Raw genomic sequence first — 57,671 nt, 5'->3', positions numbered from 1 at the left:
TAGCTCGATGGTACCAGAACCATTCGATGAAGTCCTGAAAGCCCACATGGCGTAAGCCCTGCGGGCTTTTTTGTGTTTGTAATTACTCGATACCTCGCTGGTTAAAGCTACATTCCGGTGGTGATTCTGGCGGTGACCAACAAATCGATGTACTTCAGCGACCGCAGTGGCAGCGTGTAACGTCGCCGCGTCAATCTGTCATTTCCGAACGTGATTCCGGCAAACGAACGTTATCCAAAGCTACTTGAGAAGATTGCCGGTGAGCTGGCGGTTATCGTGCGCCACCTGATGCAGCGCTTCACCCGGCCGGACGACGCCCGTGCGCTGTTACAGGCGCAGCGGTCGTCAGAGGAAGCGCTGGAAATCAAGCGCAGCGCCGACCCGCTGGTCGACTTCTGCGGCTACCTGACGCCGCTGAGCACGCCGACCGGACTGTTTATCGGCAACGCCAATATCCGGCCGATGAACCCGCGCCGCTACCTCTATCACGCCTACCTGTCCTTTATGGAGGCCAGAGGCCATCAGCACCCCATGAGCCTGACGGCATTCGGCCAGGCGGTGCCGCAGACGCTGAAGGAGTACGAGATAGAACTGCTGAAGCGCAAGACAAAGAACGGCATCCAGACCAGCCTGGAGCTGAGCGAGGACTGTGAGGCTGACTGGCTGCCGCGCTGTGATGCATTAATAATCCAATGAATACCAAACCGGCTCCGGCCGGTTTGTGCCATGAGCGGTCATGATTAATATTAAGATGTCTTATTCAGCGGCGAGGGGATCAACAGACCACTATCTTCACAAGCATTAAATATTAAAAGACCGGGTAAACCAACCCGGCCCAAACCTTATAATGTATATCATTTTATTATTAATTAATTTTATCAAATAGCCTGAACTGAATTAGCAAGCCGTTTTTCTTGTCCAAATGGTGTTGTATAAAAACGTTGTTCAATACCGTAAAGCAAATATTTTAATTCATCATCATTATTTATCGCAAAAGTCTCAGACTCCAAATCGAAACTTACCTTTTCTCGACAATAATCATTAATATATACAAGCATCTCCGCCTTTTCTGCTGGAGATAAAGTAGCCAGCGTATCCATTGCAAGAGCAACTCGCTTCCTGTTCGGCTTAGATACTTTATTCACATCATATCCCTGTGAAAGACTGATGAAGGTCTCGGAAAGAAATTGAGTCACCTCTTCCTTTGTTGCTTCTTTAAAGAGTATGTCAATACCCTGAAATATACTACTTATAGTAGCCAAGTCTCTAAAAATTAACCTATCATCTCCTTTAAAATATACTGCATCAGGAAATTCATTTATAACAAGACGATTTTCATTATTTTCAACAACTACAGCATCGCCAAAAGAAAGGGTTTTTTTCCTTATCATTTGTGATGGGGTTACCTTTTGGAAATAAAAATCACTATCCTGAACAGACATGATGTAAGCAATACTGGAGAACTGAGGTTTCGTCAAAACTAAGAACTCCTTTGAGTCAAAATCAACCTTGAGTATGTCTAAACAATAGCTTTGCTCACTAAAGGCTTCAATTTTAAACCATGCTTCTTCATCCAAATTATGGTCAGGATTATAAACTACACAGTTTCCATCTGTAACAACGACTGGGGGATAGAGAGTGAAATCTGACAGCAATTTACAATAAGGATTTTTGCGCAGCTTTTTGACTTTCGCGAATACATTATTCATTGTCATTTCCTTTCAATAAATGTGTAGTCATTAATTCTGAACACCTGAGGAATAACGATCTGCCTAGGTGTTTTATATTTATATTTGCTAATAAGAAAGATGCAAGCGCCACCTTTAGTCTGTATACTATAAAACTCGTAACGAAAAACTAAAAATAGCGGATTAAAATATAGAGCCTGAGACAAAAAGGTAAAAATAAATAAAACGCTATAAACAAAAAACAAAGAGCTCCAACTTGAAATGCTTAGCGCCACAAAAAAATACCCCAAATAACTGGGTAAGAAACTATTATTTGCATGTTCAATGCTTACTGCATCACCTTCTTGAAAATCGTCCGTGCTTAGACCACGACTGAGTAAGATGCTTAAACCGGTGAGCAGCACAGGAATCATGAGATACAAAAAATATGATATGAATGGGTGCCAGTCACTTAAAAAGCCAACCTGTGGATAAAATTGCAGGAAATATCCCAGCGTGTACTTTTTCTGAACAAAAAAGACTATAACTAACAAAGATGTAGCATTGAAAGTTAGCAACAGCCTGAAAAGTATGTTAACTATGGCGCGCCTCCTGTGAGCAAGAACAGGGTACATTTAGTGGCTTATGTACCAAATCTCTTTTGTAAATTTTTGTGGATTGAATTCCTGCTGTTTAAAAGCAGCGAAGTAATACCAGCATAATGCAGAAAATCTCTGTATACCAACTATTACGTTATCGATTAGATTGAGCTCTTCAAACTTCTTACTAATTCAATAGGTTGGACGTCATCGCCTCCCGGGCAGGCATAAAGTCAATCGCTCAAAACGATTTTCAATAATTCTAGCGTACCGATTAAAACGCTGAAGTCTGCTTATCACAATTGAGCCGCTCTCCATTGGTTATGGCTCTGATGTTTAGCAGATATACCTCAATTTCAAAGCAATTGCTGTCACCGCCATACTGTTCGATAACAGCGATTCACTTCCGCTTCTCGCTCAAAGCAGTCGTTCGGCTTAGGCAATAAGCGATGTGCAAAGTAGTAACTACTTAATACTATATTCAGCCTAACTAATATTCACCGAGGTGTGAAGCTAACTAGGGGCTTCAGTGCAATACATAACTATATGAAAAACCAAGCTGGTCAGACCAAATTTTACGTCTTAAGATGAACAGTGTTCACCTTGGATGAAGAGTAGTGAATAGTACTCGCTTAAGTGATCACCATTTAAGTTATTGATAATAAATGATTAAAATCAAAGGTGAACAGGGTGAACACTTTTACGTAAAATCTTTTTTTGAGAGTTGCGAAAAATCACAGCTTGAAAATTACTCATTCACATGAAGGCGTCACGTCATTATCTTTGATAACTTTTATGGGCCACAGCGAACGACAACATGTTTCAACTGTCTATGCGTAGTCACTAACTATTAACCTGTTGAAAAGCCACAGACGAAACGGCATTGGTATACGCTTAGGTATACCAATCAAAGTTGAGTTCACAGAAAACATTTAAAAACATAAAGTTGAAGGAAAAAATCAGATTCCGCCAGCGCGTAAGCCCTGCGGGCTTTTTTGTGTTTGTAATTACTCAATACCTCGCTGATTAAACCTGCATTACGGCAGTAGTACTGGCGATGAACAACAATCCGATGTGCTTCAGCGAACACAGCGCGACGACTCCCGTCGCCGGGTTATCCTGCCGTTCCCGGACGTGAAACCGGCAAACGAGCACGTCCCGCAGCTGCTGGACAAGATTGCCGGTGAGCCCGGCCATTATCGTGCGCCACATGATGCAGCGACTTACCCGACCTGATGATGCCCGCGAACTGCTACAGGCGTAGTTGTCTTCAGAAGAAGCGCAGGAAATCAAGCACAGCCCGACCCGCTGGTCGATTTCTGCTGTTATCTGACACACTGAATACCTCGACCGGGCTGTTTACCGGCAACGCGAATATACGGCCTATAACCCGCGCCGCTATCTGTATCACGCCTACCTGTCATTTATGGAGGCCAGAGGCCATCAGCATCCCATGAGTCTGACGGCGTTCGGTCAGGCGGTGCCGTAGACGCTGAAGGAGTCCGAGACGGAATTGCTGAAGCGCAAGACAAAGAACGGTCTCCAGATCAGCCTGAAGCTGAGCAAAGACTTTGAGACCGACTGGCTGCCGCGCTGCGATGCATAAATCATACGAAAATACCAAACCGTCTCCGGCCAGTTTGCGCCATAAGCGGAAATTGTTACAGCGGCTTGGCTTCGTTAGCGGAAAGCGGATCGGATTATTCCTGAGCAACAGTTATGATTCAAAAAGCTGGCCCCAGCGGAGCCAGCTGAAATCAGAAGCTGTAATTAACGCTCACTGAATAGTTTCTTGGTTCGTTGAATGCCACACCGCCCGACGGATTGGTGTTGTATTCACGATCGAACAGGTTTTTGATATTCCCCTGTACAGACAATTCTCGAGTGACCTGATAGCGCGCAAACAGGTTTGCCAGCGGATAGCTTCCCTGATAAATACGCTCGGTTACACCTGATGGATTGGTCGCTTCCTTATAGGTGCGGTTCTGCCAGTTAACGCCTCCGCCTACAGTCAGCTCAGGCAGCACAGGCAGATTGTAGCTGGTGAACAGCTTCAGGCTTGTTTGCGGCATATAAGGGTTGGTGCGATCGCCATCCGCGTCTTTCGCCACATAGCGTGTGGCACCGAACGTTAGCTTCAGGTTGTCTGTGACGGCACCGTTGATTTCAAAGTCCACGCCACGACTCACAACGCCTTTAGACGCTTTATAGGCGTTTTCGCTGCTGTTATTAACGTACGTATCGCTCTGAATCTGGCCCAGGTTATCCTGCTCAATACGAAATATTGACAGGCTCGCCGTGATACGGCTGTTATCCCAGTCGCCTTTAATACCCGCCTCGTAGTCCTTACCGGTCACCGGCTTCAGATAATTACCCTGCTGGTCACGATAAGTCTGCGGCTGAAAAATAGAAGTGTAGCTGGCAAAGGCAGAGTAGTTCTCGTTGATGTCATACACCAGGCCGCCGTATGGCGTAATGTTGTTCTTCTCCATATCCGCCGACGTGCCGTGCGCGCTGTACTGGGTATAGCGTGCACCAACGATAAGAGAGAGCGGATCGGCCAGCGAGAATCGCGCCGCGGCGTAGCCCGCTTTTTGCCGGATAGTATCCTCTGAGGAAAGGGCCCATGCTGGCCAGTCAGGCTCTGCCACATCGCCATTCCAGCTGTTCCAGTCGCCAATTTCCGCCGGAGAGAGTATAGAAGTTGAGTACAGGTAGCGGTTGCGCTGGCGGCTGTAATCCACACCCGCGACCAGCTGGTGCTGTCGACCAAACAGCTCAAACGGCCCGGTTGCATAAGCATCGACCGCCGTCTGGGTGCGAAGCCCCTTGTACCACCCGGCATATCCGTAGCCACTGCTATTCAGTATGCCGGTAGTCTGGTCCGGATATCCCGTCACATAAAGCAGCTTGCTGTCGAAGTCGGACTCAGTATGCGTGCCGTTAACACGCACCTGCCAGCCGTTTTCGAAATTTGTCGTCAGGTTCGCGAAGACCTTACGAGACAAAATATTGTAGTGCGTCCAGTCGGCAGAAGGATTATCGCCACGATCGTACTGAATTTTGCTGCCGTTGCTGTACCAGGTAGGCAGGCCGCCCCAGGTTGGACCATCGGTGTTGCGTGACTGATAATCGTATCCCAGGTCCAGCGTGGTGTTATCGGTGAGGTCTGCCGCTACGGTGGCATACAGGAACTTCTTACGTTTGTGATAACGGTCAACCCAGCTATCCTGATCCTGATATCCTGTTACCACGCGGCCGCGCAGCGTGCCGGATTCATTCAGCGGGCCGGACAGGTCGGCAACATAGCGCTGATTGTCCCAGCTGCCGTAGCTTGCGGAAAGATTGCCGGCAAAAGTTTTGCTGTCGGCCTTCTTCCGGATCATATTTATAGCTGCGCCTGGATTACCAGTCCCGGTCATTAATCCCGTAGAGCCGCGCACGACATCAATGCGTTCATAGATTGCAGAATCACCGTCGGTTTCACCAAAGTTCCACGCGCCAGTTTGTGTGGAAGGAATGTCATCGTAGGTATAGTTGTTGATGTAAAAACCACGGGAATAGAAGTCCACGCGCTCGGAGTCATTCTGTGAGGCCGAAATGCCGGTAACGTTCGCCAGTGCATCGCCCACGTTTTGCAGGTTCTGATCCTTGATGCGCTGCTGCGTCAGCACGCTGACCGATTGCGGAATATCACGCTGGGTCAGATTCAGTTTGGTTCCGGCGCGTGTTGCCGGAACGGTATAAGCCTGCGCGGGACTTGATGCACTGTCACCGCTGGTCTCAGCGGTGACTACCAGCGACTGCTCTTTACGGATGTCACTTTCCGCGGCTGAACTTTCTGCCGCCACAGCGGCCTGAATACTGACGGCATTTGCAATGCAAAACGTCAGTAATGAATAACAAAATGTCTTAGTAATTCCTTTGGTACCTGGTATGGCGATGATGCGGACTCCTGCTATCTCATTGAAAGACATGCAAATACCTCTTTATATTATTGTTTATACTTTTTATTCGCCGGTCATATGTGCCGTTTATAAAGAGTGCATATAAACGCGAGTAAACCGGTAAATCGCGCATCATAGTAAATACAAATGATATTGATTGCTATTTCTATTAGTGAAAAGCATCTCCCTTGCTTTCGGTTACCCGCGTAAGCTGATTTTGAGTCTGTATCAACAGGCGTTCTGTAAGGCCAGGTAACACAGCCGTTCACCTTCAGATACCGAGCCTATTTCGCCGAACCACCTCCTTTCCCTGCCTGGCGAAGTTGGCTGGTTTTGCCGGTTAGCGCAGTCGGGCTGACGCGCTCCGAAAGGGGCCATAAAGGAGGTTATGCAAAACTTAGCTGTGTGCTAAAAGTGAGCTCTTCCCTTTAAACAATACCGGGTTAAAGTAGTGATTCTGGCATTTCATTGTCTTGAAAAAAGACTGAATACGATGAAAAAGAGCCGTTATACCGAAGAAGAAATTGCTTTTGCCCTAAAACAGGCCGAAACCCGCCCCGTGTCGTAGAAGTGTGCCAGCAAATGGGCATTTCCGAAGCCAAGTTTTACAACTGGAAGAAGGAATTTGGCGGCATGGACTTCACCGAACTGCGCCCTTCTCCGTCAATTTTGTTGCTTTGCCTGTAGGTCGTGCCAATGTTGTCTTAGCGTGCCATATGCCCTTCTGTATACTTTTTTTAGATAGCAAATAGAGAACAAATCGAATTATTACATACAGTGATTATATGTTTACTTGATAGTAAAAAGGTCAGATATTGAACGCGCTGACGGGTGCGCTATCGCTTTGACGTTTTGCACGACGTAACGCCTGCCAGTTGCTGCTTTTGATAAAAGGAGAAATTATGTTATAGGGAAGATTTACAATCAATAATGCAGATTATGCACCGCTACATATAGACGGCGTCGGCACATTTCAGGCTTATTCAGGAAATGGAAGATACAGGAATAAAACGGGATTTACACATATAGCAATTAATGGGCCACTTCCAACAGGACGATATTATATAGTGGACAGACCAACTCGAGGGGCAAAAGGAACCTTATATAACATTGCTCATGATTCCTGGTCATGGCCGACTTCAACACCAGTAATTAAAGGGGAATGGTTTGCATTATACAGCGATGATTGCAGGCTTGATGACAAAACTTTTATAAACGAAGTTGAGCGCGGCAGTTTTCGTTTGCATCCGCCTGGGCCAGCCGGGATTTCTCTGGGTTGCATTACCCTACGCCATCGATCTGACTTTCTATTTATCCGACAAGCCTTACTTGCCACCACTTGCGGAAAATTGACTAACGGGCTTAAATGCTATGGTGAAATCGATAAGAGCTGTAGACGACAGGAAGTTAACTTGTGATTAAAATTTTAATATGTGGAATAAGCCTGTCAATCCCACAATTATTAACAAGGGTTTATTTTTATAATTACATGATGAATGAGCATACAGGAGAAATGACGCCGGAATGGTTTAACAGGCTCGAAGCTGCAGCCCATTTTTTGGGGTATACAGATTTAGAAGGTTTTATTGGAATAACCTTCTGGTTAATAAATATACTCCTATCAATTATATTATACATAATGCTTATTAACATGGTTAGGCATTATAAAGCCCGGCAATAGCCGGGCCCCATTATCTTTTCAACAGCTGTAGCACGATATTCTCGGCTAAATCTGGCTCATTACCTGATTTAATAAGCCCCAATCTCTATCACATTTTCTGCCCATGCAGCAAAACCTCGTGAACCCGTTTTCAGCCACTATCCATGCAAAGCCAAATGGTTAAAGCTGCCAAAAGATTCGCATGCAAATGGATATCAAATTCAACGCCTGTGCAAAACCTCGCCTGACCAGTTCTGGTTAGCCGTTTCAGGCGTATGAGCGGTGATGGGTTACAAACTGGCAGACGCTAACGCGCCTTGCCAGCCAAACGCAGCACCAGCCCAATAAAGAGCATTGCAATACCAGAAGCGTATATAGGGAACCAGCGTGCCCACCAGTTTGTTGAAAACAGCGGCGCGCTATTGGCATTGCTGGCGGCGAAGCTGCCATAAATATTCAGGGTTAAGGCTATTGCAAGGCTAATGAGGCCGATAAAAACCAGTAGGTTTGAAGTTCGAATCATCATCTTCTTCCTGTCCAGGGATCGTTAAACTCTGTAACCATTGTCGTCGAAAACACCTCTTACGTAGTAAGTTTTATCAACACTAATTTAGTGTTTCAGATTCAGGCGATGCCAGAAGGTTTGGCTACTATGGCTTCCCCTGACAGGCACTACAAAGCGTTTCTTATCACTTTGCATTTGCCCTAAACTGACAGACGCAACGGCCTGCAAGGCCCCAGGAGGATAATGAACGTCACCGATGCGATTGCATTGTCTGTTGTCACTCATGCAGGAAAACTTACACAGACGCGCAGCGAAGTCCTGCTTAACGGGAGTTCTACCGGGTTGTTAGTTGCCGGGAAGGTGCCCGAAGCAGCCGTTCAGGTAGCCGATAATCGTTATCTGCTGTTTATTACCGATGATGTGATTTTTGAAGAAAGCCTGAACGTTATCCTGATTGATCTGACGCTTGGCATACTCGACAGGCTGGAGCTGGGCCAGCAATACGCCACCGGTAGCTTTGCCGATTTATGCCTCGAGGCAAACAGCGCCAGCTTTCGCTTTATTGGCGACAACCTCTGGACGGTAAGTATTTTGACTCGTCCCGCGCTCAGACTGCCTTTTAGCGATCCTGCGGGTGTATCTCGTCCTGTGGGATTTAAAAAATATCTCAGGATATCGGTAAGGGCTGAATGAGACTGGTACTTGATTTCTAACCAGTAGATGACTTGTCGGATTGCCGGGCAAAACCTGCACGCCGTTCTTAATCACCCCTTGGTTTGTAAAATGCTACGGGCTTTACGCAGCCGATATCGTTTGTTGGATTACCGCCCGCCGGTTTCTTGCGGGCGGCTTTTTCCCTTTACGCGGTCAGCAGCTCATCTTCGCTGGCAAAACAGACGCTCAGCATTTGAAGGCGTTCCAGCAATACCCAGTGCAGCGTATCGCGGACAAGCGGATTGGTGAGTTCTGTGATGCTCCAGGCCAGCGCGAGGCACTGGTCGCAGAGTTCGCGTGTATCGGTGGGGATTGCGTCATACAGTTGATGATTCATAATGTATCTCCGATTCAATTAGATACTACCATCCCTGAAACGCCAATTTCTTTGGGAGGTAGACTGAGCAGGGTTGGCGTTCCGGTGAATCGGCTCCGGCGCTTCCAAAGAAGCCCCTACCCAGTCCACCATGGATTATGCACGAAAATATTTTTTCATACACAAGCACGTGCCTGGTTTTGACATCATAGCTGTTTGCATTTTCTAAGATGCCGCCGATTCAGTATGCGGAACGCCAATTCCGCCACCGGATTTTGCCGGTGCCGTTGCAGTCTACGCCCGTGAATTTGTCCTCTTCAATAGCTATTTCTGGTCCTGTTGCAAAACTGGAATGCGCTACGCAAAATATTGCAACTGGCAGTGAAATAAGGAATTATCTCTAACCTTTGCTTCTTTTAGAAGTCAGAAGTATGAGGTTGAATTTTTAATATCCCAGCCCATTCGTGTTTCAGCACCTTTGCCGCCCAGAGCACTTTGCTCCCAATATTGAAATTTTACTTTGTCAGATTCAAACTCATATTCAACATTTGTTATTGCTCCGTGATCCGTGAAGAGCACTTCCACGAGAATGGCATTCTCTAATGTAATCTTGTAATACTCTATTTGTCCATTACCCGCTTTACAGGCTGATAAAACCACGCTTCGAATCCTGTTGCCATTTGAAGTAAATAACAAAGCGCCTGCTGTTGTTTTGTCAACCTGGCAATGCACTGTTAAATTATGATAGTTAGCACCCCCTTTTCCTCCTGGCGTAACGGCCACTCTTTTTACTCCCCAGGAATATGCATTTACATCTGTCCATTCTGAATGGTCGGCATCTTTAGACTCACCTTTAATACCATCAATTTTCAAGAAAATAGTATTCATTGCATCTCTTCCTTCTGTTTACCCTGTCCTTTAAGTAAATCCGTAATTTATGGCCACTATCTTTAATAAAGAAAAATTATCAAAGGTTGAGTACTGCGCTCGTTTCCTTCATATAAAACCCTTGTTAAAGAAAAATCATTGCACTAATTAAACAGCATACAGACTCTGATAACAGGTTTGTCTGAATTTGGCTTTTTATCCATACCAGTAAATTACCAACCTCTTTCAGGAAACTATAATCAGTTACAGGATTTAATTAACCATATTCCATCGATATTTTCACGTCAGGAGAATTAAAACCCCTGCCTTTTATGATCACCCTTTATAAAAGCAAGGAAAAAATAGCCCCTGCCAAATTGCAAGACTATTTGATGATGAATTTGCACCTAAATATAGTCACAGTTGGCATTTAAACCACATGAGTTCCTGATAAAGTTAATAAAACCAAAAAACCTGCTAAATTTTGATATGTTTCTGACGTCTATCGCTAAAATTAATCATTACCTTCCTGATATTTTATTTAAATGAACCTTACTCTCTTTTTTGTCTGCATACAGATAAAATTCACTTCCGCTATCATCAGGTTTTTTCCATACTTCGTTTTCTGTTATGCTATGCCTCTCCCGTTTATATCCTTTAGAGTGCAAAAACGCCCTGATTTCCTCTGTATCGCTTGTTTCTTCAAAAACGATTTCATTAGCAGGTGCATAGCCGTCACCTGGGTAAGAAACAAAGTAATAATGCTTCGATATTCTGGGAACGCTGGCAATGTCCTTATCAGTAAGCATACGATATTTTATAAAATCTTCCTCATGGTAAACTATTTTTTCATCGAAGTTAAAAATAAACTTAAAAAACCCTGTCCATAAAGCAAATATGATGACAGAAAAGATAACAAAGTTAGTTGACGGTTTCATTTTCGATGCCTGTAAAATTAATTTCTGTTCCGTCGTGAGTTAAAAACCCTACCATACCGGAGAAGAAATCTTTCCAGGACGACACCCGCGCCATAAATTTCCGTAAAAGCGTTTACCCCTTGCTCTCCTGCTATAATCTGCTGTTTTAAAGAGATAATATCTTTTCCCAGAGCGTGCCCCATATCTATCCAACCCAGTACTTCAGTATACACAAGCCCATATCCGAGCTGGTTGAATTTGGAACCATCTGCAATATCACTTCTTTTACTCACAACTAATCTCCTTTTAGTCGAATATATTAAGTAACCAACCTATTTTATAATGAAAGTAACTTTCATTGCACATTTTTTATACTAAGAATAACTCCTGGATAGCTGTTCTCTGTTAAGCCCTTATCAACTTAGTTATGGAAGTAAGCAAACAGCCTCTAAATTTTGTACTTTGCAGTACCTACTTATCCAGCGATCTTGCAGACTATGTTCACTGTTCCGCGCTTTTCAACAGATGTTGCTGGCGCTGATCCAAACTGTTGTTCTCAATTTCACCATCGCCTGCCAAAACCGCTGCGGTAAAGGTTTTTAGCGTCCTGATTTCGCTTTTCCGCGCTCACTTTCCCTGCCTTTATCCCTGCTTTTCTTTCTCGGGCCGCTGGACGCCAGGCAAATCCGCCCATTTCTACTATGCTGAAAATACAGTTTATTCCTAAGGCGAGGCGACCAAAGCCGTGCCATGCTTAACTACACAACGGATCAATAACGTTTGGTGAGGATATTATGAAAAAAACGATCATCGCACTTTCTGCTCTTCTGCTGGCTTCTCCTATTTTTGCCGCCACACACGCAACGGACGATACCGTAGCCGCCGCTAACGAAGGCGCTAACACGGCCAAAGAGAAACTGCACCAGGCGCAGGATCAGGGCAAAGAGCTGAAGCTCAAGTCTGAACACGCTGCGGAAGGTAAAAGCAACAGTACTTCCAGCAAAGTAAGTGAAGGCACGCAGAAAGCGTGGCACAACACTAAAGAAGGCACCGAGAAAGGCTGGGATGCGACCAAAGAAGGTACGCAGAAAGGCTGGAACAAGACTAAAGAAGGCGCCAGCGACCTGAAGAAAAAAGTCACTGACTAATCGCCTGTTTTGAACAAGCTGAAGGCCGCAATTGCGGCCTCAGACTGCTGACAAAGCTAAAAAAGCTTGAGTAAACATCTGTTTTATTACAGCAACTCTGCAGCTTGATAGCGGCAGAGGCAGAGCGGATAGGCGGGGCGCATGGACGCGCCAACCGAGCCCACAGGGACCGTGTTCACGGCGTGTCCGTGTCCCGATCTGCCTCTGCTGCTCTGCCACTGACTTTAAACGCGACCTGGGGCTTGTCATCAATCTCAGGCCGCAATCACGGCTTTTTGTTTTTGCAGGCAAAACTTCCCCAACCCTCTTCACACTTTTCTGCTCAATTTTTTCCCTGGCTGGCACAGTAATCATAACTCTTTCAAACTGCTGACAAACTTAAAGCGATAGAGGGCCTGTGGCTGGAGCAAAGCATTACGGGCCATGGACGGCCCGTACTGAGCTGCCACGGATGGCGCTTTTTGCGTCTTTGCGGAAGACACAGGCTCTCTTGAGCCTGCACCGGCATACTTTGTCATCAACCTCACAACTCTTTGCATTTTTTTATCGCTAAGCAGGCTATCAAGGTTATGACCGTGCCCAGAGTGAGAGCAGCCGGTACGCCGGGCTCATAAAAGCGTTGGCCGATTGTGCAGTCTGCCTGATGGAAATGCTTCACGACAAAGGTCGCTAAAAAAGTTAGCGCCAGAGCAAGAATATTTAGCGTGATTATCTCTTTAGTGCTTAACGTCATTTTGCGCATGATAATAAAGCTGATAGCGGCATAAATCGCAAACACAGCGCCATTGATTATGCTGGCGTAAAATACAAAGCTGATTTCGGTAAAGTTGATTTGAACGCAGTCGCGGCTAAAACATAACAGCGAAAAATAGCCCAGGTAGCCGACAGCAAACCAGCCGGTTAGCAGCAGCGGAAAAACAAGCTTATGCCCGTTGATTTTCATAGCGCTACTCCTGCATTAACCAGATCCCTCATCAGCTTACATAAAGCCATTTTATCCTTTATCCTCATCAGCTCCCGGGTTCTTTTATTGTATTTCGCTATTGCGGTCGGGGTTTCCAGGCCGCCGCTATCCATAAAGAACCGGCTGCTTTTACTGCCGTAAAGCAGGATCTCCGGCACGGGATCCCTGCCAAAATTGATAATCCTGGGCAGTCTGGCTATCCTCGGTTTGCTCAGAGAGGGCGGCATGTCGATCAGGTCGGAATCCGGCAGCAGCTGTATAGAGGCCAGCGAGCCTGCAAAAACAATGCTGTAGAGGATTTTCCCTGTGCTTTTGGTTTCAACCGGCGTACCAAACGCATATTTGATTTTTTGCCACAGCGTGGTGTTGGCAGGATCCAGTTTTACGCCGTTCATATACATATCCTGCTGCCCGGAGACGCTGATGACCATCCGGTGTATCTGTGCCAGAGAAGGCGAAACCATGCCGACAGATAAAGATTTTGGAATAAGATTATTCCTTGGGTAAATGCGTTCAATAATAAAATAGATACCCGTAGGCTGTACCAGTGATAGCTCCATCTATCCCTCCAATAAAAAAATAAATTTACTGCATCCTTTTGCGAGCCTGCGCCCCGTGCCATAAGCGCAGTTAACTTATACAATAAAATTCCTCGCGATAAAAGCAGGATAATAATAATTTAAAAACGAGTAACTAAAACATATAAACTGACCTGGTAATTAAAAAGGCAGGTATTTAATGGAGTTAGTGGAGGGATGTTATTTTAACTCTATGATAATTTTTAATTCAGCGGTAATTCATTTAATGCGATAAGTAACCGACCATATTGGATAGTACGTCAAAAAACAGGATCCTGTTGCAGAAACGCTTATCTGGCAGCCCCATCCGAGGCTGCCTTTTACAGTTTATCGGCTGATACTGGCGTTCAGCGCGTCAATCGAGGTTTGCAGCCCGGCCTCAACGCTCATGGTGAGATCTTCCATCTCCAGCGAAACATAGCCGTCGTAGCCGGTCATGCGCAGCACGGAGAAAAACTCTTTCCACCACTGCAAATCTTTGCCGCAGCCTACCGCAACGTAATTCCAGGTTCTGGATTTGGTTGCTGTGACCGGCTGCGTTTCCAGCAGGCCGTCAATATCCGCCAGGCCGCGTTCGATACGCGCATCTTTACCGTGTACGTGGAATACCGCGCCTTCCAGCTTCCTGGCGGCGGCAATCGGATCGGCACCCATGGCGATCAGATGCGAAGGATCAAGGTTGATCCCTATCATGGGATCTACCGCATTGCGCAGCTTCAGCAGCGTGGACGGGTTATAAACCAGCTGGCTCGGAAACTCTTCAATCGCGATTTTTTCAATTCCGTGCTGTTTGGCATGCTGCACAAACTTTTTCCACCAGGGAATAGCCACCTCATCCCACTGCCAGGCCAGCGCGCCAGGCATATAATCCGGCCAGGAAACCGTTGAGGTGATCCAGTTCGGGATTTTGTCTTCCGGGCCGCCGCCCGGCAGGCCGCTCATCATCACTATTTTTTTCACGCCCAGCTTGCCTGCCAGCTCTACCGCTCTGTAGCTGCTGCGCGTGTGCTTTTCGCCCAGTTCGCCCGGCGCAAGTGGATTGCCGGAGCAGTTTAGCGCCACGATTTCCATATCGCGCTTTTCCAGCTGCTGGCGGAAAGCAGCCAGTTTTTCTGCCGAGGCCAGCAGCTCTTCGGTAGCGACATGCGGACAGGGCGACCAGCCACCAGCCGTCATTTCCACGCCGTAGATTCCATAGCTTTTTACCCGATCCAGCATTTCAGCAAAAGGCAGGTTAGCCAGCACGTCGGTACAAAGTGCAAGTTTCATGTTTATTCCTCAGATCCCGTCAGGGTTGCTCAAACTGCGTAATGAAATCCGTTTTGCTGGTGGCCTGGACCAGCAGCGTGGTTTTCCACTCGTCGCTCAGCAGATCGGCGAGAGCAGCAATAACCTGAATATGCTCGTTTTCCTTTGCCGCTACCGCCACGACGATAAAAGCGACTTTCCCCTTGCCCCAGCTAACGCCCTGCGGGAACTGGAAAACCTGAAAGCCGGTTTTGATCACCAGATCGATACTTTCTTTGGCGCAGTGCGGCAAAGCGATGCCCGCGCCGAGATAAGTTGATAAGCTGTTTTCACGCGTCTGCATGGCAGCGAAAAAGCCATTTTGCACATAGCCGCCCCGCTCTAACGCTTCAGCCGCCTGGCGGATCGCCTCATTTTTTGACGAGGCCTGGCAATTAAGAAAAAGATCCTGCTGCGAAAGTTTCAGCATCGTCAGCTCCTGTTCACGGCTAGCGATAGAGCGCCGGGCGCGGCGGCACGGTGACCTCATGCTTCAGGCCATCTTTTAACGAGGCGAGCCCTGCATCGCAGACCAGCGCGACGACATAGCCATCCCAGGACGAGGGGCCGCTCATCTCCCGGCCGCTGCTGATATTGTCGATAAAGTTTTGCACTTCACGGTCATAGGCGGTGGCGAAGCGTTCCATGCAGGTTTTTGCCATGTGCCGCCCTACTCCGTTGGCCGAACGCGTAACGTGCAGCGCCTGTTCGGTAAGGCTGGCGATAGCGTTTTCACCAATGACCTCGCAGCAGATGTCATAGCCGTAGTTGCAGTTAACGAAGAGCTCGTCGTCAATGCGTACGCCCGACTCCGTTTCAAAAATCACAATCAGCGGATCCTGTAAATGCGGCAGCGCGCGGCTGGTCTTTTTACGCGGCTTGTCCACGCGCACCGAGACGATATTTTCATTGAGCAGGTAGCGAATGATGTCGATTTCGTGCGTGGCCGAATCGTTAATCGCCATCTCCAGCGTATAGCTTTCCGGCACTGACGGATTACGGTGCGCGCAGTGCATCAGCAGGATATCGCCCAGCTCGCCGGAATCGATGCTCTGCTTCAGCGCGATATAGCCCGGGTCGAAGCGGCGCATAAAGCCCAGCTGCAGCAGTCTTTTGCCATACTCCGTTTCCGCTTCGATGATTGCTTTTGATTCCGCAGCGGTCGGCGTCAGCGGTTTTTCGCAAAATACCGGCTTGCCGGCTTTGATGGCGGCCAGGATTTGCTCTTTGTGCACCGGCCCAATGGAGCAGATAAAGATGGCGTCCACCGTTTCTGAATTGATCATTTCGATGGCGTCATAGAAAGCAGTAGCCTGATACTGCTGCGCCAGCGTATCCGCCACGCCGCTGTTGATATCGCATACCGCCGTCACTTTGGCGTTGTTAATTACCGTACTAAAGCGCTGCAGATGGTCGCGGCCAATCATGCCCAAACCAATTAACCCAATATTTACTGGCATAGCGTTTACCTCATTTTTAAAAGCGGAATTTGTTTTCAATTTGTTCTAAGGTCAGCCCGCGCGTTTCGGGCAGGAATTTCACCAGCAGGAGCAGCATCACGATATTGGTCGCGGCAAAGAACCCGAAGGTCATGCCGCCGCCATAGTGGCTAAGCAGCAGCGGGAAAAGAGACTGGATAATAAAATCGAAGATCCACAGGCCAAATACGGCGATGCCCATACCTAAACCGCGCATGCGCAGCGGATAGATTTCCGCCAGCATCAGCCAGAATACCGGCGCTATCCAGCCCTGCATAAAGACCAGAAACAGCAGCATCAGGCCCAGGATGATGTAGCTCGCGCCAGCGAAATTAGCGTGCAGGCTCTCTACGCCGTTCAGGGTTTCGCTATGGAAGAAGAGTTTAAAAGAAAGCCCAATCAGCATCAGGCTCAGCGTGACGCCAGCCTGGCCGGTGAAGAAAATTTTCCTGCGCGAGTGTTTGCCTATCAGCACCATGCCCAGCAGCGTCGCGAGGATAGAAACCACGCCGTTCGCCACCGCGCCGGTTACTGCCGCTGCATCGCCCAGGCCCGTGGCTTTCAGTACCGTGGGCGCATAGTACATAATGGTGTTGACGCCGGTAACGCGGGTTGCCAGCACGATCATCAGGCCAATTAAAATCAGCTGGATAACCCAGGGCTTTTTCAGTTCAGTGAAGATATTCAGCTTTACCGTGTCGATCTGGTTAATGCGCTGGATCTCTTTTACCTCGCGATCTACCTCTTCCGGCAGGCGAATAGTTTTCAGTACTTTTACCGCTTTCGCGGTTTCGCCGCGCCGAATCAAAAAGCGCGGCGACTCCGGCATCAGCAGCATGCCGATCCACAGCAGCGCGCCGGGAATGGCTGGAATAGCCAGCATGATGCGCCAGTTATGCGCCATATCAGGATAAAAGTTAACGATGCCGGCGTTCACCGTATAGGCTAAAAACTGGCCGGTAACGATCATCAGTTCGTTGACCGTCACCAGGCGTTCACGCTGCGCGGGCCGCGCCAGCTCAGAGATATAAACAGGTACAGTTACCGAAGCGCAGCCAACCGCCAGGCCAAGCACAAAGCGGGCAACAATCATTGAAGGCACATCCCAGGCGAAAGCAGTGCCGAGCGCGCCAAGGATAAATATTGCCGCGACCCACAGCAGGTTTTTTCGCCTGCCCTGTTTGTCCGATAGGTAGCCACCAAACAGCGATCCCAATGCGGCGCCAAACAGCAGGAAAGAAGTAATAAACCCTTCCTGCACCGGCGTTAAATTAAGATCGTATTTCATAAATAATAGCGCACCGGAAATTACGCCGGTGTCATACCCGAAACATAATCCGCCGATAGTTGAGACCAGCGTAATAAAGCGCATCCGGTCAGGATTTTGCAGGTGAGTTTTATTATACATAGGGCTTTCCGTCTGGTTTAAAGGGGTAGACCAAAACAGCGCTTCACGTCATTTTTATAAAAGCTTCTCTGCCGCTGTTCCCCACAACAGCGCCTGCTGATATTCAGGCCTGCACAGGATTGGGCGGTAGCGAACAGGAGAAAGGGTATACCTGAATGAAAGAAAAACGCCATCAGGAAAGATAACGAAATATTCGTATCGTGCTAAAGATCAATATTCCGCTTAAATTCCCGGATAACCAGTGACGCTAATCACAAATTAATTTTCACGCGTTGACTTAGCAAGAATGAAGATATTTTTTTGCCTGCATTTTTTCCAGCTCCACGATTGAGATTGATAAATAAATAGCAAAGCCGGGAGAGTAAAGCCGGGCGGCTTTATTAACGGCTTCCCTGGTTTCTGTACTTTTGATGATTTACGGTTTTCTTTGCCTCCACCAGCAGAGATCGCCTGTAGAAAAGTCACATTTAAACCAGGGGAATACCGTCGCGGTTCAACCCGGCATGAATGAACTTTTTATTTCGCTTAACGCGGTGAGGGTGCCGGATAAAGTGTGATGGCGATCGTACAGAGCAAAAAAAGAGGGTTTTCGACGGCTACCAGCAAGCCGATATGTTAATAATCATCAGGTTAGTGTTAATGAAAAAGCAAAAATGATGACGACCGGCTGCGGCCGTTGATGTAAAAATGCTGAGGAGCACCACCGGAGAGCCTATGCTGACATTTTGCCTGAATGAACAACCCGCTATGGGTAGCTTTGCCGAGGGTACGCGGCCCAGGCTGCTGTTTATGTGCAAAGCCGACGGTATCGGTGCCGCCACGCCGCGCGTGATGCACCGTCATGAAGAACGCTTTGAGCTGATGTTTATTATGCGGGGCAGCGGCACCTATCATATCGATGGCCGCCTTTACCAGGCAAAACAGGGCGATCTGCTGCTGTTCAATGCGGGCGTGCTGCATGATGAGCGTCCGCATGCTTCGGACGATTTAATGTTATTTAGCTGCGGCGTAGAGCAACTAAAAATTGGCGGGCTGCCGCTGAATCATTTAACCCCGCGCGGGCAAAAAGTAATGATGCCGAGCGGGCAATATTATTCCGAGATCCGCCAGCTATTTTTGCAAATGTGGGATCACCTCAACAGTAAAAAGCCCTGGGCCAGCGAAATCGGCCATAGCCTGTTACAGGCGCTGCTGCTTATCTGCCTGACAATCTGGGAAGAAAAAACCGAAGTCGCTGAAAATAGCGTGCAGTCGGTGGGCCAACGTATCAAAGATTTTATCGATGAGCGCTATCAGGAGAATATCGATTTCAGATCGATTACGGCGGAATTAAATATGAACCGTTTTTACCTGGCGCATCTGTTTAAAGAATTCTCCGGCTATTCGCCAAAACAGTATCAGACCCGAAGAAGGATCGGCGAGGCGCAGTCTTTACTGCTCAGTACCGACCTGGGCGTAACGGAAGTCGCTAACGCGGTAGGCTACGATAACGTTAATAATTTCCATCGCATTTTTCATAATCTGGTCGGCATTCCGCCCGCTCGCTATAAAAAGTTCTGGCTTACGGGCGAAATGAAAAACCCGCAGGCCTCAGGGCAAAGCCCGGCCATTTCTTAGCTTCTTAAGGTTTTCCTAACCTTCGGCTGGCACTCTGGCGCTCTCTTTTCTTGCTCTGGATTGCTGGTATGTCACTGATGCAGCTTAAAAGAGTGTCGCTGAGTCGGCACCTTTTTTTGATCCTGTTTTCGCTCTACATCGCCCTGTTTCTTAATTTTGCCTTTTATCGTCAGGTTGTGGCGGCCATGCCTCTTGATAACTGGCACAGCACGCTGGTGTTTCTCTCCATGCCGCTGGTGGCCTTTAGCGTCATCAATATCGTGGTTACTCTGGCCTCGTTTTTTTGGCTGGACAGGCTGCTGATCGCCCTGTTCGTGCTGGTTTCCGCCGCCGCGCAATATTTTATCTGGAACTATAATATCGTTCTCGATCGCTCCATGATCGTGAATATGCTGGATACCACCGCGTCGGAATCCCTGGCGCTGATGACGCCGCAATTTGTAATCAGCGTACTGGTTTTGGGCGTGCTGGCGGCAGCGCTGGCTTTCTGGCTGCGTATTAAAAAACCCGATTCACTGTTAAAAAGCGTGGTGCCGCGCGCCATTAGCCTGGTTGCCTCTGCCTTTTTAATCCTGGTTGTGGCGCTGCTGTTTTATAAAGATTACGCCTCGCTGTTCCGCAATCATAAAGAGCTGGTGAAGTCGCTGAGCCCTTCCAACAGCATTGCCGCCACGCTTTCCTGGTACAGGCATAATCAGCTGACGCATTTGCCGCTGGTCAGGATGGGCGAAGACGCGCAGCAAAATCCGCAGCCTGTCGGCGCCAAAAAAAGCCTGACTATCATAGTGCTGGGCGAAACCTCGCGGGCGGATAATTTTTCGCTTTCCGGCTATTCGCGCCAGACTAATCCCCTGCTGGCAAAAGATGACGTAACCTATTTCCCGCATACCACCTCTTGCGGAACGGCTACGGCGATATCGGTGCCCTGCATGTTCTCCGGCATGCCGCGCGCGCATTATGACGACGTGCTTGCCAGCCATCGCGAAGGCCTGCTGGATATCGTGCAGCGTGCGGGCATTAACGTATTGTGGAACGAAAACGACGGCGGCTGTAAAGGTGCCTGCGATCGGGTACCGCATCAGGATATGACCAGCCTGAATCTGCCGGGCCAGTGCATCAAAGGCGAATGCTACGACGAGGTTCTGTTTCACGGCCTGGACGATTATATTAACCAGTTGCAGGGTAACGGCGTTATTGTGTTGCACACTATCGGTAGCCACGGCCCAACCTATTACAATCGCTATCCGCCTCGCTTCCGCCAGTTTACGCCGACCTGCGACACCAATCAGATTCAGGATTGTTCACAGCAGCAGTTGGTCAATACCTATGACAATACTTTGCTCTATGTCGATTACATCGTCGATAAGGCGATCGCTGTATTAAAATCACATCAGGATCGTTTTACCACCAGCCTGGTTTACCTGTCCGATCATGGTGAATCGCTGGGCGAAAACGGTATTTATCTGCACGGCATGCCTTATGCGATAGCGCCTGCGGAACAGAAGCATGTGCCGATGCTGATTTGGCTGTCGCCGGATTATCAGCAGCGCCACGCGGTGGATATGAACTGTATGAAGAAGCTGACGGCGGATAGCTGGTCGCAGGATAATTTTTTCTCCACGGTGCTGGGCCTGACCGGGACGGCAACCCATGAATACGCGCCTGGCGACGATATACTGACCGCGTGCCGGAGTCACCCTTAGTGAAAATTCTTATTGTGGAAGATGATGCCCTGCTGTTGCAGGGCCTGGTGATGGCGCTGGAAGGCGAAGGCTACGTTTGCGATGGCGTAGCCACCAGCCGCGCCGCCGAGGGCGCGCTGGCCAGCAGCTTGTACAGTCTGCTGATCCTCGATTTGGGCCTGCCGGACGAAGACGGCCTGCGCCTGCTGCTGCGCCTGCGCCGTCAGAAAAAGATGTATCCCGTGCTGATCCTGACCGCCAGGGATACGGTTGGCGACAGAATTACCGGGCTGGATGCGGGCGCGGACGACTATTTGATCAAGCCTTTCGCGCTGGATGAGCTGCTGGCACGCATCCGGGCGCTGATCCGCCGCGATGTTAATCAGGGCAACAGCCAGCTCACTTTCGGCCAGCTTGCACTGGATATGACCCATCGCCAGATCCACCTTGCCGGCAGGCTGCTGGATCTGACGCCGAAAGAGTACGCGATTCTGTCACGCCTGATGCTGAAGGCTGGCCAGCCGGTCCACCGGGAAATCCTCTACAACGATATCTATAACTGGGAAACAGAGCCGTCCACCAATACGCTTGAGGTGCATATTCATAATCTGCGCGACAAAATCGGCAGAGCGGCAATCCGCACCGTGCGCGGCTTTGGTTACGCCCTGATTAAACCAGAGGCTGAAAAGCTTAATGATTAAACGCTTCTTCCTGCACCGCGGCAACACGCTGCGCTTTCGCCTGCTGATGGCGGTAGGTCTGATCCTGCTGCTTTGCCAGGTTATCAGCGTGGCGTGGCTGTGGCATGAAAGTAAAGAGCAGATCCAGCTGCTGGTGGACGCGGCGCTGCATAACCGCGATCAGCACAAACATGTAGAGAAAGAGATTCACGAAGCGGTCGCCAGCCTGGCCGTGCCGAGCCTGATTATGATTACGCTGGCTCTGCTGCTCTGCTTTCAGGTGGTTAAATGGATTACGCGGCCGCTGTCGGAGCTGCAAAAACAGCTGGAAAACCGCAGTGAAAACGATCTCGATCCCATCAGCTGCGCCAGGTCAGTGCGTGAAGTGGATGCCGTGACGCTGGCGGTGAACCAGTTGATTGCGCGCCTGACAACGGGCCTGGAGCGAGAGAGGTTATTTACTGCCGATGTCGCCCACGAGCTGCGCACGCCGCTGGCCGGATTGCGGCTGCATCTGGAGCTGCTGGAGAAGAAACACGAGATTAACGTGCGTCCATTGATTGAGCGTCTGGATCAGATGACTAACAGCGTAGCGCAGCTATTACAGCTGGCACGCGTCGGGCAATCTTTTACCGCGGGCAATTATCAGCAGGTTTCGTTGGTGAAAGATGTGGTCGCGCCAATGCGTGCGCAAATGCAGTCGATGCTGCAACAGCGCGAGCAGCAACTGGAGGTCACCGTAACCGCCGATGCCACAGTGCGTGGAGATGCTACGCTGCTACAAGTTTTGCTGAGGAACCTGCTTGAAAACGCCCATCGCTACAGTCCTGCCGGGACGGTTATTACCATTCTGGTAGGTGATGCTTCCGGCGCGCTGCTGCTGGCTGTGGAAGATCAGGGGCCAGGTATAGATGAGAGTAAAAGCGGCGAACTGAGCCGCGCTTTTGTCCGTATGGACAGCCGCTACGGCGGCATCGGGCTGGGGCTGAGCATCGTCAGCCGTATCGCGCAGCTGCACAAGGCGCAGTTCTTTCTGGAAAACCGGCCCAACACCGCAGGCTGCCGGGCGGCGGTAAAATTTCCTTAGCGCCGGTTCAGGCGGTAAACCAGATCCGCAGGAAGGTCAGAACAACAAGGACGCTAAAAACCACGGCGGTGTATTCACTGATCGGACGGCTGTGCTGCTGCTTCATGGTGCTCTCCTCAGGTTGATAAGAAGAGTTTCCCTGAAAAATATTAAGGCAACATTAAGGCCGCCGTTGAAAGATCAGGCCCGCACGCCAATGGGTTGATAGCCCTGCCATTCCGGCCGGAAAGGCTCGCCCGCTTCTGACGGCGTCAGGTGAATATAGAGATCGCCAACTTTATCCAGCAGCAGGCAATCATCCACATCCGCCAGATTGTCTTTATGCTGGTGCAGCGCGCCTTTCAGCAGCGTAGCCAGCCCTTTGGCTTTCGCTTCTTTAACGCTTTTTGCCACGAACAGGTCGAAGGCATGCAGCTCGGCCAGCGAAGAAGGATGATAAGCGCCAGCGTTAACAAAAAAGAGCCGATTTTTGTCCTGCGGCGGCGTAGCGGAAAGGCTGATGGCGTAACCATCTGCCCAGGTAATCCGCGCATAGCCGTCGATATGAATTTTGTCCGCATCGCCAAACCAGGCCTCGCGTAGAGCTGGCCAGGCATCCTTCGGCTTTTCAGCCGCGACAAACTGAATATCATGCACTTCAATATTGGATTTTCCGGCGTTACCGCCAACGTAAAACATAAACAGCTGCATTAAGGCGTCCTTAGTGTTTGAAATCGCGAGCTTGATGACAAAGTATGCCGGTGCAGGCTCAGGAGGGCCTGTGTCTTCCGTAAAGACGCAAAAAGCGCCCTCCGTGGCAGCTCAGTACGGGCCGTCCATGGCCCGTAATGCTTTACTCCAGTCACAGGCCCTCCATCGCTTCAGGTTCAGCAATCTGCTGCCATCATACTGACGCCAAACTGTTATATAAATATTTACATAGCGTTAATATAAGCAGCCGTTCCCGCTCTGCGCCGCTTTATCTTCTGCATGCCTGGCGCTACGCTGCGGGAATATTTCCTCAGGTCAGCAAGGAGCTTTGATGTTTACTGGTCTTAGCGCGTTTCACTTAACGCTGATGAATGAAAAAGCTATTGATGAACGCGCTTTTAGTGGACTGATCCGACGGTTGGTGGCTGCTGACGTCGCCTCGCGCCGCTATGGGCGCTGTTTGCGCAATATGGCAGCCTGCGCGTGGTGGCCGAACTGGCGATAAAAATGTCGCTAACAGCAGCGGATAACCTGCCTTTGCCGCTACGGCGCATTGATAAAGCCGATGCGGCTAAACTGGACAAAATTTTGCCTGAGCTGGGTTGAAAATGAGGCAGCAGCAAACCGCTGCTGCCTCTATTCTGTTTCCTGTTTGCCCGGTGATAATGGTTAAAATTCATCCTGAAACCCTCTGATTATATAAGTATTTCTTATAGCAATCCTGTTCCCTTTCGCCTGCTTCTCTTCTGGTTACGTTTACTGATCCTGCCGAAAAATACGTAGTCAGCCGGGCAAACGATTACCTGTTACCAAAAAGCGCCGATCGGGCCTGACAAACACTGGCGCGCTTAAGTTCCGCGCAATGCGTGATCTATATCACACTTTAATTAAAATGAAATGAAACAGAGTTTGACAACCGTGAGCTATATCTATTTCCTAAAGCGCGAATGACGGCACACTTCTCCGGCATTCGCCACGGGTGTTTTCGGTATTGAAACCGCCTTCCCGTTCCGTTCCGGATAACGACAAAAAAGACCATCGCGCGGGCTGCAGAAAATGGTCGAAAAGCATGTGGTAATATAATGAAATATAAATCTCTGATGGCTGGCGCGCTGGTGGCGCTTTCTTACGGCGCCCAGGCTGCTCCCGAGCAGCCGCAGTATGTGTCTGACTGGTGGCACCAGAGCGTTAACGTTGTGGGCAGCACCCATACCCGTTTCGGGCCGCAGTTCAATAACGACGTCTATCTGGAATATGAAGCCTTCGCGAAAAAAGACTGGTTCGATTTCTACGGCTATCTGGATTTAACCAATTTCTTTGGCGTGGGCAACTCTAACGCCAACGGCATTTTCGACCACGGCTCGCCAATGTTTATGGAGATCGAGCCGCGCTTCTCCATCGATAAGCTGACCAATACCGATCTGAGCATTGGGCCAATCAAAGAGTGGTATTTCGCTAACAACTATATCTACGATATGGGCCGCAACAGCGATAACCGCCAGAATACCTGGTATATGGGTCTGGGCACCGATATCGATACCCATACGCCGGTGAACCTGTCGCTGAACGTTTATGCCAAATACCAGTGGGAAAACTACGGTGCGGCTAACGAGAACAGCTGGGATGGCTATCGCTTCAAGGTGAAGTACTTTGTGCCAATCGGTTCGGTATGGGGCGGCAAGCTGAGCTATGTCGGCTTTACCAACTTTGACTGGGGCTCCGATCTGCGCGACAAGAGCGATGCTTCCCGCACCAGCAACTCTATCGCTTCCAGCCATGTGCTGTCGCTGACTTACGATCACTGGCACTATTCGTTTGTGGCGCGTTATTTCCACAACGGCGGCCAGTGGGCCGATGGCCAGGAGCTAAACTTCGGCAGCGGCAACTTCGAAGTGAAGTCTACCGGCTGGGGCTACTACGCAGTAGTCGGCTACAATTTCTAATCCGCAACGCTTCCTCAACCGCCAGCACTTTTCCTCGCTGGCGGTATTAATTTCCCGCTTTTTTCCCGTCGTAAAATCTATACTGCCTGCGGGCAATATCGCCTTAGCTGACAGGATGATTTATGTCTGCCGAACAGACGGTAAAACTGCGTCCGCTGGAACGTGAAGACCTGCATTTTGTACACCAGCTTGATAACAACGCCAGCGTAATGCGCTACTGGTTCGAAGAGCCTTACGAGGCGTTTGTGGAGCTTTCCGACCTTTACGATAAGCATATTCACGATCAGAGCGAACGCCGCTTCGTGGTAGAGCATGAGGGAGAAAAAGCCGGGCTGGTAGAGCTGGTGGAAATTAACCATATTCACCGCCGCGCGGAGTTTCAGATTATTATCGCGCCGGGCCATCAGGGCAAAGGGTTAGCCAGCAAGGCGGTGTTGCTGGCGATGGAGTACGGCTTTTCTGTGCTGAATCTCTACAAGCTCTATTTAATCGTCGATAAAGAGAACAAGAAGGCGATCCATATCTACAGCAAGCTGGGCTTTGAGATCGAAGGCGAGCTAATCCACGAGTTTTTCATTAACGGTGAATATCGCAATACGATCCGCATGTGCATTTTCCAGCATCAGTATCTGGCGAAGCACAAGCCGCCGCACACGATGGTCAAGCCAACTGCGCAGTAATAAAGGGCCCGCAGCGCGGGCCGCTTAGCCCGTTCAGCTAGCCGCGCGCGCCGACAGGATTCATGATAATCCGCGCTGGCGGTTCTTCAATATGGTACATGCCGCCGTTAAAGGGATCGACCAGCAGCCAGCCGGGGAAGCCGCCCAGCGGGATATTGCCCAGCAGATACCAGAGATTGGCTTTTTCATTCAGCGGAATGGTCTGCGGCACAAAGCCGGGCTGCTCCAGCATCAGCAGGAATTTTTTCTTGCCGAAATAGCTGCCGTCAGATTTCGCCAGCGTCACGGTTTTCGGCGTAAAACCTTCCGCCACCGCCCTGCCCGTTTCATCCTGCACCACGAATTTCGCGCCCTGCGGCCAGCTTTGAATGGTTACATCCTGAGTTTTGTCGCCCACGATGGTCGCGCATCCGCTGAGAAGCCACGCCGAGGCCAGCGCCAGTAAAATAAGTCTCATAAGCTTTCCTGCCAGGTTAAATAGTGAGAATAGTTTAGCGGTGACGGCGAGATTTAAAAATTTACGCCCGCCGTTGGCGAGCGTCATTATAAAGCTCTGTAGCGGTTATCGGCAGCGTTGCGCTATAGCTTTAATATCGGCGGGCGTGGTGCGGCAGCAGCCGCCAATCAGTTTCGCGCCTGCGGCCTGCCATTCCGCCAGACTGTCAACCAGCGAGCAGCCTGAGGCGTCGCTGTGCCAGCTTTTGCTGACGGCATCGTACTGCTCGCCGGAGTTGGGATAGACCACCAGCGGCTTCGCGCTCAGCGCAGAGAAGACTTTCAGGGCAGCCGTGACTTTATCCAGCGCAATGCAGTTGATGCCCAGCGCCACCACCTGCGACTTATCTTCCAGGAAAGCGAGCACGTCGGCCAGCGGCGTACCGTCGCTAAGATGATTGCTGTCGCGCAGCGTGAAAGAGAACCAGGCTGGCGTGGCAGGGAATTCCGTCAGTAGCGCCGTCAGCGCCTGGATTTCAGCGAAAGAAGGCAGCGTCTCACAGGCCAGCAGATCCGCGCCTGCTGCTACCAGCGCCCTTACCCGCGGGCGATGAAAAGCCATCATTTCCGCCTGCGGCAGCGTATAGTCGCCGCGATATTCAGAACCATCGGCCAGAAACGCGCCGTAAGGGCCGACAGAACCCGCTACCAGCAGCGGGCCAGCCTGCGGTTCCTCGGCCAGATACGCCGTTCTGGCTTCTGTTGCCAGCGCCACGCTGCGGCTAATTAACGCCAGCGAAGCCTGTTCATCCAGTCCGCGCTGCGCAAAGCCCTGCGGCGTCGCCTGATAGCTGGCGGTGATCGCCACCTGCGCGCCCGCTTTAAAGTAGTCGTAATGCACCTGATAAATCAGCTCGGGGTTTTCAAGCAACACTTTGGCCGACCAGAGCGAGTCGGCCAGATCGCAGCCGCGCGCTTCCAGTTCGGTCGCCATTGCGCCATCCAGCACCAGACCGGCGGCGACCTGCTGTTGTACTTCATTAATCGACAGCACGCTGAGTCTCCTTTGCCTGCTCGCGTTTTTGCAGCAGCTGAGTGAAATAGTAAGCGCCGTAGCAAACGGCGATAAAAGGCAGGCCGCAGTATAGCGCGATGCGCTGCTCGGGATCGAAAGCCAGGCCAACGCAGGCCAGCAGGCAGAGCACAAAGCCCAGGACCGGCGTTACCGGGAACCACGGCGCGCGATATTTAAGATCGGTCAGCGGCTTGCCTGCACGCAAATGCGCGCGGCGGAAGAAAAAGTGCGCGGCGCAGATGCTCAGCCAGACGGCTACCACGGCAAAACCGGAGATAGCAGAAAGCGCGACGAAAACCGTATCCGGTGCCACTACGCTGGAGAAGAGCGCCAGCAGGCCGCCCAGCATGCTCACTGAAATCGCCATTAGCGGAATACCGCGTCGCGTCAGCTTCGCAAAACAGCGCGGCAGCGTATTCTGGTTGGAGAGCGACCAGAGCATACGGCCCGAGGCGTACAGCCCTGAGTTAGCTGCCGACAAAATAGCGGTCAGAATTACGAAGTTAAAAATATCTGCCGCATAGGGAATGCCGATTTTTTCGAACACCAGCACGAATGGGCTTTTCACAATGCCAGCCTGGTCCATGGGGATCAGCGCGGCCAGAATCAGCACGGTGCCAACAAAGAAGATGATCAGCCGCGCAACCGTGGTGCGGATCGCCAGCGGCAGCACTTTATGGGGATTTTCCGTTTCGCCAGCGGCAATGCCTATCAGCTCGGTGCCGGAAAAAGCAAAATTCACTGCGACCATGGTCATCAGGATCGGCAGCACGCCGTGCGGTAGCCAGCCGTGCGCGGTGATGTTATGGAAAAACGGCGCGCTGCTGCCGTCTTTTAGCGGAATAAAACCGAACATGGCGCCAGCGCCCAGCACGATAAATGCCAGAATAGTGACGACCTTAATCAGCGAGAACCAGAACTCGCCTTCGGCAAAGAAGCGGGAAGAGACAACGTTAAGCAGGAAAATCAGTACGCAAAACAGCAGGCACCAGAGCCAGACCGGCGATTGCGGAAACCAGTACTGCATACAGAAACCGGCTGCGGTCAGGCTTGAGCCAAGCGCGACGGTCCAGGTGAGCCAGTAGAGCCAGGCAACGGTATAACCTGTGGCCGGGCTAAGGTAGCGCGCGGCGTAGACATGAAAAGCGCCGGTTTCCGGCATCGCCACGGAAAGCTCACCGAGGCTGAGCATAACCAGATAAACCACCAGCGCGCCTATCAGATAGGCCAGCAGCGTTCCCGCCGCGCCGGTGGTGGAAATAATATAGCCAGTGTTAAAAAACAGGCCGGTGCCGATCACGCCGCCGAGCGAAAGCATCACCAGATGGCGCGCTTTCATGCTGCGTTTAAATTGTTGCGTATTGTCCTGAGAATGCTGCATGCCGTTATCCGTATAGACGTCTAAACTTCTACATAGGCCAGGAGTTATACCTGGTCTGTAACGCTATTGCAACGTCAGGAAACGTAAAGCAGCGCTTTCAGCGCAATTACCGGGCGCTGGCTCAGTCGAATACGGACTCCAGATAACGCTCCAGCGCGGCGCGCGAGCTAAAGCCGTGTGGAATGCCATAGTGATCCTGGCCGTCGCCAACCAGATACACCGGAAACTGCACGTAGTGCTCGCAGGTTTTCACCTCGTTAGCGGGTTCCGCAAAGCTGTGGCTTTTTTCCTTTAATGTAGGATGGATCACCAGCGCGGTACGGCCTAAGCGCGCTTCGCGGTTAACATACACATAGCTGTCGCCACGGCGATATCCATAGGTTTTTGGGGTTACGGCGTCCATTTCGAATCCCGCTTTTTCCAGTACGCGAGCGACCTCATCAGGGCGTAGATACATGCTTAATCCTCTAATACTTGCCAACTCCGCCACCTTACCTTAGCGCCAGGGCGCAGGGCTTTCGGAATTGTCCAGAAACAGGGTGCGCGACGGGACGGCGCACGAAATATCTCTCTGATAGTCTATAGTAAATAGTCCGTATCATTTCCAGGAGAGCGCTAAATGTTTAACCGCACAACAAAGAATGAAGATGTGGATATCAATCAGGACGTCACTTTGCTGGCCGATACCCTTGACGGCCTGCTGAAATCTTACGGCAGCAAATCTAAAGATGAAGTCGATGAGGCCCGCAACAAGGCACAGGCGCTGCTGAAAGAGACGCGCGCTAAGCTTAACGGCGGCGGCAGCCGCGTTACTCAGGTGGCTAAAGACGCAGGCGAGCATGTAGATACTTTTGTTCGCGATAACCCGTGGCACGGCGTTGGTATTGGCGCGGCTATCGGCGTTTTCCTTGGCGCGCTAATCGCCACCAGCGCTTCGCGCGACTGATTTAATTAAACCCGCCTCAATGGACAGGCACAGCATAGCGAGTCGCTGCTGTTCCTGTCCTTTTACGCCGCCGCTCTTGCTCTTCTTGGGGGGAAATGCTCGGTTCTGATATCAAATTCGGTAAACATAGCCACAGGCCTGATACAGTTTTTTCCTTTGAGCTTTTTCACAAAGCCATGCTTTTCCAGCGTTGAAAGCGTAGTCGATAAATTGCTTACCGCCCGGCCTGACAGCTCGGCCAGCTGTGAAATGCTTTCTGGCTTTTCGCGATCCATCATATCCAGCAGCGCCAGGTTTTCTGGACTCAGGATTTGCGCAACGGCATGCAAAGATGAGAACCAAATTTTTGGTTCGTTTTCTTCAGGAACGTAGTCCCGTTTGACGATAGCCATTACGCGTTCCCGGAATTCTGCTTCCGGCATCACGCCGATAAGTGCCTTCATAATTTCCCTCTGTAAGTTGGTTTATCTCTCAACCCTGGCGATGATTTTTTCTACGAAAACGTTCCATGAGCTGCGCTGCATCAACGAAATCGTAAGGCGTGCCTTTATCGGTCATGGTTTTATGCTCATGATCCCATCCCCGGATTAACGCCCTGGACATCCCTTTTTGCGGACAGTGGGGCGCATGCGCATTATCTATACCGTATACACGTTGATTGTGATGATCGTGTAGCGTCAGGTTGTATCTGATGCCGTGCGGTCTGTTAACACTGGCTTCTACCCGGTGACTTCAATCCAGTAACCACAGGGATACTCATACCGGGTGCCGTGCAAACTGAGTAACGTATCTAATGCGTAGTCCATTAACACACCTTCGCCTTATGACCAGAGCATAAACCCATAAGAGCTCTGTTTCAAGTTGCAATTAAAATTAAAAGTCCGGAGATTTTTACCGCACTTTCAGGCAGCGAACGAGAAGCCTTTAGATTGAAATGACAGAACTGGATACGGTCTCGCAAACAGGGCTTGGGCCACTTTTTGCGCAGGTATTTTTGCAACGCAAGCGGGAGCTGTTATTAGAGGAAATTGACCGACGTGAAAAATTTTTTTAGCGCGGAATGCAGGCTTAATGGGCTTTGTGCCGTTTGGCTTGAGTAATCCTACAGGCTGTAAGGTTGCAATAGCTGAGCACTACATCTAGTATTTAAAGCAGAACATAACCCACAATATGTGGGTTTTATCACTTTTCTGGCGGCACGTTTATCCAGCTGGTATCAGCAATATCCGTGCCAGATACCTGATACAAAGGGAAATACGAATCATGCGCATTATTATTTACACTAAGAACAACTGTGTCCAGTGCAATGCGACAAAAAACGCCATGGATAAGCAGGGCATCGACTATCAGCTGGTCAATCTCGATCAGGATCCGGGCGAGCTGGAAACGTTAAAAGCGCTGGGTTACCGCCAGGTTCCGGTGGTGATGGCGGAACAGGAGCACTGGAGCGGTTTCCGCCCCGATAAAATTTCCGCGCTTGCCCATACTGCCATTCAGGGCTAAACAAGTGGCGCTGCTGGTTTATTTTTCCAGCCAGTCGGAAAACACGCACCGCTTTGTGCTGCGCTCCGGCCTGCCCTGTCTGCGTATCCCGTTAAATGGCGAGCCGTTGCAGGTCAATGAACCCTATATCCTGGTGGTACCCAGCTACGGCGGCGGCACCGCAAAAGGCGCAGTACCCAAACAGGTCATTCAGTTCCTTAACGATGTCGATAACCGGCAAGGCATCCGCGGCGTGATCGCGGCGGGCAATCGCAATTTTGGCGAAGCTTATTGCCTGGCGGGTAGCATCATTGCGCAAAAATGCCGCGTGCCTTGCTTATACCGCTTTGAGTTGCTGGGCACCGAAGAAGACATCGCCAACGTCACACAGGGAGTAACCCAATTTTGGCAACGACAGAAAGTATCAACGTAGCGCCTGCCACGGCCGACTACCATTCCCTGAACGCGATGCTCAATCTTTTTGACGCCGACGGCAACATTCAGTTTGAGAAAGACCGCGAGGCAACGCGCCACTATTTTCTACAGCATGTGCTGCCGAATACCCTTGCCTTTGCCTCAGTTAGTGAGCGCTTACAATATCTGGTAGCAGAAGGCTATTACGAGGCTGAAGTACTGAACGCTTACCCGTTCGACTTTATCAGTTCGCTGTTTGAACAGGCTTACCAGCGCCGCTTCCGCTTTCAGACTTTCCTGGGCGCATGGAAGTTTTATACCAGCTACACGCTGAAAACTTTCGACGGCAAGCGCTATCTGGAAGGCTTTACGGAACGCGTCTGCATGGTGGCGCTGACGCTGGCGCAGGGCGACCAGCGGCTGGCGACGGCGTTAATGGGGGAAATGCTTGCCGGCCGCTTCCAGCCCGCTACGCCGACTTTCCTGAACTGCGGCAAGCAGCAGCGCGGCGAGCTGGTCTCCTGCTTCCTGCTGCGCATTGAAGACAATATGGAATCGATTGGCCGCTCGGTTAACTCCGCGCTGCAGCTTTCCAAACGCGGCGGCGGCGTGGCTTTTCTGCTTTCCAACCTGCGTGAAGCGGGCGCGCCAATCAAGCGGATTGAAAACCAGTCTTCCGGCGTGATCCCGGTGATGAAAATGCTGGAAGATGCTTTTTCCTACGCTAACCAGCTTGGCGCTCGCCAGGGCGCGGGCGCGGTTTATCTGCACGCGCATCATCCCGATATCCTGCGCTTTCTGGATACCAAGCGGGAAAACGCCGATGAAAAAATCCGTATTAAAACGCTGTCGCTGGGCGTGGTCATTCCCGATGTAACTTTCCAGCTGGCAAAAGCCAATCAGCCAATGGCGCTTTTCTCGCCTTACGATGTTGAGCGGATTTACGGCCTGCCCTTTGCCGATATCAGCATCAGCGAGAAATATGAAGAGATGCTGGCCGACGACCGTATTCGCCGCACCTTTATCAATCCGCGCGAGTTTTTCCAGACGCTGGCGGAGATCCAGTTTGAGTCTGGCTATCCCTACATTATGTTTGAGGATACGGTTAACCGCGCCAATCCTATTAAGGGCCGAATTAACATGAGCAATCTTTGCTCAGAGATCCTGCAGGTTAATACGCCGACCGATTATCACGACGATCTGAGCTATCGCCATATCGGTAAAGATATTTCCTGCAACCTGGGGTCGCTGAATATTGCCCACACCATGGATTCGCCCGACTTTGGCCGTACCGTAGAGATTGCCATTCGCGGGCTGACAGCAGTATCCGATCAGAGCCATATCCGCTCAGTACCTTCTATTGAGAACGGGAATGCGCAGTCGCACGCTATCGGCCTTGGGCAGATGAACCTGCACGGCTATCTTGCACGCGAAGGTATTCAGTACGGTTCGCCAGCGGCGCTGGATTTTACCAACCTTTATTTTTACACCATTACTTATCACGCGCTGCGCACCTCTAATTTAATTGCGCAGGAGCGCGGCGAGCGTTTTGTTGGTTTTGAAGATTCCCGCTACGCCAGCGGCGAATACTTTGAGCAGTACGTTAATCAGCAGTGGCAGCCGCGCACGCCAGAAGCTGCCGCGCTGTTTGCCAAAGCGGGCATTGCTCTGCCTTCGCAGGAAGAGTGGCGCCAGCTACGCGATGCGGTAATGCAGCACGGCATCTATAACCAGAATTTGCAGGCAATTCCGCCCACCGGTTCGATTTCCTACATCAATCATGCGACTTCAAGTATTCATCCTATCGTGTCGCGCATTGAGATCCGCAAAGAAGGAAAAACGGGCCGTGTCTACTATCCCGCGCCTTTTATGACCAACGACAATCAGGATTTTTACCGCGACGCCTACGACATTGGCCCGGAAGCGATTATCGATACCTACGCCGAGGCGACCCGCCATGTCGATCAGGGACTGTCGCTGACGCTGTTTTTCCGTGATACCGCCACCACGCGCGATATCAATAAAGCGCAGATATATGCCTGGAAAAAAGGCATTAAAACGCTTTACTACATTCGCCTGCGTCAGATGGCGCTGCTCGGCACCGAAGTCGAGGGCTGCGTCTCCTGCTCGCTCTGAACAGACTATAAGGGGCGAAGGTATTCGCCCCGGAAGAGATAATGATGAAACTAAAACGTATACAAGCCATCAACTGGAACCAGATTGAGGATGAGAAAGATCTGGAGGTCTGGAACCGGCTGACTTCCAACTTTTGGCTGCCGGAAAAAGTGCCGCTCTCAAACGATATTCCGGCCTGGAACAGCCTGAGCCACGAAGAGCAGCAGCTGACCATTCGCGTGTTCACCGGTCTGACGCTGCTGGATACTATCCAGAATACCGTGGGCGCGCCAACGCTGATGGCGGACGCGCTAACGCCGCACGAAGAAGCGGTGCTTTCTAATGTCAGTTTTATGGAAGCGGTACATGCGCGCTCCTATAGCTCTATTTTCTCGACGCTATGCCATTCCAGCGATGTTGATGCTGCCTATGAATGGAGCGAAAACAACAGCTATTTGCAGCGAAAAGCCGATATCGTGCTGGAACATTACCACCATGACGATGCGCTGAAGAAAAAAATCGCCAGCGTGTTTCTGGAATCCTTTTTGTTCTATTCCGGCTTTTATCTGCCAATGTACTGGTCCAGCCGCGGCAAGCTAACCAATACCGCCGATCTGATCCGCTTGATTATTAAAGATGAGGCGGTGCACGGCTACTATATTGGCTACAAGTACCAAAAAGCGCTGGAAAAAGAGAGCGAGGCCAGGCGCGAAGAGCTACAGCAGTTCGCCATTGAGCTACTGCTGGCGCTTTATGAGAACGAGCTGGCCTACACGGCGGAGCTGTACGACGGCGTGGGCTGGAGCGAAGAGGTTAATAAGTTTTTGCACTATAACGCCAACAAGGCGCTGATGAATCTGGGCTATGAGGCCTTATTCCCGGCAGAGCTGACCAATGTCAATCCGGCTATTCTGGCCGCGCTGTCGCCTAACGCCGATGAAAATCACGATTTCTTTTCGGGATCCGGCTCTTCCTACGTGATGGGTAAGGCGGTCGATACCGAAGATGAGGACTGGAATTTTTGATTTTCTGGCGGCGGCTTTTTTCCCGAAGCCGCCACTTTTAATTTTTTATTGATTAAGCGTTCAATAAAAATTCACATAAAATTAATCTTCTTTTCGCCACAAAATTATTCCGCTCGCCCTCTCTTTTTTCCGCCAATAATTCCGGGTTTCACCGACCTTTTTGGAAAAAATATCGTACTTTTTCACACAAGCTAAATTCCCCGCTATCCCTTACCCTTACTGGCCTTTCCGGAGATGCGCGTCTCTTTGCAAATTTCATCAGGCCGCGCAAAGGGTTGCCTCAGCCTGAGAGTGTGTTAGGGTATAGGCCGCTCATATTTAACCAGGAACATTTGCTATATAAGAAAATTAACTCTCTGTTGGGACTAAAATAATTGCATGGCTATTAAACTCGAAGTAAAAAATCTTTATAAAGTTTTTGGGGAGAATCCCGAGCGCGCTTTTAAGCATATCGATAAAGGGATTAGCAAAGAGGCACTGCTGGAGAAAACCGGACTCTCTCTTGGCGTCAAGAATGCCAGTCTGGCCATTGAAGAAGGCGAGATATTTGTGATCATGGGCCTTTCCGGCTCCGGCAAGTCCACCATGGTTCGCCTTCTCAATCGTCTGATAGAACCCACGCGCGGGCAGGTAATTATCGACGGCGTCGATATAGCAAAAATATCCGCCAGCGAATTACGCCAGGTAAGGCGAAATAAGATCAGTATGGTGTTCCAGTCATTTGCGCTAATGCCACATCTGTCGGTGCTAAATAACGCGGCTTTCGGGATGGAATTAGCGGGCGTACCGCTACAGGAGCGTCAGGAAAAAGCGCTGGAGGCGCTGCGCCAGGTCGGGCTGGAAAATTACGCCCACGCCTATCCCGATGAATTATCCGGCGGTATGCGCCAGCGTGTAGGTTTAGCCCGCGCGCTGGCAATTAACCCGGATATTTTATTGATGGACGAGGCTTTCTCCGCGCTGGATCCTTTAATCCGTACCGAAATGCAGGACGAGCTGGTTAAACTGCAATCCCGCCACCAGCGTACTATCGTGTTTATTTCCCACGATCTGGATGAGGCGATGCGTATTGGCGATCGCATTGCCATTATGCAGGGCGGCGAAGTGGTACAGGTCGGCACGCCCGATGAAATCCTCAATAATCCGGCCAATGATTACGTGCGCACTTTCTTCCGCGGCGTGGACATCAGCCACGTCTTCAGCGCCAAAGATATCGCACGCCGCAGCGCCGGCTCGCTGATACGTAAAGCGCCGGGTTTTGGCCCGCGTTCGGCTATTAAGCTGTTGCAGGATGAAGACCGCGAATTTGGCTACGTGCTGGAAAAGCAAAAGTTTGTCGGCGTGGTTTCTACCGACTCGCTAAAGGCCGCGCTGGCCGCAGGCAACGGGCTTGATCAGGCTATTCTGCCCTCGCCTGCCGCTATTCCGGGCGATACCTCGCTTAACGAACTGCTGTCGCATGTCGCGCAGGCACCCTGCGCGGTACCGATTGTTGGGGAAGATAGCCAGTATATCGGCATCATTTCCAAAGGCACGCTGTTACAGGCATTAGATCGCGAGGGGAGCCAGCCATGAGCGCACAAGTTACCGATCCGTGGCAGACTTCGTCTGCCCAACCTTCTGCCACCGAAACGGCTGCTCCGGCGCCGGATGCGACCGCCAGCGATCCCTGGTCCAGCGGTAGCGCCGCCGCAGACGCCGCGCCAACTGGCGGCGCGGATGCCTGGGGCTCGCCTGCGGCAGGCCATGATGCGGCTGCCAGCAGCAGCGACTGGTTAAGCGGCGCGCCAGCGCCTCAGGCTGAACATTTTAATTTGCTGGATCCTTTTCACAAGACGCTGATCCCGCTGGATAGCTGGGTAACAACCGGGATCGACTGGATCGTTTCTCACTTCCGTCCGGTGTTCCAGGGTATCCGCGTGCCGGTGGACTATATCCTCAGCGCCTTCCAGCACTTTTTGCTGGGCATGCCCGCGCCCGTTGCCATCGTGCTGTTCGCGCTGATTGCCTGGCAGATTTCCAGCTTCGGCATGGGCGTCGCCACTCTGGTGTCGCTGGTGGCTATCGGCGCTATCGGTGCCTGGTCGCAGGCGATGGTAACGCTGGCGCTGGTGCTCACTGCGCTATTGTTCTGCATTGTGATAGGCCTGCCGCTGGGGATCTGGCTGGCACGCAGCGAAAAGGCCGCGAAATTTATTCGCCCTTTGCTGGATGCGATGCAGACCACGCCCGCGTTCGTCTATCTGGTGCCTATTGTGATGCTGTTCGGTATCGGCAACGTGCCTGGCGTAGTGGTAACGATTATTTTTGCCCTGCCGCCAATTGTTCGCCTGACCATTCTCGGCATCAAGCAGGTTCCGGCTGACTTAACGGAGGCCGCTGAGTCCTTCGGTGCCAGCCCGCGCCAGATGCTGTTTAAAGTGCAGCTACCTCTGGCGATGCCGACCATTATGGCGGGCGTCAACCAGACGCTGATGCTGGCGCTGTCGATGGTGGTGATCGCTTCGATGATCGCCGTTGGCGGGCTGGGGCAGATGGTGCTACGCGGCATTGGTCGCCTGGATATGGGGCTGGCGACCGTAGGCGGCGTCGGCATCGTTATCCTTGCCATTATCCTCGATCGCCTGACGCAGTCGGTAGGACGCGACAAGCGCAGCCGCGGCGCCCGCAACTGGTACGCCAGCGGCCCACTGGGTCTGATCACGCGTCCCTTCATCAAGTAACTTTCTTTTTTCCGGCGGCGCAGTTCCGTCGCCGGTCATCGCTAAAACAAGGAATCACTATGCGTAAGACAGCACTGTTAGCCGCCGCATTGACCACGCTGGCTCTGCCCGCTTTTGCCGCCGATCTGCCAGGCAAAGGGATTACCGTTAAGCCGATCCAGAGCACCATTACCGAAGAGACTTTCCAGACGCTGCTTGTCAGCCGCGCGCTGGAAAAATTGGGTTATACCGTTGAGCAGCCGAGCGAAGTGGATTACAACGTCGGCTATACCTCGCTGGCTTCCGGCGACGCTACTTTTACCGCCGTAAACTGGCAACCGCTGCACGATGATATGTATAGCGCCGCAGGCGGCGACGCGAAGTTTTACCGCCAGGGCACCTACGTTGAGGGCGCGGCACAGGGTTATCTGATTGATAAGAAAACCGCCGAAAAATACCATATTACACGCATCGATCAGCTCAAAGATCCTAAGCTGGCTAAGCTGTTTGACAGCAACGGCGACGGCAAAGCGGATATGACCGGCTGTACGCCAGGCTGGGGTTGTGAAGCGGTGATTAACCATCAGAACAAGGCTTATGGCCTGGAGGCTACCGTGGAAGCGAATATGGGCAACTACTCGGCAATGGTCGCCGATACGCTGGCGCGCTACCGCCAGGGCAAGCCAATTCTCTATTATACCTGGACGCCTTACTGGCTGAGCGACGTGCTGAAGCCGGGCAGAGATGTTGTCTGGCTACAGGTACCTTTCTCTTCGCTGCCGGGCAAGCAGAAAGAGATCGATACCAAACTGGCTAACGGCGCTAACTACGGTTTCCCGGTTAACAGCATGCATATTGTCGCTAACAAAGCCTGGACAGAGAAAAACCCGGCGGCGGCTAAGCTTTTTGCCGAAATGAAGCTGCCGATTGGCGATATCAACGCTGAAAACGCCGCCATGCGTAACGGCCAGGCGTCGGAAGCGGATATCAACCGTCACGTTGATGGCTGGATCAAAGCGCATCAGGCGCAGTTCGACGGCTGGATCAAAGACGCGCTGGCCGCAGCTCAGTAAATCCTTGAGTAAAGCTAACGCAGAACCGGGGCATGTCACTGTTTTTTAACAATCGACCTGTCCTGGTTCTGAAAAATTCCTGGCCTTTCTTCTTGCTGAGTTTACTTGTTTTTCAATGAATTAAACTTATATTACTCTTTACCACTGTTGCATCACGTGCTAATTCTGTCGGTAAATAATCCTGTAATTAAAATAGTTTTTCAGGTTACTATTCAAATATCCTTCTTTTTTAGACGCTTACTATTGCCATGAAATCCCCACAGCACGGCCTTAGCGCCTCCCTTGTCGTTTTGATGTCTATCGCTACCGGTCTTTCCGTCGCCAGCAACTATTATGTGCAGCCGCTGCTGGAGACAATCGCCCGCGCTTTCGATCTTTCTGTCAACCAGGCGGGCTTTATCGTCACCACCGCCCAGCTTGGCTACGCTGCTGGTTTGCTGTTGCTGGTGCCGCTTGGCGACATGCTGGAGCGCAGAGCGCTGATTGTGACCATGAGCCTGCTGGCCGCGGGTGGCATGGTGATCACCGCGCTTTCTTCTTCCATCGCCATGATGCTGCTGGGTACGGCGCTGACCGGGCTTTTCTCCGTAGTGGCGCAAATTTTAGTGCCGCTGGCCGCCACCCTGGCAGCGCCGGAAAAAAGAGGCAAAGTTGTCGGCACGGTAATGAGCGGCCTGCTGTTGGGGATCCTGCTGGCGCGTACCGTCGCGGGCGGCCTCGCCCAGCTTGGTGGCTGGCGAGCGGTGTTTTGGGTTGCCAGCATTCTGATGGTGCTGATGGCGCTGGCGCTGTGGCGCTACCTCCCCCGCTATAAACAGTCGGTGCCGCTTAACTACCCTCAACTGCTGCGTTCAATTTTTACTCTTTATTTCACCACGCCGGTTTTAAGAACCCGTGCGATTATCGGCTGCCTGGCCTTTGCTAATTTCAGCATCCTGTGGACATCCATGGCTTTTCTGCTGGCTTCGCCTCCTTACGGCTTCTCCGAAGGCGGCATAGGCCTGCTGGGGCTGGTGGGTGCAGCGGGCGCACTGGCGGCGCGTCAGGCCGGAGCGCTGGCCGATAAAGGTAAAGCCCGTTTAACCACTACGCTTGGCCTGCTGATTTTGCTGGCCTCCTGGGGCATTACAGCGCTGGGCGGTCAGACGCTGTGGGCACTTATTATCGGCATCATTCTGCTGGATCTGGCCGTACAGGGCGTACATATCACTAACCAGAGCGTGATTTACCGCGCTATGCCGGAAGCCCGTAACCGCCTTACCGCAGGCTATATGACCAGCTACTTTATTGGCGGCGCCGCCGGTTCGCTGTTGTCAGCTGCCGCCTATCAACATGCTGGCTGGTACGGCGTCTGTGCCGCAGGCGCTTTCATCACGATACTTAACCTGTTGTGTTGGTGGCGCGGCTCAGTTTATGAGCTGCCCGCAGATTAACCTCTCAATAACGTATTGCAACAATTTCAGTACCAACGGCCTGTTAAGCGTTTACACAGTCTGGTATGGTTAGCCTTGCACTTATTCAGACCGGTTATTTTTTCAGATGAAATTATTAAATTTCCAACGGTCTGCTTACTTTGTTACGCGGCGCGGCAGAGAGAACCAGCGCGCCGATAAATCGTAACCGGCACGCCGGTTACTGCGGCCTGCGCCGGCTGGTTGGGTTTTCCTTAGCGTTCTGAAGGCTATCGCACCCCTTCTGCCCGCTGCATCGTCGCTTTCGCCCGGCCGCAAGGTTCGGGCTGTGCAGGTAGAACCTGTAGCGGCATCCCGTTCCGGTGCCGCATACACCCTGGGTCAGGGAGTGACCCGGACATTACAGATGGCGTTTCTGGCCAGACAGCGCCAGCCGACGGGCTTATCGCCGTCGTTACGATACTCGTTGCAACTTATGAGGTTCCCCCAGATGGAAAGTTCGTTTACCCCTATTGAACAGATGCTGAATTTTCGCGCTAACCGCCAGAAGGATTTCCCTCTGCAGGAGATCATGCTGACGCGCCTCTGCATGCATATGCAGAGCAAGCTGCTGGAAAACCGCAATAAAATGCTCAAGGCTCAGGGGATTAACGAGACGCTGTTTATGGCGCTGATCACGCTGGATGCGCAGGAAAACCACAGCATTCAGCCTTCAGAACTCAGCTCCGCGCTGGGATCGTCCCGCACCAACGCCACCCGCATTGCCGACGAGCTGGAAAAGCGCGGCTGGATCGAGCGCCGCGAAAGCGATAACGACCGCCGCTGCCTGCATTTGCACCTGACGGAGAAAGGCAACGAGTTTCTGCGCCAGCTGCTGCCGCCGCAGCATCAGTGTTTGCAGCTGCTCTGGTCCGCGCTCAGCCAGACGGAAAAAGGCCAGCTGGAAGAGATCACCCGCAAGCTCCTGAACCGTCTGGATAAAATGGATGAGGAAGAGACGGTTGCCGCGCTTTCCGGGCAGCCCGTCACGCAATAGCATATTGTGCGACACAAGCTTCGCCGCTAATCGCTATTTTAGCCGCAAATTAATCGATGCCAGCGCTACCGCGCTGGCATTTTCAAATCCGCAACCGGTGCCATAGCCCGGCCGGATGAACGTGGAGAACCTTATGAGTGCAGAAGCACAGCAGCCGACGAATAAAAAGAAGAAGCGCAAAGGTGCGCTGATTGTGCTGGCGGTAATATTCGCTATTGCCGGTCTCGCCTGGCTGGCCTATTGGTTTATCGTGCTGCGCCATTTTCAGGAAACCGATGATGCCTATGTTGCGGGCAATCAGGTGCAGGTTATGGCGCAGGTGTCGGGCAGCGTGAACAAAGTCTGGTTTGACGATACCGATCGTGTGCGTAAAGGCGATGTGCTGGTCACGCTGGATAAAACCGATGCGGAGCAGGCTTTCGAGAAGGCGCAAACCGCGCTGGCGACCAGCGTGCGCCAGACCCATCAGCTGATTATCAATGGCAGACAGTATCAGGCCACTATCGAACTGCAAAAGACCGCGCTGGCGCAGGCGCAGGCCGATCTGAAACGCCGTGAGCCGCTGGGCGCAGCCAACCTGATTGGCCGTGAAGATTTGCAGCACGCGCGTGATGCGGTCGCTACGGCACAGGCTCAGTTAGATGTCGCCGTGCAGCAATATAACGCTAATCAGGCAGCTATTATGGATACCTCTCTGGAAAACCAGCCTGCGGTAAAACAGAGCGCGGCTGAACTGCGCGACGCCTGGCTGGCCTTACAGCGTACTGAGATCGTCAGCCCCATTGATGGCTATGTCTCACGCCGCAGCGTACAGGTTGGCTCGCAGATTGCCACTACCACACCGCTGCTGGCCGTTGTGCCGGAAAAAAATCTTTGGGTCGACGCTAACTTTAAAGAGACGCAGCTTGCGGATGTTCGCATCGGCCAGCCCGCTACCGTTACCAGCGATATTTATGGCGACGATGTGGTGTATCACGGCAAAGTGGTCGGACTGGATATGGGCACCGGCAGCGCCTTTTCTCTGCTTCCCGCGCAGAACGCGACGGGCAACTGGATTAAAGTCGTACAGCGCCTGCCCGTGCGCATTGAGCTGAATTCCGATGAGATTGCAAAGCATCCGCTGCGTATCGGCCTGTCAACGCTGGTGAATATTGATACCAGCAATAAAGAGGGCAGCGTGCTCGCCACCAGCCTGCGCCAGAAACCCGCTTACGCAAGCGACGCGCTGGCACTGGATCTGACGCCGGTTAACAAGCTGATTGCCGATATTATTCATGCAAATGCGGGCTGAGCACGCGGGAGGCTGTTATGGCACAAAAACCGCTTGAGGGCGCGCCGCTGGTTTTGATGACGATTGCGCTGTCGCTGGCGACCTTTATGCAGGTGCTGGACTCGACTATCGCCAACGTCGCCATTCCGACCATCGCCGGAAACCTGGGCGCTTCCAACTCTCAGGGCACCTGGGTCATTACCTCGTTTGGCGTCGCTAACGCCATTTCGATTCCGATTACCGGCTGGCTGGCGAAGCGCGTAGGCGAGGTAAAGCTTTTTATCTGGGCCACCGCCGCTTTTGCGGTGGCTTCCTGGCTGTGTGGCGTATCCAACAGCCTGGGCATGCTGATCTTCTTCCGCGTAATCCAGGGGCTGGTAGCTGGGCCGTTAATTCCGCTGTCGCAGAGTTTGCTGCTTAGCAACTATCCGCCGGCAAAGCGCAGCATCGCTCTGTCGCTCTGGGCAATGACGGTGGTGGTCGCGCCTATCTGTGGCCCGATTCTGGGCGGCTGGATCAGCGATAATTATCACTGGGGCTGGATCTTCTTTATCAACGTGCCTATTGGCATTGTGGTTGTGGTCCTGGCGCTGCAAACGCTGCGCAATCGCGAAACGGCAACCGCTATCCGGCCTATCGACACGGTCGGGCTGGTGCTGTTGGTGGTCGGGATTGGTAGCCTGCAGATGATGCTGGATCGGGGTAAAGAGCTGGACTGGTTCAGTTCGCCGGAGATTATTACGCTAACGATAGTCGCGGTAGTAGCGCTGGCGGTGCTGCTGGTCTGGGAGCTGACGGATGACCATCCGATTATCGACCTGTCGCTGTTTAAGTCGCGCAATTTTACTATCGGCTGCCTCTGTATCAGCCTGGCCTATATGCTTTACTTTGGCTCGATAGTGCTGCTGCCGCAGCTGTTGCAGGAGGTATACGGCTATACGGCAGCCTGGGCGGGGCTGGCTTCCGCGCCGGTTGGCATTCTGCCGGTGATCCTGTCGCCTATTATTGGCCGTTTCGCCCACCGTCTGGATATGCGTAAGCTGGTTACCTTCAGCTTTATTATGTATGCGGTTTGCTTTTACTGGCGCGCGTGGACCTTCGAGCCGGGTATGGATTTCGGGGCCTCGGCCTGGCCGCAGTTTGTGCAGGGCTTCGCCGTGGCCTGTTTCTTTATGCCGCTGACCACTATTACCCTTTCCGGTTTGCCGCCGGAGCGGCTGGCGGCAGCGTCGAGCCTGTCAAACTTTACGCGTACGCTGGCGGGTTCTATCGGTACCTCGATCACCACAACGATGTGGACCGACCGCGAAGCGATGCATCACAGCCAGCTAACGGAGTCAGTGAACGCTTACAATTTTAATTCGCAGGAGATGTACGGCAAGCTGGAGCAGCTGGGAATGAGCCACGATCAGGCTTCTTCATGGATAGCGCAGCAGATTACTAATCAGGGACTGATTATCTCCGCCAATGAGATTTTCTGGGCTTCGGCAGGCGTCTTTCTGTTTTTGTTAGCGCTGGTGTGGTTCGCCCGTCCTCCGTTTAGTTCCGGCGGCGGCGGCGGCGGCGCGCACTGAATCTATGCGTAAAAAACGGGCCGTTATGGCCCGTTTGAGGTTGATGACAAACCCTAATCGCTTCTGAAACCGTGACAGAGCAGCAGTATTGCTGTAGAAAAAGCCAAACTTCAGAAACGGTTCAGGTCTGTCAGCAGTTTCAGGTTATGGCTTAAGCGTTCTGCCGCCACCATTCCGCCAGCAGAATGCCGGTCGCGACGGAGACGTTCAGGCTTTCTACGTTGCCGGTGCCGCCGATTGAGACGCTGAGATCGCCCTGCTCCAGCGTGCTTTCAGACAAGCCTTCGCTTTCCTGTCCCAGCACCAGCACCATTTTCGCCGGCAGTTTAACCTGCGCCAGCGGTTCGCCCTGATGGCTGGATGTCGTTACGATGGTGTAACCCGCGCGACGGAATGCGTCCAGGCCGCTGGCAAAACTCTCGCCGCTAATCGCCTGCACGTGTTCCGCGCCGCCTTCTGCCGTACGTACCGCTGCGCCGGACTCCAGCAGCGAGGCATCCTGCACCAGCAGCCCTTTCGCGCCAAAGTGCGCGCAGCTACGCATGATGCCGCCGAGATTATGCGGGTTACCGATATCTTCCAGCGCCAGCACGCAATCTTTTTCCGGCGCGTTGGCCAGCCATTGGCGAACCTGCATGCCGGAACGCTTTTTGATCAGGAAGCAGACGCCGCCATGATGCTCGGTGCCGGAGGCCTTCACCAGCTCCTCTTCTTCCACAACGTGGTAGGCTTTGCGATTAGCCGCCATCCACTTTAACGCTTCGCGGAAACGCGGCGTCACGCTCTGGACGAACCAGGCGCGCACGATGCAGTCCGGGCGGCTCTGGAACAGTGCCTGGCAGGCATTTTCGCCATACACGCGCGTTTCTTCCATACGCTGGCGGCGGATCTGCTCCGGGTCGATCTGGTTTTTACCGCCGATACCGCCATAGTTTGGCTTATCTTCGACCGCCGATGGCGCGCGGGAAACCGTACGCCACGGCGAAGCGCCTGCTGCGTCGCGATCGCGCCCGCCACGCGGCTTACTTTCATTGCGTGAAGAACGGCGGTCACCGTCCTGACGAGGCGCACCTTTACCGGTACGGGGATTTCCGCCACGGTTGCTGCTCTCTTCATCGCCGCGGACATACATCACTTTGACTTTACCGCTTTTACCTTTAAATTCGTCGTTCATTTTCCCTCCACCTGGCTGAGCGCGAAGCGCGCAGATTACCTGATGTGGCACCGCTTAGCTATTAACTTCCGGCAAAAGCCCGATTTCCCGCGCTGCCGACGCTTTACGGCTTTGTGTGAGTCACTACCTATTATACCCATTGAACAAATCTCTTTGTTGCCGGGCGCAAGGCAAACCATAATTATCGCTACTTGATCCTAACAAAGTAAGTAAATACTTACTGCCATTACCGAGGTGTACCATGAATACGGTTTGTGCTTCATGCCAGGCGACTAACCGCGTACCGCCGGAGCGTATCGACGACGGCGCCAAATGCGGCCGCTGCGGCAGCGAGCTTTTCGACGGCGAAGTCATTAACGCTACGGCCGCCACGCTGGACAAATATTTGCAGGACGATCTGCCGGTAGTGGTGGATTTCTGGGCTCCCTGGTGTGGGCCATGCGTCAATTTCGCGCCTGTCTTTAAAGAGGTAGCGCAGGAACGCGGCGGCCAGGTTCGCTTTCTGAAAGTGAACACGGAAGCGGAGCCTGAAATCAGCGCTCGTTTCCGCATTCGCAGTATTCCGACCATTATGATTTTTAAACAGGGTCAAACAGTAGATATACTCAGCGGTGCCATGCCTAAAGCGCCTTTCAACGAGTGGCTGGACGAAAATCTTTGAGTCGCCTCTGTGGCCAGGCCCGCCTGGCCACTACTGTTTTTGCCGCTTTTCTGCCAGAATGGCTTTTTCCCCAGATAAATTCCTATGACCGAAAACGCCGTTCTCCGCCTGCGTGCCGAGCGTCTTGCGCGCGCAACTCGCCCCTTTCTCGCTCGCGGTAATCGTATTGCCCGCTGCCAGCGCTGCCTGCTGCCCAAAAAAAATTGCCTGTGCGATACGCTGCGACCGGTGGCGGCACGTAGCCGTTTCTGCCTGGTGATGTTTGACAGCGAGCCGATGAAACCCAGCAACACGGGACGGCTGATTGCCGATATTCTGCCAAATACTCAGGCTTTCGGCTGGTCGCGTACCGAACCCGATCCCCGTCTGCTGGCCGCGGTAAAAAATCCCGACGTGCAGCCGCTGGTGGTTTTTCCGGAATCCTATGCCGATGCGGCAAGACCGGTATTGAATACGCCGCCTCTTAGCGGCAAACCGCCGCTTTTTATTATGCTGGACGGTACCTGGACCGAAGCACGTAAGATGTTCCGCAAAAGTCCGTGGCTGGATGCGCTGCCGGTGATGTCGCTAACGCTTAATCGCCCATCCAATTATCAGCTGCGCGAAGCGCATGGCGAAGGTCAACACTGCACGGCGGAAGTGGCGGCGGAGTTACTGTTGCAGGCTGGCGATAACGCTGCGGGCACGGCGCTGTTTCAACATTTCGATCTGTTCCGCCAGCGTTATCTGGCCGGAAAACCTCACCATCCGCTGTCTCAGCCGCTTGATAAATAAAAAAGGCGGCCCGTTTAGGGGCCGCCTTTCAGTGGTTAAAGCGTGCTGATTAGTTCACTTTGTCCCAGGCCTGGTTCCAGTGCTGGCCAGTGCCTGGCGCATAGGCCCAGGCCGCGCCAGCGCACCATGCAGTGAATGGATGAGCTTTGCAGCTGTAGACGCCGCCAGCCGCGCTGACTCTGTCGCCCGCTTTATAGACTGTGCCTTCCACATAAGCCGGATAAGCTGGCGTATCGGGAACCGCCGGAGTATCAGGCTTCTCTTGTTCCGTTACGGTCAACGGAATGGAAGCCACGGCCAGATACTGCTGGTTGTTGGCTGAAGCCTCCAGATAGAGCTGATAGCTGCCCGCCGCGATTTGCTGCGTAGCCAAATTAAACGTGGCCTGGCTGCTGGTTGCTACAGTCTGTTCGCCGCGCTTCAGGCTCCAGCGCCAGCTGTCGGCCTCAAAGTTAGCCTGACTGCTGAAGCTCAGGGTTTCGCCTTTTTCCGCGCTGGTTTTACCAGAGATTTTCACTTCCGCCGGCAGTACGGTTACGGTGACGATTTTGCTGTCAGTAGTGCCATGCGATCCTGTTACGGTCAGTTGATATCTTGCTGTACCCGTTGCGCCAGCCGGGAATGCCGCGCGCGCTATGGGCTGCCTGATTTCCTGCACTACCGGACCGGATGCCACTTCCTGAAGGCCAAAAGCGCCGTTGCCCGGCAGGCTCTGCCAGAGATGATCTTTACCTGTACTGCGGCTGCCGTCCAGGTTGCGGATAGTCGCTCCGGTATGACGGGCGACAATGGTGAAGTTCTGCGGCACCACGGCAACCGGTACAATTTGCTCTTCAGGTTTCTCTTGTTCAGTCACGACTAACGGAATGGAAGCCACGGCCAGATACTGCTGGTTGTTGGCTGAAGCTTCCAGATAGAGCTGATAGCTGCCCGCCGCGATTTGCTGCGTAGCCAAATTAAACGTGGCCTGGCTGCTGGTTGCTACAGTCTGTTCGCCGCGCTTCAGGCTCCAGCGCCAGCTGTCGGCCTCAAAGTTAGCCTGACTGCTGAAGCTCAGGGTTTCGCCTTTTTCCGCGCTGGTTTTACCAGAGATTTTCACTTCCGCCGGCAGTACGGTTACGGTGACGATTTTGCTGTCAGTAGTGCCATGCGATCCTGTTACGGTCAGTTGATATCTTGCTGTACCCGTTGCGCCAGCCGGGAATGCCGCGCGCGCTATGGGCTGCCTGATTTCCTGCACTACCGGACCGGATGCCACTTCCTGAAGGCCAAAAGCGCCGTTGCCCGGCAGGCTCTGCCAGAGATGATCTTTACCTGTACTGCGGCTGCCATCCAGGTTGCGGATAGTCGCTCCGGTATGACGGGCAACAAGGGTGAAGTTCTGCGGCACCACGGCAACCGGCACGATTCGCTCTTCATCATTTGCTTCATTGATATCCTGAATGCGAACGTGGGCGCCCTGTGCATCAATACGCAATAGCGTAATCCGTTTACCGGAAGAGAGATCGTCAATAGATTTACCCGGCATCAGCGGTGCATCAGTCATGCCACCAGCACTTCCGGGCGTGGTGTCCACCAGCTGATTAGTTACCCTTTGACCGAAAGTGGCAATGCGAACAATAACGCCATTAACAAAAGGACTATTAGCGGGCCAGCTTTCAAAGCCCGTGGCGGCGCGACGATATTCCAGCGTCAGGTAGCTGCCATCTCTACGCAAAATGCGAACGGCCTTTAAGTGACTCTCATCGGCTTTGTCAAACAGCGGCGTCAGCGTATAGTCGCCTGACCTTGTTACCAGTGGAAACTGATTGCTTGTCAGCCAGCCTGCATATAAGGCATAAGGCGCAGGGTAAAGCCGGCTGCCGCCACCGTTCATGGTATCGGATGGATCGCTCGCCGTAGTGCTGCGGCAGCTACTGTCAATCTGCACGATGCCGTTACTGTTTACGCTGCAGCCTTCCAGAGAAGTAGCATGAGGTGCGCCCAGGTTATGGCCGAACTCATGCTGCCACATCCAGGGGCGATTGCCGGCGTTGTTGCTGATAATCCAGTTGCCCGGCAAGGCGGCCAGGCCTACCCAGCTGCAGGGCGTTGAGGGCTTATCGACGAAGGTATAATCATATTGAGCGACATCAATGCCTTTTTGCCGCGCCAGCTCTCTAACCCGAGTGACAAAAGCAGCGCCAGCCGGACAAGTTGCCGGACGCGCACCAAGATTGATATCCGTAACGGTATCGCCTTTAAAGGTCAACTTTCCATAAGAAGCGATAGCCACTGCGCTGGCCAACGAGCTGGTATCGCTGCCTGAACCAAAAACGGCCGCCTGGACGCTTTTTAAATCCATTGCCGCCCGATCGCTGTAATGAGTATGGATCAGCAAGACTTTTCTTTCGCCGACAACAGGCCGTGTACTCACAATATCAGGTGCGCTAAGTTGCCAGGTAACGGCGTCAGCATTGCTGGCTGCAACCATGCGCAGACGGTTACCGCTATAGCCAAGCACTTCATTCCTGCCAAGATCGCCACGGTATTTATTCACCAGACGATAAACTATGCCCGGCGCGGAAGAAGCCGTATTAGCAGGTATTTGCCAGGCGCGTTGGGAATTGAAGCCGCTGCCGGTACATTCCATCATGGTTGGCGTGGAAGTTGCGCTTGCCGTCGTGCCCAGGCAATATTCTTTATCCCGTCCGGCTAATGCCTGATTAGTAATCTTCAGATAACCAGTCATGATGCTTGAGAAAGACCAGAGCTGGCGATTATTATCGGTACAGGTTGCAAACATGACATTCTGGTTGTCAGGTTCTAAAGTCAGGCATTGGTTATTGCCCATAGTAATGTTTTTGATCGTAGTATAATCGCTGTTAAATACGCCGGGCACGGTATCCTGCTGGTGCGATAGCATGGCAGAAGTCAGGACAGAGTGGTGTTTAACGTGCGCGAAAACGGGCGCTGGCGACAGAGAAAACGCCATCAGCAGACAAAGCGTTTTTTTATGAGTGATTAACTGTTTTTCCATTGAATAAGTTTCTTTCACCGGTTGTCCGAAGCAGTTCGGGGTTATTATTTAAGCGCTCGCTGGCGCTTGCCTTTTATTCTGCCGCCTGACGCCGATGCTCTTATTACAAACAGAAAGCAGTACCATCACCTTTTCAGGACAGAAGAGGAAAAAGACGACAGAAATATTAAGTGAAAATGCGCCGTAAAATTTTAATGTTGGTAGCAGGCAGCTCGTTTTTTAAAAAAAGCCCGACCATTACAAGAAAATAAAACGGCGCATTTAATTCATTTTCAAAAAGCTTTCTGGCGTCCCATTTGCTTTTCGCATTAATTATTCCTACACCGTCTTTTAAAGGCAATTGCAATAATTGCCGCCGCTTTGACAATAATTAATAGTTCACATATAAATAAAACACATTACACAATAAATCATTAAACTAATATCTTTATATTCACAAAACAAAACGGCGAGTTGATGATAGATGTTTTACATCTAAACAAGGCAGCAACCAGAAGCTTATTCTTACCGGCTTTATCTCGCACAGATTGGGCAGCTACTGATAGCTTTTTATCTCCTGCGGAATTGCGTACTATCTTTTGCTGGAAAAATCATCAGGGAAGATAAATATGAAAGTAATGGCAGTGATTCTGCTGGGTCTACTACTCAGTGGATGTAGCATGAGCGAACCACCAGCTTCTGTTCAATTCCAGTCAGTACGGACCTCCGGCGTCAACCCGGTAAAAATAGTAAGCGCCTACTCTCTCGTTCCAGGCGATATTTTGCTTTCTTCATCCACTTCACTGACGTCTCTTGGGATCAGGCTGTTCAGCTTTAGCGGCGTTAGCCACGCCTCTTTGTATATTGGAGATAATCAGGTAGCGGAAGCCGTGGGAAAAGGCGTCAACATCATCACGCTGGAAGAAGCTATTGCCGAAAGCAATAACCTGCTGGTTTTACGCAAACAGGATCTCACCCCAGCGCAATCTTTGTCGATCAGAGACTATGCGCTGGCTCACTTCGGCGAAAGATATAACTATAAAGGGATAGTGATGTTCATGCCTTTTATGGCGACGCGGCGCGTGTGTGAATTGCCTCTCCTTGACTCGCCCGTAAGAGATCGCTGCCTGAGAATGCTGGCCGCCGTTCAGCTTTCCGCTGATATGCCTGAGGACAGGGCCGCTGATGACAGTTTCTTTTGCTCGCAATTTGTCATTGCTGCCTTTATGGCGGCTGGCGCGCCGATTTTCAGCGGCGAGGCGCAGTGGATAAGCCCTGCCGATCTTCTGCATATGCGTACCGGCGATGTCACTTCTTATCAAATTCCGCAGAAGCTTAGCTACATCGGCCACCTTAAACGCTGGGATCTGGCTGATATTCTGAGTCTGAGAAAATCTGTTGAATAATCACGATCTCAACACAGCGTTAACCAACGGAGAGGACTAGAATCGGATTATCTTTTTGTACAGGAGCCGGAGATGAGCCAAAAAGGACTGGAAGCATTATTAAAGCCTAAATCTATCGCGGTTATCGGCGCCTCTCCGCGGCCGGAGCGCGCGGGCTATCTGATGATGCGTAACTTACTCTCCGGCGGTTTTAGCGGCTCCGTGCTGCCGGTAACGCCGAAATACCAGGCCGTCTGCGGCGTAATGGCCTGGCCAGACATTGCCAGCCTGCCTTTTGCCCCCGACCTGGCGGTGATTTGCACTCATAGTCGACACAATATCGCCCTGCTGCGGGCATTAGGCGAACGCGGTTGTAAAGCCTGTATTGTTCTTTCTTCTCCGGCCAGCCAGCGTGACGAACTGCAAGAGTGCGCCAGCCGCTGGCAGATCCGTCTGCTTGGCCCTAACAGCCTGGGGCTGCTTGCGCCCTGGCAGGGACTAAACGCCAGCTTTTCTCCGGTACCCTGCTATAAAGGCAGGCTGGCATTTATTTCGCAGTCTGCAGCCGTATCTAACACTATTCTGGACTGGGCACAGCAGCGGCAGCTCGGCTTTTCCTGGTTTATCGCGCTGGGCGACAGCCTGGATATCGACGTGGACGATCTGCTCGATTTTTTGGCGCGGGACGGCAAAACCAGCGCTATTTTGCTTTGTCTGGAACAGCTTAGCGACGCGCGCCGCTTTGTTTCCGCCGCCCGCAGCGCCGCCAGAAATAAACCCGTGCTGGTAATCAAAAGCGGGCGTTCCGTGCAGGCCAGGCAACTGCTGGGCACGCCCGGTGGTCTGGATGGTGCCTGGGATGCTGCAATCCAGCGGGCAGGTCTGTTGCGAGTGAAGGATATGCATGAGCTTTTCTCCGCCGTGGAAACACTCAGCCATATGCGTCCACTGCGTGGCGAGCGACTGATGATTGTCAGCAACGGTGCCGCGCCCGCTGCGCTGGCGCTGGATGCCCTGGATGCGCGTGGCGGTAAGCTGGCGACGCTGGACGAAGAGCTAAAAGCGGCATTGCAAAACTGTTTGCCGGACGACTGCCTGCCAGGCAACCCGCTGGATTTAAAAGACGATGCTACCGCCGAACGTTATCAGCAGGTGGTGGCGCAGCTACTGGCGAGCCATGATATCGACGCGCTATTGGTAATTTACGCGCCCAGCGCCGTCGCGCCCGCTACGCTAACCGCACAGCGGTTGATTGAAACAGTTTTGCAGCATCCGCGCGGAAAGCAGGTAACGCTGTTAACCAACTGGTGCGGTGAGTTTTCCGCACCGGAAGCGCGCCGCTATTTTAGCGACGCCGGTATCCCAACGTACCGAACGCCGGAAGGCGCGGTTACCGCATTTATGCATATGGTGGAATATCGCCGTAATCAGAAACAGCTACGTGAAACGCCTGCGCTGCCAGCCGATCTGGCCATCAATACCGCAGAGGCCCACCAGCTGATCCAACAGGCACTACAGGAAGGCGTTACTACGCTGGACACGCATGAGGTACAAGGCATTTTACAGGCTTATGGCCTGAAAACATTGCCAACCTGGATAGCAAGTGACAGCGTGGAGGCGGTACAAATTGCCAGCCAGGCCGGTTATCCGGTAGCGCTTAAGCTACGTTCACCCGATATTCCGCATAAATCCGAGGTGCAGGGCGTAATGCTCTATTTGCGCTCCGCCGATGAAGTGCAACAGGCGGCGCAGGCCATTATCGATCGTGTCAGGCTGGCCTGGCCCCAGGCGCGTATCAATGGCCTGCTGGTGCAAAGTATGGCCAACCGTGCGGGCGCACAAGAGTTGCGTATAGTAATGGAACAGGATGCGGTGTTCGGTCCAGTGATCATGCTGGGCGAAGGCGGCGTAGAGTGGCGGGCCGAGGCGCAGGCCGCCGTGGCGCTGCCGCCGTTAAATATGGCGCTGGCCCGCTATCTGATTATCCAGGCGATTAAAAACGGCAGGATCCGTGGCCGTAGCGCGCTTTCACGCCTGGATATCGCCGGACTGAGCAAGGTGCTGGTGCAGGTCTCAAATCTGGTGGTGGATTGTCCGGAAATCCAGCGGCTCGATATCCATCCTTTGTTAGCCGCTGGCGAAACTTTTTCCGTACTGGATGTGACTATGCAGCTGGCACCTTTTGCAGGCGATCCGGAAGCACGCCTGGCTATCCGCCCCTATCCGCATCGGCTGGAGCAGCAGGTACAGCTAAAAAACGGCGAAAAGCTACAGTTTCGCCCCATTCTGCCGGAAGACGAGCCGCTGCTGCGCCAGTTTATCGCCCGGGTGACTAAAGAGGATCTTTATTACCGCTACTTTAGCGAGATCAATGAGTTTACCCATGAGGATTTGGCTAACATGACCCAAATCGACTACGATCGGGAGATGGCGTTTGTGGCGGTGCGCCAGCAGGAGATCGTCGGCGTCACTCGCGCTATCTCGGATGCCGACAACATAGATGCAGAGTTTTCGGTGCTGGTACGCTCCGATTTGAAAGGGCTGGGCCTGGGTCGCCAGCTGCTGGAAAAAATGATCGACTACACCCGTCAACACGGCCTGCAAAAACTTAACGGCATTACTATGCCGAATAATCGCGGTATGATTGCGCTGGCCCGCAAGCTGGGTTTTACCGTAGATATTCAGCTGGAGGACGGTATCGTCGCACTGTCGCTCTCGCTTGCAGCAAACGGTTAATGTCTGGAAACGTAAAACTGCCCACTTCACGGCCGACTAATGATACCATTAGCAGTTATGGTGATGATTTTATGGCAAAAGGCTATTCCATGAACAGAGAAGAAACGCACTGTGATGTTGTCTAAATTCAAACGTAACAAGCACCAACAGCACCTTGCGCAACTGCCAAAACTGTCACAGTCGGTTGCCGATTTCACCACGCTGTACGCCCCTGCCGACTTCCGCCAGACGCTACTGGAAAAAATAGCTGCTGCTACAAAACGTATTTGCCTGGTGGCTCTTTATCTGGAAAACGATGACGGCGGCCGCGCTATTCTCTCCGCGCTGTATGAAGCCAAACGCCGTCGTCCCGAACTGGATGTCAGGATTCTGGTTGACTGGCACCGCGCTCAGCGTGGCCGCATCGGTGCCGCTCGCGGCGCAACCAATGCAGACTGGTATTGCGAAATGGCTGAACAGAACGCCGATATCGCTATTCCCGTGTACGGCGTCCCGGTCAATACTCGTGAAGCGCTGGGCGTGCTGCACCTGAAAGGTTCGGTCATTGACGATACGCTGCTCTATACGGGCGCGAGCCTGAATGATGTCTATCTTCATCAGCACGATCGCTATCGCTACGATCGCTACCAGCTTATTACTAATCCTGCGCTGGCCGATACGCTACTGAACTGGATTGATACCAATCTGATCCAGGCGGAGGCTGTACATCGGCTCGATCAACGCGAGCGGCCAAAAAGCCCGGAAATCAAAAATGAAACCCGTCAGTTCCGTCAGGAGCTGCGAGGCTTTGACTACGATTTCAACGGCAATGCTAATAACGAGCAGCTTGCGGTGACGCCGCTGGTCGGCCTGGGCAAACGCAGCCTGCTGAACAAAACTATCTATCACCTGATGCCCTGCGCCGAGCAAAAGCTGACGCTGTGCACGCCTTACTTCAACCTGCCGGCAATTCTGGTGCGCAACATTATCTGGCTGCTGCGTCAGGGCAAAGAGGTTGAAATCATTGTCGGTGATAAGACCGCAAACGATTTTTATATTCCTCAGGATCAGCCCTTTAAAATCATCGGCGCCCTGCCTTATCTGTATGAAATCAACCTACGGCGCTTTCTGAGCCGCCTGCAGTATTACGTTACCAGCGGGCAGCTAACGGTGCGGCTGTGGAAGGATGGTGAGAACAGCTACCATCTGAAAGGGATGTGGGTGGATGACGAGTGGATGCTGATCACCGGTAACAACCTTAATCCACGCGCGTGGCGGTTAGACCTGGAAAACGCCGTGCTTATTCACGATCCGCTGCATGAGCTGGCTGCCCAGCGTGAAAAAGAGCTAACGCTGATCCGCGAGCATACTACCGTTGTGCAGCACTATCGCGATCTGGAAAGCATTGCGGACTATCCGGTTAAGGTCAGAAAACTAATCCGCCGCCTGCGCCGCATCCGTATAGACAGGCTGATCAGCCGTATTCTGTAGGCCAGCTATACTAAGCCCTGTGATTTCAACGGGGCTTTTTTTATGCGCTTGCCTGCTCTTCTGATACTGTTTTGCTGTTCCGGCTGTAGTCATATGGCGCAGGATAGCTGGACCGGGCGCGACAAAGCCCAGCATTTCGCCTCTTCTGCCTTTCTTTCCGCTGCGGGTGCCGCCTATGGTGAACGCCAAAACTGGCGTGAAAGCCGCAGCGGCAGTTTCGGGCTAATGTTTGCCATCGGTCTGGGGGCGGGTAAAGAATTTTATGACAGCCGGGAAGCAGGATCGGGATGGAGCTGGAAGGATTTCAGCTGGGATATAGCCGGCGCTGCCGCCGGCTATACTCTGTGGCAATCGGCACGCTAAAGCTGCATTCCCTTGCCCTTTTTATGCAGCAGCAGCGAAACCAGAAAAGCGACCGCGCCCATCGCGGAGACATACCAGAAAAAGCTGTTTTCGTTCCCCGCCACCTTTAGCGATAAAGCCATATACTCTGCAGAGCCGCCAAAAAGCGCGTTGGCTACTGCATATGACAGGCCCACGCCAAGCGCCCGGACTTCAGGTGGAAACATCTCTGCTTTTAAAATGCCGCTGATCGAGGTGTAAAAACTGGTGATAAAGAGCGCCAGCATAACCAGTGCAAAGGCAGCCCAGCTGCTCTGAATATTTTGTAGTAGTGTCAGAATCGGTACGGTGCAGATCGCGGCCATACCGCCAAAGATCAGCATGGATCCTTTGCGGCCGATCTTGTCGGAGAGTGCACCAATCAAAGGCTGAAGCAGCATAAAGATAAATAGTGCCGCAGTCATTAATGCGCTGGCGCTGCGGGTATCCATACCGGAGGTGTTCACCAGGTATTTCTGCATATAAGTAGTGAAGGTGTAGAAACTCAACGAGCCGCCAGCGGTAAAACCCAGCACCATAATAAAAGCGCGGCGATGTTTCCATATTCCTTTTAGCGAGCCAGCATCTTTATGCGTGCGGCTCGCTTTATCGGACGTTTCATTAAGCGAACGTCGCAGATAAAGCGCGACGATGGCAAGCAGCGCCCCCAGCGCAAAAGGGATACGCCAGCCCCATGTACGTAAATCTTCATCGGACAGAAGCTGCTGCAATACCACCACAGTCAATAATGCCAGCAGCTGGCCGCCAATCAAAGTCACATACTGGAAGGAGGCATAAAAGCCTTTTCTACCTTCAATAGCGACCTCACTCATATAGGTTGCACTGGTGCCGTACTCTCCACCGACAGATAATCCCTGAAACAGGCGAGCCAACAGCAGTAGCGCAGGCGCCCAAACGCCGATGGTGGCATAACCAGGCAGGCAGGCGATCACCAGCGAACCAAAGCACATCATGCAGACTGAAATTAACATGGATGTTTTGCGGCCATGCTTATCGCCAATATAGCCGAACAGCCAGCCGCCAATAGGGCGCATCAGAAAGCCCGCGGCAAAAACCCCTGCCGTTTGCAGCAGTTGTGTGGTGGCATTGCCCGATGGAAAAAATATGTGGGCAAAATAGAGTGAGCAGAACGAATACACATAAAAATCAAACCATTCCACAAGGTTGCCTGAAGAGGCGCCCACGATAGCCCAGATGCGCTGGCGGGATGTTATTGCAGGTGTTTTAGTCGTCTCTTTACAGGACGATTGAGTATCAAACATGATTTATCCTTGCTGATCGTCAGCGACAAAAATAAAAAGTCAGTCAGCAGTAAACCGCAGCGAATGAGTGTTAAGAATATGTTTTTGAAACTAATGGCAATTATGTGATGTGGATCGGTTTTTACGATCGGGAGAGGGTTTGTTTGTGCTTTAAAGGGAGATGTTTAAGGAGAGAACCCTGTTCATTCTGGTTTTTAAACGCCCAAACGCAAAAAACCCCGGCCTTTCGGTCGGGGTTATCGCAATTTGATGCCCGGCAGTTCCCTGGGCTCGCACGGGGAGGTTTTACCCCGCGGCCATAACGGAAAAAGGCCCCGTGCTTGCGCACGGGGCCTTTCCTTTATTTGATGCCTGGCCGTTCCCTGGGCTTGCATGGGGATATTTTACCGTCGCGCAGACGCAAAAAACCCCGGCCTTTCGGTCGGGGTTATCGCA

The 57,671-nt window shown here is 52.1% G+C and carries 52 protein-coding genes and 3 pseudogenes; 31 read left to right on the top strand and 24 right to left on the bottom strand.

What is annotated here, in order from left to right; all coding sequences use genetic code 11:
- Positions 1-105: 105 nt before the first annotated feature.
- Positions 106-696: pseudogene (locus tag ACETPC_RS17405) on the top strand (primase-like DNA-binding domain-containing protein); the annotation flags it as partial.
- Between the two features lie 182 nt (positions 697-878).
- Here ACETPC_RS17405 and ACETPC_RS17400 read toward each other — a convergent pair.
- Together ACETPC_RS17400 and ACETPC_RS17395 are read right to left on the bottom strand one after the other, a co-directional pair.
- Positions 879-1,709, bottom strand: a complete 831-nt coding sequence (locus ACETPC_RS17400) for an ATP F0F1 synthase synthase (protein WP_380183504.1) — start codon at positions 1,707-1,709, stop codon at positions 879-881.
- A gap of 2 nt (positions 1,710-1,711) precedes the next feature.
- Positions 1,712-2,302 carry a hypothetical protein gene (locus tag ACETPC_RS17395; protein WP_380183502.1) on the bottom strand — a complete coding sequence of 197 codons (591 nt, stop codon included), beginning with the start codon at positions 2,300-2,302 and terminating at the stop codon, positions 1,712-1,714.
- A 994-nt stretch (positions 2,303-3,296) separates the two neighbouring features.
- Here ACETPC_RS17395 and ACETPC_RS17390 point away from each other — a divergent pair.
- Positions 3,297-3,872 (top strand): annotated as a pseudogene (locus tag ACETPC_RS17390) (primase-like DNA-binding domain-containing protein); the annotation flags it as partial.
- A 151-nt stretch (positions 3,873-4,023) separates the two neighbouring features.
- Here the strand turns inward: ACETPC_RS17390 and fhuE are convergent.
- Positions 4,024-6,243 carry a ferric-rhodotorulic acid/ferric-coprogen receptor FhuE gene (gene fhuE / locus ACETPC_RS17385; protein WP_380183500.1) on the bottom strand — a complete coding sequence of 740 codons (2,220 nt, stop codon included), beginning with the start codon at positions 6,241-6,243 and terminating at the stop codon, positions 4,024-4,026.
- Between the two features lie 463 nt (positions 6,244-6,706).
- On the opposite strand from fhuE, the pseudogene ACETPC_RS17380 reads away from it, so the two are divergent.
- Both ACETPC_RS17380 and ACETPC_RS17375 read left to right on the top strand, forming a co-directional pair.
- Positions 6,707-6,867, top strand: a pseudogene (locus ACETPC_RS17380) (transposase); the annotation flags it as partial.
- 269 nt (positions 6,868-7,136) lie between these two features.
- Positions 7,137-7,631, top strand: a complete 495-nt coding sequence (locus ACETPC_RS17375; RefSeq protein WP_380183748.1) for a DUF2778 domain-containing protein — start codon at positions 7,137-7,139, stop codon at positions 7,629-7,631.
- 549 nt (positions 7,632-8,180) lie between these two features.
- On the opposite strand, the gene ACETPC_RS17370 is transcribed toward ACETPC_RS17375, so the two are convergent.
- The gene (locus tag ACETPC_RS17370; protein ID WP_380183498.1) at positions 8,181-8,399 is read right to left on the bottom strand and encodes a hypothetical protein; all 219 of its coding nucleotides are present in this window, start codon (positions 8,397-8,399) and stop codon (positions 8,181-8,183) included.
- A 222-nt stretch (positions 8,400-8,621) separates the two neighbouring features.
- On the opposite strand from ACETPC_RS17370, the gene ACETPC_RS17365 reads away from it, so the two are divergent.
- Positions 8,622-9,071: a hypothetical protein gene (locus tag ACETPC_RS17365; protein ID WP_380183497.1), complete on the top strand. Its 450-nt coding sequence runs from the start codon at positions 8,622-8,624 to the stop codon at positions 9,069-9,071.
- 166 nt (positions 9,072-9,237) lie between these two features.
- Here ACETPC_RS17365 and ACETPC_RS17360 read toward each other — a convergent pair whose 3' ends face one another.
- The 4 genes from ACETPC_RS17360 to ACETPC_RS17345 form a co-directional block, all read right to left on the bottom strand.
- On the bottom strand, positions 9,238-9,429 hold the full coding sequence (locus tag ACETPC_RS17360; protein WP_380183495.1) for a hypothetical protein: 192 nt from the start codon (positions 9,427-9,429) through the stop codon (positions 9,238-9,240).
- A 402-nt stretch (positions 9,430-9,831) separates the two neighbouring features.
- On the bottom strand, positions 9,832-10,296 hold the full coding sequence (locus tag ACETPC_RS17355) for an Hcp family type VI secretion system effector (RefSeq protein WP_380183494.1): 465 nt from the start codon (positions 10,294-10,296) through the stop codon (positions 9,832-9,834).
- 500 nt (positions 10,297-10,796) lie between these two features.
- A complete protein-coding gene (locus tag ACETPC_RS17350; RefSeq protein ID WP_380183493.1) occupies positions 10,797-11,213 on the bottom strand; it encodes a hypothetical protein in 417 nt (138 codons plus the stop codon).
- A gap of 17 nt (positions 11,214-11,230) precedes the next feature.
- Entirely contained in the window at positions 11,231-11,485 is a 255-nt protein-coding gene (locus ACETPC_RS17345; protein ID WP_380183491.1) for a hypothetical protein, read from the bottom strand.
- A 501-nt stretch (positions 11,486-11,986) separates the two neighbouring features.
- Here ACETPC_RS17345 and ACETPC_RS17340 point away from each other — a divergent pair.
- Entirely contained in the window at positions 11,987-12,340 is a 354-nt protein-coding gene (locus ACETPC_RS17340) for a hypothetical protein (protein ID WP_380183489.1), read from the top strand.
- 523 nt (positions 12,341-12,863) lie between these two features.
- Here the strand turns inward: ACETPC_RS17340 and ACETPC_RS17335 are convergent.
- From ACETPC_RS17335 to ACETPC_RS17310, 6 genes are all read right to left on the bottom strand, one after another.
- The gene (locus ACETPC_RS17335; RefSeq protein ID WP_380183487.1) at positions 12,864-13,283 is read right to left on the bottom strand and encodes a hypothetical protein; all 420 of its coding nucleotides are present in this window, start codon (positions 13,281-13,283) and stop codon (positions 12,864-12,866) included.
- Positions 13,280-13,864, bottom strand: a complete 585-nt coding sequence (locus tag ACETPC_RS17330; protein ID WP_380183485.1) for a hypothetical protein — start codon at positions 13,862-13,864, stop codon at positions 13,280-13,282. The genes ACETPC_RS17335 and ACETPC_RS17330 overlap by 4 nt, the downstream gene beginning before the upstream one ends.
- Before the next feature lie 345 nt (positions 13,865-14,209).
- Entirely contained in the window at positions 14,210-15,151 is a 942-nt protein-coding gene (locus tag ACETPC_RS17325; RefSeq protein ID WP_380183483.1) for a sugar phosphate isomerase/epimerase family protein, read from the bottom strand.
- Positions 15,152-15,170: 19 nt separating this feature from the next.
- The gene (locus ACETPC_RS17320; RefSeq protein WP_380183482.1) at positions 15,171-15,599 is read right to left on the bottom strand and encodes a PTS sugar transporter subunit IIA; all 429 of its coding nucleotides are present in this window, start codon (positions 15,597-15,599) and stop codon (positions 15,171-15,173) included.
- A 19-nt stretch (positions 15,600-15,618) separates the two neighbouring features.
- Positions 15,619-16,629, bottom strand: a complete 1,011-nt coding sequence (locus tag ACETPC_RS17315; RefSeq protein ID WP_380183480.1) for a Gfo/Idh/MocA family protein — start codon at positions 16,627-16,629, stop codon at positions 15,619-15,621.
- A 16-nt stretch (positions 16,630-16,645) separates the two neighbouring features.
- Positions 16,646-18,055 carry a sugar porter family MFS transporter gene (locus ACETPC_RS17310; RefSeq protein WP_380183479.1) on the bottom strand — a complete coding sequence of 470 codons (1,410 nt, stop codon included), beginning with the start codon at positions 18,053-18,055 and terminating at the stop codon, positions 16,646-16,648.
- Between the two features lie 714 nt (positions 18,056-18,769).
- Between ACETPC_RS17310 and ACETPC_RS17305 the strand changes: the two genes are divergently transcribed.
- The 4 genes from ACETPC_RS17305 (at position 18,770) to pmrB (ending at position 23,121) form a co-directional block, all read left to right on the top strand.
- Complete coding sequence (locus ACETPC_RS17305) at positions 18,770-19,672, top strand: AraC family transcriptional regulator (RefSeq protein ID WP_380183477.1); 903 nt, start codon at positions 18,770-18,772, stop codon at positions 19,670-19,672.
- A 68-nt stretch (positions 19,673-19,740) separates the two neighbouring features.
- Positions 19,741-21,375, top strand: a complete 1,635-nt coding sequence (eptA, locus tag ACETPC_RS17300; protein WP_380183475.1) for a phosphoethanolamine transferase EptA — start codon at positions 19,741-19,743, stop codon at positions 21,373-21,375.
- Entirely contained in the window at positions 21,375-22,055 is a 681-nt protein-coding gene (gene pmrA, locus ACETPC_RS17295) for a two-component system response regulator PmrA (protein ID WP_380183473.1), read from the top strand. Before eptA ends, pmrA begins: the two co-directional genes overlap by 1 nt.
- A complete protein-coding gene (gene pmrB / locus ACETPC_RS17290) occupies positions 22,048-23,121 on the top strand; it encodes a two-component system sensor histidine kinase PmrB (RefSeq protein ID WP_380183471.1) in 1,074 nt (357 codons plus the stop codon). The genes pmrA and pmrB overlap by 8 nt, the downstream gene beginning before the upstream one ends.
- Positions 23,122-23,301: 180 nt before the next feature.
- On the opposite strand, the gene ACETPC_RS17285 is transcribed toward pmrB, so the two are convergent.
- On the bottom strand, positions 23,302-23,811 hold the full coding sequence (locus ACETPC_RS17285) for a DUF1543 domain-containing protein (protein ID WP_380183469.1): 510 nt from the start codon (positions 23,809-23,811) through the stop codon (positions 23,302-23,304).
- Positions 23,812-24,142: 331 nt separating this feature from the next.
- Here ACETPC_RS17285 and ACETPC_RS17280 point away from each other — a divergent pair, with 331 nt between their 5' ends.
- From ACETPC_RS17280 to speG, 3 genes are all read left to right on the top strand, one after another.
- Positions 24,143-24,316, top strand: a complete 174-nt coding sequence (locus tag ACETPC_RS17280; RefSeq protein WP_380183467.1) for a hypothetical protein — start codon at positions 24,143-24,145, stop codon at positions 24,314-24,316.
- A gap of 577 nt (positions 24,317-24,893) precedes the next feature.
- Positions 24,894-25,754, top strand: a complete 861-nt coding sequence (locus ACETPC_RS17275; protein ID WP_380183465.1) for a nucleoside-specific channel-forming protein Tsx — start codon at positions 24,894-24,896, stop codon at positions 25,752-25,754.
- A 122-nt stretch (positions 25,755-25,876) separates the two neighbouring features.
- A complete protein-coding gene (gene speG, locus ACETPC_RS17270; RefSeq protein ID WP_380183463.1) occupies positions 25,877-26,434 on the top strand; it encodes a spermidine N1-acetyltransferase in 558 nt (185 codons plus the stop codon).
- 37 nt (positions 26,435-26,471) lie between these two features.
- On the opposite strand, the gene ACETPC_RS17265 is transcribed toward speG, so the two are convergent.
- The 4 genes from ACETPC_RS17265 to ACETPC_RS17250 form a co-directional block, all read right to left on the bottom strand.
- Complete coding sequence (locus ACETPC_RS17265; RefSeq protein ID WP_380183461.1) at positions 26,472-26,891, bottom strand: hypothetical protein; 420 nt, start codon at positions 26,889-26,891, stop codon at positions 26,472-26,474.
- Between the two features lie 105 nt (positions 26,892-26,996).
- The gene (mmuM, locus tag ACETPC_RS17260) at positions 26,997-27,920 is read right to left on the bottom strand and encodes a homocysteine S-methyltransferase (RefSeq protein WP_380183746.1); all 924 of its coding nucleotides are present in this window, start codon (positions 27,918-27,920) and stop codon (positions 26,997-26,999) included.
- Entirely contained in the window at positions 27,910-29,325 is a 1,416-nt protein-coding gene (gene mmuP / locus ACETPC_RS17255; RefSeq protein ID WP_380183459.1) for an S-methylmethionine permease, read from the bottom strand. The genes mmuM and mmuP overlap by 11 nt, the downstream gene beginning before the upstream one ends.
- Positions 29,326-29,446: 121 nt before the next feature.
- Positions 29,447-29,782, bottom strand: coding sequence for a DUF2002 family protein (locus tag ACETPC_RS17250; RefSeq protein WP_380183457.1), 336 nt, complete (start codon positions 29,780-29,782; stop codon positions 29,447-29,449).
- A 162-nt stretch (positions 29,783-29,944) separates the two neighbouring features.
- Here ACETPC_RS17250 and ACETPC_RS17245 point away from each other — a divergent pair, with 162 nt between their 5' ends.
- On the top strand, positions 29,945-30,271 hold the full coding sequence (locus ACETPC_RS17245) for a DUF883 family protein (RefSeq protein WP_380183455.1): 327 nt from the start codon (positions 29,945-29,947) through the stop codon (positions 30,269-30,271).
- Between the two features lie 62 nt (positions 30,272-30,333).
- Here ACETPC_RS17245 and ACETPC_RS17240 read toward each other — a convergent pair whose 3' ends face one another.
- Complete coding sequence (locus ACETPC_RS17240) at positions 30,334-30,714, bottom strand: MarR family transcriptional regulator (RefSeq protein WP_380183453.1); 381 nt, start codon at positions 30,712-30,714, stop codon at positions 30,334-30,336.
- Between the two features lie 28 nt (positions 30,715-30,742).
- A complete protein-coding gene (locus ACETPC_RS17235) occupies positions 30,743-30,952 on the bottom strand; it encodes a hypothetical protein (RefSeq protein WP_380183744.1) in 210 nt (69 codons plus the stop codon).
- 582 nt (positions 30,953-31,534) lie between these two features.
- Between ACETPC_RS17235 and nrdH the strand changes: the two genes are divergently transcribed.
- The 11 genes from nrdH (at position 31,535) to emrB (ending at position 44,374) form a co-directional block, all read left to right on the top strand.
- The gene (gene nrdH / locus ACETPC_RS17230) at positions 31,535-31,774 is read left to right on the top strand and encodes a glutaredoxin-like protein NrdH (protein WP_380183451.1); all 240 of its coding nucleotides are present in this window, start codon (positions 31,535-31,537) and stop codon (positions 31,772-31,774) included.
- Positions 31,775-31,778: 4 nt separating this feature from the next.
- Positions 31,779-32,186, top strand: coding sequence for a class Ib ribonucleoside-diphosphate reductase assembly flavoprotein NrdI (nrdI, locus tag ACETPC_RS17225; RefSeq protein WP_380183449.1), 408 nt, complete (start codon positions 31,779-31,781; stop codon positions 32,184-32,186).
- Positions 32,159-34,303, top strand: coding sequence for a class 1b ribonucleoside-diphosphate reductase subunit alpha (nrdE, locus tag ACETPC_RS17220; RefSeq protein ID WP_380183447.1), 2,145 nt, complete (start codon positions 32,159-32,161; stop codon positions 34,301-34,303). The genes nrdI and nrdE overlap by 28 nt, the downstream gene beginning before the upstream one ends.
- Before the next feature lie 44 nt (positions 34,304-34,347).
- Positions 34,348-35,307, top strand: a complete 960-nt coding sequence (nrdF, locus tag ACETPC_RS17215) for a class 1b ribonucleoside-diphosphate reductase subunit beta (protein ID WP_380183742.1) — start codon at positions 34,348-34,350, stop codon at positions 35,305-35,307.
- Between the two features lie 378 nt (positions 35,308-35,685).
- Positions 35,686-36,882, top strand: coding sequence for a glycine betaine/L-proline ABC transporter ATP-binding protein ProV (proV, locus tag ACETPC_RS17210; protein WP_380183445.1), 1,197 nt, complete (start codon positions 35,686-35,688; stop codon positions 36,880-36,882).
- On the top strand, positions 36,879-38,030 hold the full coding sequence (proW, locus tag ACETPC_RS17205) for a glycine betaine/L-proline ABC transporter permease ProW (protein ID WP_380183443.1): 1,152 nt from the start codon (positions 36,879-36,881) through the stop codon (positions 38,028-38,030). Before proV ends, proW begins: the two co-directional genes overlap by 4 nt.
- A gap of 59 nt (positions 38,031-38,089) precedes the next feature.
- A complete protein-coding gene (gene proX, locus ACETPC_RS17200; RefSeq protein WP_380183441.1) occupies positions 38,090-39,082 on the top strand; it encodes a glycine betaine/L-proline ABC transporter substrate-binding protein ProX in 993 nt (330 codons plus the stop codon).
- Positions 39,083-39,330: 248 nt separating this feature from the next.
- Positions 39,331-40,515, top strand: a complete 1,185-nt coding sequence (locus ACETPC_RS17195; RefSeq protein WP_380183439.1) for an MFS transporter — start codon at positions 39,331-39,333, stop codon at positions 40,513-40,515.
- Between the two features lie 469 nt (positions 40,516-40,984).
- The gene (gene mprA, locus ACETPC_RS17190) at positions 40,985-41,530 is read left to right on the top strand and encodes a transcriptional repressor MprA (protein ID WP_380183437.1); all 546 of its coding nucleotides are present in this window, start codon (positions 40,985-40,987) and stop codon (positions 41,528-41,530) included.
- A 133-nt stretch (positions 41,531-41,663) separates the two neighbouring features.
- On the top strand, positions 41,664-42,821 hold the full coding sequence (emrA, locus tag ACETPC_RS17185; RefSeq protein WP_380183435.1) for a multidrug efflux MFS transporter periplasmic adaptor subunit EmrA: 1,158 nt from the start codon (positions 41,664-41,666) through the stop codon (positions 42,819-42,821).
- Positions 42,822-42,838: 17 nt separating this feature from the next.
- Entirely contained in the window at positions 42,839-44,374 is a 1,536-nt protein-coding gene (gene emrB, locus ACETPC_RS17180; protein ID WP_380183433.1) for a multidrug efflux MFS transporter permease subunit EmrB, read from the top strand.
- A gap of 151 nt (positions 44,375-44,525) precedes the next feature.
- On the opposite strand, the gene ACETPC_RS17175 is transcribed toward emrB, so the two are convergent.
- A complete protein-coding gene (locus tag ACETPC_RS17175; RefSeq protein ID WP_380183431.1) occupies positions 44,526-45,548 on the bottom strand; it encodes a tRNA/rRNA methyltransferase in 1,023 nt (340 codons plus the stop codon).
- A 241-nt stretch (positions 45,549-45,789) separates the two neighbouring features.
- Here ACETPC_RS17175 and trxC point away from each other — a divergent pair, with 241 nt between their 5' ends.
- Together trxC and ACETPC_RS17165 are read left to right on the top strand one after the other, a co-directional pair.
- Positions 45,790-46,209, top strand: a complete 420-nt coding sequence (trxC, locus tag ACETPC_RS17170; protein ID WP_380183429.1) for a thioredoxin TrxC — start codon at positions 45,790-45,792, stop codon at positions 46,207-46,209.
- 84 nt (positions 46,210-46,293) lie between these two features.
- The gene (locus ACETPC_RS17165; protein WP_380183427.1) at positions 46,294-46,983 is read left to right on the top strand and encodes a tRNA-uridine aminocarboxypropyltransferase; all 690 of its coding nucleotides are present in this window, start codon (positions 46,294-46,296) and stop codon (positions 46,981-46,983) included.
- Positions 46,984-47,032: 49 nt separating this feature from the next.
- Here the strand turns inward: ACETPC_RS17165 and ACETPC_RS17160 are convergent, their stop codons facing one another.
- On the bottom strand, positions 47,033-50,002 hold the full coding sequence (locus ACETPC_RS17160) for a hypothetical protein (protein WP_380183425.1): 2,970 nt from the start codon (positions 50,000-50,002) through the stop codon (positions 47,033-47,035).
- 578 nt (positions 50,003-50,580) lie between these two features.
- Here ACETPC_RS17160 and ACETPC_RS17155 point away from each other — a divergent pair.
- The 4 genes from ACETPC_RS17155 (at position 50,581) to ACETPC_RS17140 (ending at position 55,935) form a co-directional block, all read left to right on the top strand.
- Positions 50,581-51,387, top strand: a complete 807-nt coding sequence (locus ACETPC_RS17155) for a YaeF family permuted papain-like enzyme (RefSeq protein WP_380183423.1) — start codon at positions 50,581-50,583, stop codon at positions 51,385-51,387.
- 72 nt (positions 51,388-51,459) lie between these two features.
- Positions 51,460-54,102 carry a GNAT family N-acetyltransferase gene (locus ACETPC_RS17150; RefSeq protein WP_380183421.1) on the top strand — a complete coding sequence of 881 codons (2,643 nt, stop codon included), beginning with the start codon at positions 51,460-51,462 and terminating at the stop codon, positions 54,100-54,102.
- A 114-nt stretch (positions 54,103-54,216) separates the two neighbouring features.
- A complete protein-coding gene (gene pssA, locus ACETPC_RS17145; RefSeq protein ID WP_380183740.1) occupies positions 54,217-55,572 on the top strand; it encodes a CDP-diacylglycerol--serine O-phosphatidyltransferase in 1,356 nt (451 codons plus the stop codon).
- 42 nt (positions 55,573-55,614) lie between these two features.
- Positions 55,615-55,935 (top strand): YfiM family lipoprotein, encoded by a 321-nt coding sequence (locus tag ACETPC_RS17140; protein WP_380183419.1) that lies wholly within the window; start codon positions 55,615-55,617, stop codon positions 55,933-55,935.
- Here the strand turns inward: ACETPC_RS17140 and ACETPC_RS17135 are convergent.
- A complete protein-coding gene (locus tag ACETPC_RS17135; protein ID WP_380183417.1) occupies positions 55,932-57,236 on the bottom strand; it encodes an MFS family transporter in 1,305 nt (434 codons plus the stop codon). The two genes, ACETPC_RS17140 and ACETPC_RS17135, sit on opposite strands and share 4 nt — an antisense overlap.
- Between the last annotated feature and the right edge of the window lie 435 nt (positions 57,237-57,671).

The sequence above is a fragment of the Pantoea sp. sgz302252 genome (assembly GCF_042610525.1).
Taxonomy (GTDB): Bacteria; Pseudomonadota; Gammaproteobacteria; order Enterobacterales; family Enterobacteriaceae; genus Erwinia.
The sequence above is the reverse complement of the archived record's forward strand: the minus strand, read 5'-3'. Positions and strand labels throughout refer to the sequence as shown.

Excerpts from the sequence above, each read along its gene's own strand:
- ACETPC_RS17400 (WP_380183504.1), bottom strand. The coding sequence starts at position 1,709 with ATGAATAATGTATTCGCGAAAGTCAAAAAGCTGCGCAAAAATCCTTAT.
- ACETPC_RS17395 (WP_380183502.1), bottom strand. The coding sequence starts at position 2,302 with ATGTACCCTGTTCTTGCTCACAGGAGGCGCGCCATAGTTAACATACTT.
- fhuE (WP_380183500.1), bottom strand. The coding sequence starts at position 6,243 with ATGTCTTTCAATGAGATAGCAGGAGTCCGCATCATCGCCATACCAGGT.
- ACETPC_RS17370 (WP_380183498.1), bottom strand. The coding sequence starts at position 8,399 with ATGATGATTCGAACTTCAAACCTACTGGTTTTTATCGGCCTCATTAGC.
- ACETPC_RS17365 (WP_380183497.1), top strand. The coding sequence starts at position 8,622 with ATGAACGTCACCGATGCGATTGCATTGTCTGTTGTCACTCATGCAGGA.
- ACETPC_RS17360 (WP_380183495.1), bottom strand. The coding sequence starts at position 9,429 with ATGAATCATCAACTGTATGACGCAATCCCCACCGATACACGCGAACTC.
- ACETPC_RS17355 (WP_380183494.1), bottom strand. The coding sequence starts at position 10,296 with ATGAATACTATTTTCTTGAAAATTGATGGTATTAAAGGTGAGTCTAAA.
- ACETPC_RS17350 (WP_380183493.1), bottom strand. The coding sequence starts at position 11,213 with ATGAAACCGTCAACTAACTTTGTTATCTTTTCTGTCATCATATTTGCT.
- ACETPC_RS17340 (WP_380183489.1), top strand. The coding sequence starts at position 11,987 with ATGAAAAAAACGATCATCGCACTTTCTGCTCTTCTGCTGGCTTCTCCT.
- ACETPC_RS17335 (WP_380183487.1), bottom strand. The coding sequence starts at position 13,283 with ATGAAAATCAACGGGCATAAGCTTGTTTTTCCGCTGCTGCTAACCGGC.
- ACETPC_RS17330 (WP_380183485.1), bottom strand. The coding sequence starts at position 13,864 with ATGGAGCTATCACTGGTACAGCCTACGGGTATCTATTTTATTATTGAA.
- ACETPC_RS17325 (WP_380183483.1), bottom strand. The coding sequence starts at position 15,151 with ATGAAACTTGCACTTTGTACCGACGTGCTGGCTAACCTGCCTTTTGCT.
- ACETPC_RS17320 (WP_380183482.1), bottom strand. The coding sequence starts at position 15,599 with ATGCTGAAACTTTCGCAGCAGGATCTTTTTCTTAATTGCCAGGCCTCG.
- ACETPC_RS17315 (WP_380183480.1), bottom strand. The coding sequence starts at position 16,629 with ATGCCAGTAAATATTGGGTTAATTGGTTTGGGCATGATTGGCCGCGAC.
- ACETPC_RS17310 (WP_380183479.1), bottom strand. The coding sequence starts at position 18,055 with ATGTATAATAAAACTCACCTGCAAAATCCTGACCGGATGCGCTTTATT.
- ACETPC_RS17305 (WP_380183477.1), top strand. The coding sequence starts at position 18,770 with ATGCTGACATTTTGCCTGAATGAACAACCCGCTATGGGTAGCTTTGCC.
- eptA (WP_380183475.1), top strand. The coding sequence starts at position 19,741 with ATGTCACTGATGCAGCTTAAAAGAGTGTCGCTGAGTCGGCACCTTTTT.
- pmrB (WP_380183471.1), top strand. The coding sequence starts at position 22,048 with ATGATTAAACGCTTCTTCCTGCACCGCGGCAACACGCTGCGCTTTCGC.
- ACETPC_RS17285 (WP_380183469.1), bottom strand. The coding sequence starts at position 23,811 with ATGCAGCTGTTTATGTTTTACGTTGGCGGTAACGCCGGAAAATCCAAT.
- ACETPC_RS17280 (WP_380183467.1), top strand. The coding sequence starts at position 24,143 with ATGTTTACTGGTCTTAGCGCGTTTCACTTAACGCTGATGAATGAAAAA.
- ACETPC_RS17275 (WP_380183465.1), top strand. The coding sequence starts at position 24,894 with ATGAAATATAAATCTCTGATGGCTGGCGCGCTGGTGGCGCTTTCTTAC.
- speG (WP_380183463.1), top strand. The coding sequence starts at position 25,877 with ATGTCTGCCGAACAGACGGTAAAACTGCGTCCGCTGGAACGTGAAGAC.
- ACETPC_RS17265 (WP_380183461.1), bottom strand. The coding sequence starts at position 26,891 with ATGAGACTTATTTTACTGGCGCTGGCCTCGGCGTGGCTTCTCAGCGGA.
- mmuP (WP_380183459.1), bottom strand. The coding sequence starts at position 29,325 with ATGCAGCATTCTCAGGACAATACGCAACAATTTAAACGCAGCATGAAA.
- ACETPC_RS17250 (WP_380183457.1), bottom strand. The coding sequence starts at position 29,782 with ATGTATCTACGCCCTGATGAGGTCGCTCGCGTACTGGAAAAAGCGGGA.
- ACETPC_RS17245 (WP_380183455.1), top strand. The coding sequence starts at position 29,945 with ATGTTTAACCGCACAACAAAGAATGAAGATGTGGATATCAATCAGGAC.
- ACETPC_RS17240 (WP_380183453.1), bottom strand. The coding sequence starts at position 30,714 with ATGAAGGCACTTATCGGCGTGATGCCGGAAGCAGAATTCCGGGAACGC.
- nrdH (WP_380183451.1), top strand. The coding sequence starts at position 31,535 with ATGCGCATTATTATTTACACTAAGAACAACTGTGTCCAGTGCAATGCG.
- nrdF (WP_380183742.1), top strand. The coding sequence starts at position 34,348 with ATGAAACTAAAACGTATACAAGCCATCAACTGGAACCAGATTGAGGAT.
- proV (WP_380183445.1), top strand. The coding sequence starts at position 35,686 with ATGGCTATTAAACTCGAAGTAAAAAATCTTTATAAAGTTTTTGGGGAG.
- proW (WP_380183443.1), top strand. The coding sequence starts at position 36,879 with ATGAGCGCACAAGTTACCGATCCGTGGCAGACTTCGTCTGCCCAACCT.
- proX (WP_380183441.1), top strand. The coding sequence starts at position 38,090 with ATGCGTAAGACAGCACTGTTAGCCGCCGCATTGACCACGCTGGCTCTG.
- ACETPC_RS17195 (WP_380183439.1), top strand. The coding sequence starts at position 39,331 with ATGAAATCCCCACAGCACGGCCTTAGCGCCTCCCTTGTCGTTTTGATG.
- mprA (WP_380183437.1), top strand. The coding sequence starts at position 40,985 with ATGGAAAGTTCGTTTACCCCTATTGAACAGATGCTGAATTTTCGCGCT.
- emrA (WP_380183435.1), top strand. The coding sequence starts at position 41,664 with ATGAGTGCAGAAGCACAGCAGCCGACGAATAAAAAGAAGAAGCGCAAA.
- emrB (WP_380183433.1), top strand. The coding sequence starts at position 42,839 with ATGGCACAAAAACCGCTTGAGGGCGCGCCGCTGGTTTTGATGACGATT.
- ACETPC_RS17175 (WP_380183431.1), bottom strand. The coding sequence starts at position 45,548 with ATGAACGACGAATTTAAAGGTAAAAGCGGTAAAGTCAAAGTGATGTAT.
- trxC (WP_380183429.1), top strand. The coding sequence starts at position 45,790 with ATGAATACGGTTTGTGCTTCATGCCAGGCGACTAACCGCGTACCGCCG.
- ACETPC_RS17165 (WP_380183427.1), top strand. The coding sequence starts at position 46,294 with ATGACCGAAAACGCCGTTCTCCGCCTGCGTGCCGAGCGTCTTGCGCGC.
- ACETPC_RS17160 (WP_380183425.1), bottom strand. The coding sequence starts at position 50,002 with ATGGAAAAACAGTTAATCACTCATAAAAAAACGCTTTGTCTGCTGATG.
- ACETPC_RS17150 (WP_380183421.1), top strand. The coding sequence starts at position 51,460 with ATGAGCCAAAAAGGACTGGAAGCATTATTAAAGCCTAAATCTATCGCG.
- pssA (WP_380183740.1), top strand. The coding sequence starts at position 54,217 with ATGTTGTCTAAATTCAAACGTAACAAGCACCAACAGCACCTTGCGCAA.
- ACETPC_RS17140 (WP_380183419.1), top strand. The coding sequence starts at position 55,615 with ATGCGCTTGCCTGCTCTTCTGATACTGTTTTGCTGTTCCGGCTGTAGT.
- ACETPC_RS17135 (WP_380183417.1), bottom strand. The coding sequence starts at position 57,236 with ATGTTTGATACTCAATCGTCCTGTAAAGAGACGACTAAAACACCTGCA.